This is a genomic window from Tullyiplasma multilocale ATCC 49900 (assembly GCF_000483165.1).
In the GTDB taxonomy this organism is placed as follows: domain Bacteria; phylum Bacillota_I; class Bacilli_A; order Mycoplasmatales; family Mycoplasmataceae; genus Tullyiplasma; species Tullyiplasma multilocale.
On record NZ_AXXW01000005.1, the window covers coordinates 173,015 to 230,685 of the forward strand.

General features: G+C 31.6%; 51 protein-coding genes (2 of these 51 running past the window's edge). 2 read left to right on the top strand and 49 right to left on the bottom strand.

Annotated features, from left to right (window positions below; genetic code table 4):
* From pepF to G319_RS0101000, 28 genes are all read right to left on the bottom strand, one after another.
* On the bottom strand, positions 1–561 hold the beginning of the coding sequence (gene pepF, locus G319_RS0100865) for an oligoendopeptidase F (protein WP_026389257.1). The gene continues 1,239 nt to the left of window position 1, outside the view; the window shows 561 of its 1,800 coding nt (coding positions 1–561); the start codon lies at positions 559–561; its stop codon lies off the left edge, out of view.
* Between the two features lie 9 nt (positions 562–570).
* Positions 571–1,257 carry a hypothetical protein gene (locus tag G319_RS0100870; RefSeq protein ID WP_026389258.1) on the bottom strand — a complete coding sequence of 229 codons (687 nt, stop codon included), beginning with the start codon at positions 1,255–1,257 and terminating at the stop codon, positions 571–573.
* Positions 1,258–1,324: 67 nt separating this feature from the next.
* Entirely contained in the window at positions 1,325–2,080 is a 756-nt protein-coding gene (locus G319_RS08875; RefSeq protein WP_026389259.1) for an MIP/aquaporin family protein, read from the bottom strand.
* A 104-nt stretch (positions 2,081–2,184) separates the two neighbouring features.
* Positions 2,185–3,546 carry a M17 family metallopeptidase gene (locus tag G319_RS0100880; protein WP_026389260.1) on the bottom strand — a complete coding sequence of 454 codons (1,362 nt, stop codon included), beginning with the start codon at positions 3,544–3,546 and terminating at the stop codon, positions 2,185–2,187.
* Between the two features lie 61 nt (positions 3,547–3,607).
* Complete coding sequence (locus G319_RS08880; RefSeq protein WP_026389261.1) at positions 3,608–7,003, bottom strand: FtsX-like permease family protein; 3,396 nt, start codon at positions 7,001–7,003, stop codon at positions 3,608–3,610.
* Positions 7,004–7,099: 96 nt separating this feature from the next.
* Positions 7,100–8,287: an elongation factor Tu gene (gene tuf, locus G319_RS0100890; protein WP_026389262.1), complete on the bottom strand. Its 1,188-nt coding sequence runs from the start codon at positions 8,285–8,287 to the stop codon at positions 7,100–7,102.
* Positions 8,288–8,435: 148 nt separating this feature from the next.
* On the bottom strand, positions 8,436–10,505 hold the full coding sequence (gene fusA / locus G319_RS0100895) for an elongation factor G (protein ID WP_026389263.1): 2,070 nt from the start codon (positions 10,503–10,505) through the stop codon (positions 8,436–8,438).
* A gap of 41 nt (positions 10,506–10,546) precedes the next feature.
* A complete protein-coding gene (rpsG, locus tag G319_RS0100900) occupies positions 10,547–11,014 on the bottom strand; it encodes a 30S ribosomal protein S7 (RefSeq protein WP_026389264.1) in 468 nt (155 codons plus the stop codon).
* 103 nt (positions 11,015–11,117) lie between these two features.
* Positions 11,118–11,534 carry a 30S ribosomal protein S12 gene (rpsL, locus tag G319_RS0100905; protein ID WP_026389265.1) on the bottom strand — a complete coding sequence of 139 codons (417 nt, stop codon included), beginning with the start codon at positions 11,532–11,534 and terminating at the stop codon, positions 11,118–11,120.
* A 118-nt stretch (positions 11,535–11,652) separates the two neighbouring features.
* Complete coding sequence (locus G319_RS08885) at positions 11,653–12,354, bottom strand: hypothetical protein (protein ID WP_051350834.1); 702 nt, start codon at positions 12,352–12,354, stop codon at positions 11,653–11,655.
* Positions 12,355–12,362: 8 nt separating this feature from the next.
* Positions 12,363–13,904, bottom strand: a complete 1,542-nt coding sequence (cls, locus tag G319_RS0100915; RefSeq protein WP_026389266.1) for a cardiolipin synthase — start codon at positions 13,902–13,904, stop codon at positions 12,363–12,365.
* On the bottom strand, positions 13,888–14,616 hold the full coding sequence (locus G319_RS0100920; protein WP_026389267.1) for a hypothetical protein: 729 nt from the start codon (positions 14,614–14,616) through the stop codon (positions 13,888–13,890). Before G319_RS0100920 ends, cls begins: the two co-directional genes overlap by 17 nt.
* Before the next feature lie 54 nt (positions 14,617–14,670).
* A complete protein-coding gene (locus G319_RS08890; RefSeq protein WP_026389268.1) occupies positions 14,671–15,579 on the bottom strand; it encodes a hypothetical protein in 909 nt (302 codons plus the stop codon).
* Between the two features lie 95 nt (positions 15,580–15,674).
* The gene (locus tag G319_RS0100930) at positions 15,675–16,358 is read right to left on the bottom strand and encodes a hypothetical protein (RefSeq protein ID WP_026389269.1); all 684 of its coding nucleotides are present in this window, start codon (positions 16,356–16,358) and stop codon (positions 15,675–15,677) included.
* The gene (locus G319_RS0100935) at positions 16,358–16,873 is read right to left on the bottom strand and encodes an L-threonylcarbamoyladenylate synthase (RefSeq protein WP_280123359.1); all 516 of its coding nucleotides are present in this window, start codon (positions 16,871–16,873) and stop codon (positions 16,358–16,360) included. Before G319_RS0100935 ends, G319_RS0100930 begins: the two co-directional genes overlap by 1 nt.
* Positions 16,812–18,347 (bottom strand): hypothetical protein, encoded by a 1,536-nt coding sequence (locus G319_RS08895; protein ID WP_026389271.1) that lies wholly within the window; start codon positions 18,345–18,347, stop codon positions 16,812–16,814. The genes G319_RS0100935 and G319_RS08895 overlap by 62 nt, the downstream gene beginning before the upstream one ends.
* Before the next feature lie 8 nt (positions 18,348–18,355).
* Positions 18,356–19,204, bottom strand: a complete 849-nt coding sequence (gene prmC / locus G319_RS0100945; RefSeq protein WP_026389272.1) for a peptide chain release factor N(5)-glutamine methyltransferase — start codon at positions 19,202–19,204, stop codon at positions 18,356–18,358.
* Positions 19,197–20,291 (bottom strand): peptide chain release factor 1, encoded by a 1,095-nt coding sequence (prfA, locus tag G319_RS0100950; protein ID WP_026389273.1) that lies wholly within the window; start codon positions 20,289–20,291, stop codon positions 19,197–19,199. Before prfA ends, prmC begins: the two co-directional genes overlap by 8 nt.
* Before the next feature lie 11 nt (positions 20,292–20,302).
* The gene (locus G319_RS0100955) at positions 20,303–20,917 is read right to left on the bottom strand and encodes a thymidine kinase (protein ID WP_035358724.1); all 615 of its coding nucleotides are present in this window, start codon (positions 20,915–20,917) and stop codon (positions 20,303–20,305) included.
* Between the two features lies 1 nt (position 20,918).
* Positions 20,919–21,869 (bottom strand): DHH family phosphoesterase, encoded by a 951-nt coding sequence (locus tag G319_RS0100960; RefSeq protein ID WP_026389275.1) that lies wholly within the window; start codon positions 21,867–21,869, stop codon positions 20,919–20,921.
* A gap of 17 nt (positions 21,870–21,886) precedes the next feature.
* Entirely contained in the window at positions 21,887–23,761 is a 1,875-nt protein-coding gene (locus tag G319_RS08900; protein WP_026389276.1) for a hypothetical protein, read from the bottom strand.
* A 109-nt stretch (positions 23,762–23,870) separates the two neighbouring features.
* Entirely contained in the window at positions 23,871–24,152 is a 282-nt protein-coding gene (rpmE, locus tag G319_RS0100970; protein WP_026389277.1) for a 50S ribosomal protein L31, read from the bottom strand.
* Positions 24,153–24,312: 160 nt separating this feature from the next.
* The gene (gene fba / locus G319_RS0100975) at positions 24,313–25,203 is read right to left on the bottom strand and encodes a class II fructose-1,6-bisphosphate aldolase (RefSeq protein ID WP_026389278.1); all 891 of its coding nucleotides are present in this window, start codon (positions 25,201–25,203) and stop codon (positions 24,313–24,315) included.
* Between the two features lie 121 nt (positions 25,204–25,324).
* Positions 25,325–26,320, bottom strand: a complete 996-nt coding sequence (locus G319_RS08905; RefSeq protein WP_026389279.1) for an ABC transporter permease — start codon at positions 26,318–26,320, stop codon at positions 25,325–25,327.
* Positions 26,304–27,023: an ABC transporter ATP-binding protein gene (locus G319_RS0100985; RefSeq protein ID WP_026389280.1), complete on the bottom strand. Its 720-nt coding sequence runs from the start codon at positions 27,021–27,023 to the stop codon at positions 26,304–26,306. The genes G319_RS08905 and G319_RS0100985 overlap by 17 nt, the downstream gene beginning before the upstream one ends.
* A 112-nt stretch (positions 27,024–27,135) precedes the next feature.
* Positions 27,136–28,731, bottom strand: a complete 1,596-nt coding sequence (locus G319_RS0100990) for a CTP synthase (RefSeq protein ID WP_026389281.1) — start codon at positions 28,729–28,731, stop codon at positions 27,136–27,138.
* 62 nt (positions 28,732–28,793) lie between these two features.
* Complete coding sequence (gene rpoE, locus G319_RS08910; RefSeq protein WP_026389282.1) at positions 28,794–29,204, bottom strand: DNA-directed RNA polymerase subunit delta; 411 nt, start codon at positions 29,202–29,204, stop codon at positions 28,794–28,796.
* A gap of 25 nt (positions 29,205–29,229) precedes the next feature.
* On the bottom strand, positions 29,230–30,438 hold the full coding sequence (locus G319_RS0101000; RefSeq protein ID WP_026389283.1) for an HD domain-containing protein: 1,209 nt from the start codon (positions 30,436–30,438) through the stop codon (positions 29,230–29,232).
* Between the two features lie 163 nt (positions 30,439–30,601).
* On the opposite strand from G319_RS0101000, the gene G319_RS08915 reads away from it, so the two are divergent.
* Positions 30,602–31,399, top strand: a complete 798-nt coding sequence (locus G319_RS08915) for an HAD-IIB family hydrolase (RefSeq protein ID WP_026389284.1) — start codon at positions 30,602–30,604, stop codon at positions 31,397–31,399.
* Between the two features lie 32 nt (positions 31,400–31,431).
* Here the strand turns inward: G319_RS08915 and G319_RS05015 are convergent, their stop codons facing one another.
* From G319_RS05015 to G319_RS08925, 5 genes are all read right to left on the bottom strand, one after another.
* On the bottom strand, positions 31,432–31,572 hold the full coding sequence (locus G319_RS05015; RefSeq protein WP_156902645.1) for a hypothetical protein: 141 nt from the start codon (positions 31,570–31,572) through the stop codon (positions 31,432–31,434).
* A 156-nt stretch (positions 31,573–31,728) separates the two neighbouring features.
* Positions 31,729–33,180, bottom strand: coding sequence for a glutamate--tRNA ligase (gene gltX, locus G319_RS0101015; protein WP_026389285.1), 1,452 nt, complete (start codon positions 33,178–33,180; stop codon positions 31,729–31,731).
* A gap of 53 nt (positions 33,181–33,233) precedes the next feature.
* Complete coding sequence (locus G319_RS08920; RefSeq protein WP_051350835.1) at positions 33,234–35,081, bottom strand: dicarboxylate/amino acid:cation symporter; 1,848 nt, start codon at positions 35,079–35,081, stop codon at positions 33,234–33,236.
* 249 nt (positions 35,082–35,330) lie between these two features.
* Positions 35,331–36,293 carry a GMP reductase gene (locus G319_RS0101025; RefSeq protein WP_026389287.1) on the bottom strand — a complete coding sequence of 321 codons (963 nt, stop codon included), beginning with the start codon at positions 36,291–36,293 and terminating at the stop codon, positions 35,331–35,333.
* Positions 36,294–36,380: 87 nt separating this feature from the next.
* Complete coding sequence (locus tag G319_RS08925) at positions 36,381–38,141, bottom strand: hypothetical protein (protein ID WP_051350836.1); 1,761 nt, start codon at positions 38,139–38,141, stop codon at positions 36,381–36,383.
* A 163-nt stretch (positions 38,142–38,304) separates the two neighbouring features.
* On the opposite strand from G319_RS08925, the gene G319_RS04515 reads away from it, so the two are divergent.
* Positions 38,305–40,272 (top strand): type IA DNA topoisomerase, encoded by a 1,968-nt coding sequence (locus tag G319_RS04515; protein ID WP_051350837.1) that lies wholly within the window; start codon positions 38,305–38,307, stop codon positions 40,270–40,272.
* A gap of 36 nt (positions 40,273–40,308) precedes the next feature.
* On the opposite strand, the gene G319_RS08930 is transcribed toward G319_RS04515, so the two are convergent.
* From G319_RS08930 to G319_RS0101115, 16 genes are all read right to left on the bottom strand, one after another.
* The gene (locus tag G319_RS08930) at positions 40,309–41,967 is read right to left on the bottom strand and encodes a YfcC family protein (RefSeq protein ID WP_026389289.1); all 1,659 of its coding nucleotides are present in this window, start codon (positions 41,965–41,967) and stop codon (positions 40,309–40,311) included.
* A gap of 264 nt (positions 41,968–42,231) precedes the next feature.
* Positions 42,232–43,164, bottom strand: a complete 933-nt coding sequence (gene arcC / locus G319_RS0101045; protein ID WP_026389290.1) for a carbamate kinase — start codon at positions 43,162–43,164, stop codon at positions 42,232–42,234.
* Between the two features lie 71 nt (positions 43,165–43,235).
* Positions 43,236–45,035: a YfcC family protein gene (locus tag G319_RS0101050; protein WP_280123361.1), complete on the bottom strand. Its 1,800-nt coding sequence runs from the start codon at positions 45,033–45,035 to the stop codon at positions 43,236–43,238.
* Positions 45,036–45,092: 57 nt separating this feature from the next.
* Complete coding sequence (gene argF / locus G319_RS0101055) at positions 45,093–46,088, bottom strand: ornithine carbamoyltransferase (protein WP_026389292.1); 996 nt, start codon at positions 46,086–46,088, stop codon at positions 45,093–45,095.
* A 56-nt stretch (positions 46,089–46,144) separates the two neighbouring features.
* On the bottom strand, positions 46,145–47,326 hold the full coding sequence (locus tag G319_RS0101060; protein ID WP_026389293.1) for an arginine deiminase: 1,182 nt from the start codon (positions 47,324–47,326) through the stop codon (positions 46,145–46,147).
* Between the two features lie 224 nt (positions 47,327–47,550).
* On the bottom strand, positions 47,551–48,378 hold the full coding sequence (locus G319_RS0101065) for an SDR family NAD(P)-dependent oxidoreductase (RefSeq protein WP_026389294.1): 828 nt from the start codon (positions 48,376–48,378) through the stop codon (positions 47,551–47,553).
* 11 nt (positions 48,379–48,389) lie between these two features.
* Positions 48,390–49,076, bottom strand: coding sequence for a YgjP family zinc-dependent metalloprotease (locus G319_RS08635; protein ID WP_026389295.1), 687 nt, complete (start codon positions 49,074–49,076; stop codon positions 48,390–48,392).
* 92 nt (positions 49,077–49,168) lie between these two features.
* On the bottom strand, positions 49,169–49,624 hold the full coding sequence (locus tag G319_RS08935) for a hypothetical protein (protein WP_026389296.1): 456 nt from the start codon (positions 49,622–49,624) through the stop codon (positions 49,169–49,171).
* A gap of 235 nt (positions 49,625–49,859) precedes the next feature.
* Positions 49,860–50,954, bottom strand: coding sequence for a redox-regulated ATPase YchF (gene ychF, locus G319_RS0101080; protein WP_026389297.1), 1,095 nt, complete (start codon positions 50,952–50,954; stop codon positions 49,860–49,862).
* A 1-nt stretch (position 50,955) separates the two neighbouring features.
* A complete protein-coding gene (locus G319_RS08940) occupies positions 50,956–51,384 on the bottom strand; it encodes a hypothetical protein (RefSeq protein WP_026389298.1) in 429 nt (142 codons plus the stop codon).
* 1 nt (position 51,385) lies between these two features.
* Positions 51,386–51,574 (bottom strand): DUF951 family protein, encoded by a 189-nt coding sequence (locus G319_RS0101090; RefSeq protein WP_026389299.1) that lies wholly within the window; start codon positions 51,572–51,574, stop codon positions 51,386–51,388.
* Positions 51,574–52,272: a 16S rRNA (guanine(527)-N(7))-methyltransferase RsmG gene (rsmG, locus tag G319_RS0101095; RefSeq protein WP_026389300.1), complete on the bottom strand. Its 699-nt coding sequence runs from the start codon at positions 52,270–52,272 to the stop codon at positions 51,574–51,576. Before rsmG ends, G319_RS0101090 begins: the two co-directional genes overlap by 1 nt.
* Before the next feature lie 49 nt (positions 52,273–52,321).
* Positions 52,322–52,966, bottom strand: a complete 645-nt coding sequence (gene pgsA / locus G319_RS0101100) for a CDP-diacylglycerol--glycerol-3-phosphate 3-phosphatidyltransferase (RefSeq protein ID WP_026389301.1) — start codon at positions 52,964–52,966, stop codon at positions 52,322–52,324.
* 68 nt (positions 52,967–53,034) lie between these two features.
* A complete protein-coding gene (locus G319_RS08945; RefSeq protein ID WP_051350838.1) occupies positions 53,035–54,678 on the bottom strand; it encodes an APC family permease in 1,644 nt (547 codons plus the stop codon).
* Between the two features lie 116 nt (positions 54,679–54,794).
* Entirely contained in the window at positions 54,795–56,405 is a 1,611-nt protein-coding gene (locus G319_RS08950; protein ID WP_051350839.1) for an APC family permease, read from the bottom strand.
* Between the two features lie 103 nt (positions 56,406–56,508).
* On the bottom strand, positions 56,509–57,671 hold the end of the coding sequence (locus G319_RS0101115) for an HAD-IC family P-type ATPase (RefSeq protein ID WP_035358726.1). Its footprint extends 1,516 nt past the window's final position; only the last 1,163 of its 2,679 coding nucleotides appear in the window; its start codon lies beyond the right edge, outside the window; it ends in the stop codon at positions 56,509–56,511.

Below are 57,671 nucleotides of genomic sequence, written 5' to 3' on the forward strand. Positions count from 1 at the left end.
TTGAACTTTCCCTTTGTATTCAATCACTTCATCTTGGCGGTCAGCATAAGCTAATGTATCATACATCCCACAAATGGCTCCACGACTTCTTGAAACTTTAGATAGAAGTTGTTCGTCATGATCCGACAATATATGTTTTGCTTCTTCAAAGAATTTCTTCATACCATATGAATAAATTTGATATTCCTTATTTTCATCAAATCATTTTTCGATAACTTCTCATCCAACTTCTTTCATTTCTGGAGCTATAAAAGATGTAGCTTCTGAAAGTTTTTGTCATTCATTTGTTAATAAACCTTCAAGAACTTGATATTCTTGATCTGATTGATCTGTATCTCCATAGTGTAAATATACAACCATTTTATTTATCAACATATCGTTTTCTTTATCAAAATCTAAATATCTAAAGAATTCTTCTTTTTGATTTAAATTACCTTTGAAAGATTTGTATACTTCTGTAATATTTTCAAATTTAGCTAAATCTTTTTTTCATTCATCGTGACTTGCGTATAAATCTGAAAAATCTCATTTATACTTGTTGTCAGCTTCTTTTCTTTTCATCAACTACCCCTATTTTTTTTCTAACTCATCTTTTAATTCTTTAATCACTTTTTGTTGTTGAGCAATTAACTCATCCATTTTTTGAACTGTTTGTTCGAAAAATAAGATCAAGTTAGATTGAAGAGTTGCCATATTTAAAGTTTTTTGAATTCTTTGGTCATTGTTTAATTCAGGATTTCTTAACTCAGCAGCTTTCCCATAATAATCTTGTAAACCAGCAGTTACTGTATTTAATAATTGTGGTAACGGCATTGCTTGAAGGTCCAATTCAGTAAACTTGTCACCTTGTTCTTGTAATTTTTCTAAAGATGAATAGTCTTCTGTATCAAATTCAATCGCTTGTTTCTTAATAAAGATATTATAAACCTCTATTATTTTTTTAATATTTTCTTCTCTTACAGGAGTATTTGAAAGGTTAGTATCTTTTATTATAAGTTCTTCGATACCTTCAATTTCAATCACTCCAAGTTTATCCCCAAAGATAGAATTAACATCTTCATGTGTTAATTCTTTATTTTGTAAATCAATTACTTTAGTTGTTCCAAATTCAGCCGGAATACCAAAACCTAAAACTCTGTTTGGTTTTAAAATATCAGGTCTTAAAATCAATAAGATAAATTCTCCTTTGATTAAAATATTTCCTTCTACATCATGTAAATCATCAGCTTTGTAAAATGATCATGTTTTTAGTTTCATATTGTTCTCCTGTTTCTTAATAACTATATTTTATCAAAGATAGAGTATATAAAACTCATATCTTAAATTAACCTAGAAAACGTAATCCAATTCCAACTACTATTCCGGCAATATTTGGCATAATCACAGGTATTCAACTGTATTTCATATTAGTATCACCTTTACCCTCGATCGGTAGAAGATGTAAAATCATTCTCATAACTAAGTCTTTTGTTGGGTTGATTCCTCCTGGAGTAATTCCAGAGAATGCTAATCCCACTCCTAAAACTAAAATGAACAAGAATACAAATGAAGTTCCTTTAGCAAGTATCCCATTATAGTTACCCACCATGAAGGCAAACCCTACAAGGAATATTGCCATTGAAAAGAATTCATTTAACATTGCCGATTTTTTCGATTTAGTAGCAGCTAAACTTGTGTAAACAACTACTACATTTGCACCAAATCCATCACTAGCTGTTTTCTTAATACTTTCTCAATAAAGGATTGTTAACAATAATCCTCCGATTATAAATCCTAAAATTTGAGCCCCTAGGAAAATCGGTATTAATCATAATGCTCCAACAAACTTAGTTCAACCAGCCACTATATACATCATGGTAATTGCCATGTTGATATGTGATTGTCCACCAATCATCAATCCGATCACAACAGCTACAACAACAGCTGCCGCTCACCCAAACGAAATTCTTAATGTATTGTTCTTTTCTCAACTACCTATTGTGCCCTTCAAAAAGATATTTGCCATTATGGCACCACCAATGAATGTTAGTAAAATACTACCCACTAGTTCTGATAAAAAATATATGTATCATTCTGTCATTTGCTTTTCCCCTTTTTATTTATTATTTTATATTAAATTATTAATACTCTTAAAATGAAATTATTTTTTCCTCAAAAAAAACACCCGATTAGGGGTGTTTAAAATTATTTAGTTAACATTTCGAATAATGTTTTAACTAAAACTCCTGTACCACGAGTACCATTATCAGCTGTTCCAGCGATATCTAAGTGTAAGTATGGTTTTCCTTCAGCGAATTCATTTAAGAATGCTGCTGCAGTTGATGAACCACATTCACGTCCTTTAGCTGAGTTAGTTAAATCAGCTAAAGCTGAATCAGCTTGAACTTTTTCTAAGTGTTCTGGGAAGATTGGCATTCTTCACATTTTTTCACCTGTAAATTCTGACACTTTTGAAAATTCATTTCATAATGTATCATTGTGAGTAAATGCCCCAGTTGCTGTACTTCCTAAAGCAATAGTAATTGCTCCAGTTAATGTTGATGCTTCAATAATTCTATCAGCACCTTTTTCACGGATTGCATAAGTAATACCATCAGCTAATACTAAACGCCCTTCAGCATCTGTATTTCCGATTTCAACTGTAATTCCATTCATTGATGTAATTACTGATTCTGGTAATGTAGCAGTTGCTCCAATTCTGTTGTCAGTAAACATACCAACAGCAACGATGTTAGCTTTTGCTCCAGCTTTAGCTAATGCCATAACTGTTGAAACCATGATTGCAGCTCCAGACATATCAAATTTCATACCTTCCATGAATTGTGAAGGTTTTAAGTTATATCCTCCTGAATCGAATGTAATTCCTTTTCCAACTAAAGCTGTTCTAGGTAATGATTCATCTGTTACGTATTCTGCAACAACAACTCTTGGTTCAACACTTGATCCAGCATTTACTGATAAGAATAATCCCATTCCTAATTTCTCAACTTCTTTTTTAGTTAAAACAGAAACTTTTAATCCTTTGATTTCTTTAGCATCTTTAGCTAATTTTTCAGCGATGTAAACACTTGTTCCGATGTTTGGTGGTGTGTCTTGTAAATCACGAGCGTAGTTAACAAATTCAGTTTTAATAACAGCTGCTTCATGAATTGATTTGAAATCTTCTTCAGTAACAATGTTGTAAATTGTTTCGTTTAATTTGTTTGTTTTTTTGAATGAAACTTTATCGTGTGATACGAATGAAATAGTTTCATAAACTGTGTTAAAAATTTGTTCAGGTGTAAAGTTTTTATCTTTTCCTACTAATTTAATGAATGAATCTAAGTCAACGTTAACGTTGTATTTGTTTGTTGAAACAAATTTTGTTAAAGCTTTCACGATTTGAGTTCTTTTATCTGCGTTCCCTTTTTTAAGAACGATGTTGATAATTTTGTCATCAACTAATAAAGTTGTGTCCCCTTCACCAGTTAATACAAATTTAGGTGCTTTTTCTCCAGTAATTGCTACTAAAGTTAAGTCTTGTTTTTTTCCTTTTAAAGTAATCATATAGTTACCCCTTTTCTAATTTATATTGATACTATTATACATCATTAAACACAATAAACAATTATAATGTGTTAAATGCATCTTTTGCTTTTTGTCTTGTTGAGAATACATTGATTGACAACGTAATCATAAATATGAAGATAAAAGCCATAGCCACAGCTATTAAGGCAAATGAGAATGTAAATCTAAAGTTCAACGCTACTCGTAATGTTGTAACTACAAGTGGAGAAACAAAATAAATCATTAATTTAGAAATCAAGATTGATGAAACGACCGCCACTATAGTTGAGAAGTAGTAACCCCATAATAGGTATCCATTAATTTCTCTTCTTCTATATCCAATAGCTTTGAATAATAAGATAACCTCTTTATTTTCTTTAAGAATTAAGAAAATAAGAATTGAACAGATTGATATAGACATGATTGCGAGTATTAGAATAAATTGATTAATAATATTCAAATATGAAAGAATCATTTCTTGGGCATTGGCAGTTACTAAATCAAAAATCATAACATTGTTTGTTATTGAATTTAGTCTAGATTGTAATCCATCGATGTCATAGTAGTTAAGAATAGATTTCCCTAGATCATTAATATCACTGCTATTTTCGATTTCTACGTTCGTTCCTTCGACTGTTAACATCGAATTATTATACATAGGGATTGTTAGATATTTTAAGTTAATTGGCATGTTCTCATATGAGTAAACCGAGTTGTTAAATTCAAAACCATCAGCTCTTTCATTTGTTACATGCTCATACATTTGTTTGTACGCAGAATACTTTACAGCGTTCTCATTTTCAGGGAAAACAGCTGGTGAAAATACTGGTGTATTTTCATACAGATATTTAAAGACCGCTTCCTTATTCGCATATATTTCATTACTGATAGGATTAGACTTTTGAATATCTATAACCTTGGCATTGATGATTGTCGATTCGTTGATCCCTGATAATAGTCTTGGCAGAGTTATTTGAATGATTGAACCTCTTTTAAGACCTCTTGCCTGAGCAAAATATGTAGAAACCTCTATTGGCAGAACATCTTGTTTTGATGTAATACCAGTTTTATTGTCTAAAATATTTTCTTTTTGTAATAGATTTTTATTTTTACTAATTTCAGGAAGTAGGAATTTATAATCATCTTTTAAAATACTAGAACCTGTAATTAAAACTCCAGATCTTCCTCCTGCTAATTTGAATTTAGTAGAAAAGTAACTCTTATTCATTCTGTTTATTAAATTTTTTCCAAAGAGAATATTAAATTCAGCTTTATTAGCATCCTTTGAAAGTTTAGAAAATTCATAATCTAGAGATTCCAATTGACTATTTAACTCAAAGTTAATATCGTCAATTTTTTTAGAATTTTCCTCAATGAAATTTTTTAGAATCTCAACTTCAGGACCATTCTCTGGAATCATATTTAAAACTTTTAAAATGGCATCAGAGTCATACTTAGCAAAATCTCTAATACCGTCACTCGAAACATAGTAGTCTCGAATATCAACTTCACCTTTGATAACTTGACCATCTTTTTGGTATGAAAGTGAATTGGCAAAAGTTGATAGTATTGCTACAGTATCATCCAAACTATTCTTAGCCATTCCATCAAAGTCTTCTTGATCAATAGAATCAAAAGTATATCTTCACTCACCATCACCAAACTGAGCTATCGGTGACAATTCTGTTTCAAATTTAATAGATTTGTAGGGAGCATTCGCCCTTTCATACATTGAGGTATTGTATTTTGCAGAAGTTACAAATTGAACCGAAAACAATATAGAAGAAAACGTAAGTGTTAGCAATATTAAAGTTATTACATTTTTATAAATATTTTTTAAGGTGAACGAAACACCAATCAAAGCCTTACTTGGCAAGAAGTTAATTTTAGTCTTAAATTTCATTGTCATCTTAGATGGACCAGTGCTTTTATTAATATTTGCTAAAGTTAATTTGCCACCCGTGATAATTAGGTGATTTATCAAAAAGAAAGCAGACATCATAACTGCGAATAGCGCGATCAAAATAAGGATGTTTTGTCATGTAATTGCATATAATGGTCAGTTAGGCATCATTTCAAAAGAGACCGCTTTAAACATTATTCCTGAAACTAACATTGAACCAAAAATTGATAACACTGCCGATAGAATTAATGGCACCGCCATTGATAGCGTAGTCATTAATGAAAGTGATCTATTATTTACTCCCATAGACTTTAAGAAGAAAAGATTTTTACTTTGCATTTGAATAAACTGAATTGTAATAAAGTAGAACACCATAAATAGCAGGAATAGAATTAATAAACCAATTCCAAATACCATAATTGTAAACATCATAGTTGCAATCTCTACTGAATTTTGTTGATTATATTTTTTTCAATCAGTTCCAAAAAAGTATGGCTTACCATCTTTTGATGTAAACATATCTCCAATCGCTTTATCTAATTTATCTTGAGCTTCACCATCATATGACTCTTTTTTGTAGAATCATATGTTGCCGATATTTAAGCTTTCTGAAATTGTGACAGTTGTCCCATTCTTATCAACAACCTTTGGAGTCAATATATTTTCATGTGGTAGTAACATGTATCCGTCACCTTTCCCCATGAAAGTTGATCTATCCATAGCAACTCCAGCAATTACAGATTTAACATTATGCCCATCAACTTTATATGTAATATACTCTCCAACTTTGTATCCATTAACCCTCATAAACTTCGGAGATAAGAAAACAAAATTCTTATTTTTAAAATCATCGCGATTCATTGTAGACATATCCATCATTTCGTCGATGTACATTTTATTGTATTCATCTGCTTTCAGTAATGGGTTTACATTATTTCACTCTTCATCAGTTTCATACATTCATCTTTCAGCCATAGCCACTTTTGTCAATAGTGATTTTTGAGTTGAAACATCAATTAAACGATCAAGATAATTATTGAAAAAATAATTAGGGCTAAATTCCTCCTTAAACGTATTCAAGAAGAAAAATTGGAGTACATTCCTTGAATATTGACCTATTTTAGATGCAATAATATCATTTATCACATCATTAGAATTTTTAATTCCACCTTCTTCAACAGTATCTAATAATGTACCACTTCTCTTACCTATAACATCAATATATTGATCAATATCTGCCTCGATGTCATCTATTGTAGAAACATATTCTTCAGATATTAAATCATAGACATAGTTATAAAATCTTCCATCATCATTAAAGTTAACTTCTTCGTCTTCATTATTTTTTGAACCAAAAACAAATGATGAAGTTGAGGCATTCATTTTAACACCATTCATGATATTACTGTTTTCAGATGTGAAAATAGTAAAGAACGAAAAAAGACCCATCACAAGTGACATTGCAATAAATAAGAACGCAGTGAAAGTGGCGTATAACACCTTTTTACTTAGAAAATCTTTATATGATTGTTTTAATATTAACCTAAATTTCATAACTCTCCTACATTACCATTATTTTAAAGGTTTGAACGCAAAAAAAATAGTATTCAGAGAATACTATTTTATTTTATTGTTAATTAAAGAAATTAATTAAGCTTGAACTGAAATAACTGTTCCGGCTCCAATAGTTCTTCCACCTTCACGGATTGAGAATTTTGTTCCTTCTTCAATAGCAACAGGTTTGATTAATTCGATATCGATTTCTACGTTATCTCCAGGCATAACCATGTCTGTTCCTTCTGGTAAAGTAACTTCACCAGTAACGTCTGTTGTACGGAAGTAGAATTGAGGACGGTATTTGTTAAAGAATGGTTTGTGACGTCCACCTTCTTCTTGAGTTAAGGCATAAACTGATGCTCTTAATTTTGTATGAGGTTTAATAGTTCCAGGTTTAGCTAAAACTTGTCCACGTTCGATTGATTCACGATCAACTCCACGTAATAATGCTCCTACGTTATCTCCAGCTTCAGCGAAGTCTAATAATTTTCTGAACATTTCTAATCCAGTAACAACTGTTTTAGTTGCTTCTTCATGTAATCCAACGATTTCAACTTCGTCGTTTACGTTAACTGTTCCACGTTCAACACGTCCAGTAGCAACTGTTCCACGTCCTGTAATTGTGAATACGTCTTCAACTGGCATTAAGAAAGTTTTATCTGATTGTCTTTCTGGTGTTGGGATGTATGAATCTACAGCGTCCATTAATTCTTCGATTGCTGAAACTCATTTAGCTTCACCATCTAAAGCACCTTTAGCTGATCCACGGATAACTGGTGCTCCATCTCCATCAAAGTCGTAAGCAGATAATAAATCTCTAACTTCCATTTCAACTAAGTCGATCATTTCTTCATCATCAACTAAGTCACATTTGTTTAAGAAAACTACCATTTTTGGTACTCCTACTTGTCTTGAAAGTAAGATGTGTTCTCTTGTTTGAGGCATAGGCCCATCAGTTGCAGCTACTACTAAGATAGCTCCATCCATTTGAGCAGCACCAGTAATCATGTTTTTAACATAATCGGCGTGTCCTGGACAGTCTACGTGTGCGTAGTGTCTGTTTGCTGTTTTATATTCAACGTGTGAAGTATTAATTGTAATTCCACGTTCTCTTTCTTCTGGGGCGTTATCAATGTTTGCGTAATCTTTGAATTCTGCTCCACCTTTTGTAGCTAATACTGAAGTAATAGCTGCTGTTAAAGTAGTTTTACCGTGGTCAACGTGTCCAATTGTACCAATGTTAACGTGAGGTAAACTACGGTCGAATGCTTCTTTTGCCATATTTTTGGTCTCCTTTTATTTTATATAGCGGTATTAGATTTAATATTCTATTACCTTTACCGCCCCCGTAGGGGCGCTAGTCTTTGACTAGTATTGTTTAATATATTTTAATATATTTTTATCAAAAATGTTAAATAACTAATTAAAATTATTTACCAGCTTTTTTGATGATTTCTTCTGCAACTGATCTAGGTGCTTCAGCATAGTGACTGAAAATCATTGTATAGTTTCCACGTCCTTGTGTGAATGATCTTAATTCTGTTGCGTATCCGAACATTTCTGTTAATGGCACTTTAGATTTAACTGTTTGTGCATTTCCTCTTTGTTCTGATCCTTCGATTAATCCACGTTTTGATGAAATGTTACCCATTACATCTCCGTAGTATTCATCTGGAATTGTTACATCAACATTCATGATTGGTTCTAAAACAACCGGGTTCATGTTTTTAACGGCTGATTTTAAAGCCATTGATGCAGCAATTTTGTATGCCATTTCATTTGAATCGACATCGTGCATTGATCCATCAACGATTGTTGCTTTAACATCGATCATTGGGAATCCAGCTACGATACCATTTTGTAATGCGTTTTCAAGACCTTGTCTAGCGGCATTGATGTATTCTTTTGAAACACGTCCACCAGTAATTTTGTCAACTCATTCAAATCCTTTATCAGGGTTTGGTTCAAATTCAATAACAACGTGACCATATGATCCACGTCCTCCTGATTGTTTAACGTATTTACCTTCTGCTTTAGCAGGAGCTTTAACTGTTTCACGGTAAGAAACTTGAGGAGCTCCAACGTTTGTTTCAACGTTAAATTCTCTTCTCATACGGTCAACAATAATGTCTAAGTGTAATTCACCCATTCCGGCAATAATTGTTTGTCCTGTTTCTTCATCAGTATAAGTTCTGAATGTTGGATCTTCTTCTGATAATTTGTTTAATGCGATACCCATTTTTTCTTGATCAGCTTTAGTTTTTGGTTCTAAAGCTAATTGAATAACTGGTTCAGGGAATTGCATTGATTCTAAGATAATTGGGTGTTTTTCATCTGTAAGTGTATCTCCAGTTGTAGTTTGTTTTAAACCAACTGCAGCTGCGATATCTCCAGCATAAACTTCTTCAATTTCATTACGGTTGTTGGCGTGCATTTGTAAAATACGTCCAACTCTTTCTTTTTGTCCTTTTGTTGAGTTTAATACGTATGAACCTTTTGTTAAGATTCCTGAATAAACACGGAAGAAAGTTAATTTCCCTACGAATGGGTCTGTCATAACTTTGAAAGCTAAAGCAGAGAATGGTTGATTATCATCAGCGATTCTTTCTTCTTCAGTTCCATCTTCTAAGATCCCTTTAATAGCAGGAACATCAACTGGTGATGGTAAGTAATCAATAACAGCGTCTAATAATAATTTAACACCTTTGTTTTTGAATGCTGATCCAGCTAATACTGGGAAGAATTCTGCAGAAATAACCCCTTTACGGATTGCTTCTTTTAATTCAGGGATAGTAATTTCTCCACCATCTAAGAATTTCATTAATAATTCTTCATCGTATTCAACTGCTGTTTCTACTAATTGAGCTCTTAATTCTGTAGCTTGATCTAATAAATCAGCTGGGATTTCGATTTCTGTAGCTTCTTCGTCAGCTTTACCATCGAAGTGGTAAGCTTTCATTTCAACTAAGTCGATAATTCCAGAGAAGTTTTCTTCTGCTCCGATTGGTAATTGGATAGGTGAAGCTTTTGCTCCTAATCTTTCTCCAATTGAGTTTACAGAGTAGATGAAGTCAGCTCCTGTTTTGTCCATTTTGTTAACGAAAACAATACGAGGAACTTCATAAGTAGTTGCTTGTCTTCAAACTGTTTCAGTTTGAGGTTCAACTCCTGATTGACCGTCAAGAACGGCAACAGCACCATCTAATACTCTTAATGAACGTTCAACTTCAACTGTGAAGTCTACGTGTCCAGGAGTATCAATAATGTTGAAACGGTTACCTTTTCAGAATGCTGTAGTAGCAGCTGAAGTAATAGTAATACCACGTTCTTGTTCTTGAGCCATTCAGTCCATTTGTGATTCACCTTCATGAGTTTCCCCAATTTTGTGAATTTTACCTGTATGGAATAAGATACGTTCTGTTGTAGTAGTTTTACCCGCATCGATGTGGGCCATAATACCAAAGTTTCTAGTATCTTTTAAACTAAATTCTCTTGCCATAATATTTCTCCTATTTTAATATTAATGCTTTGTTGAAGTAATTATCAACGGTAGTGTGCAAATGCTTTGTTAGCTTCTGCCATTTTGTGTGTATCTTCACGTTTTTTAACTGATCCACCCATGTTGTTTGATGCATCAATGATTTCGTTAGCTAATTTAACAGTCATAACTTTTTCATTTCTTAATCTTGCATAGTTAACTAATCAACGTAATGCTAAAGTAACTTTTCTTTCTTCAGAAACTTCAACAGGAACTTGGTAGTTTGCTCCCCCAATACGACGAACTTTTAACTCTAAATGAGGTTCAATGTTTGTGATTGCTTTATTAAAGATATCAATTGGGTTTTCTCCAGTTTTTTCTTTAATTAAATCGAAAGCTGCATAGATAATTTCTTGAGCAGTTCCTCTTCTACCATCTAACATAATTTTGTTGATAGCACGTGTAACTAATTTTGAGTTATACACTGGATCTGGAAGAACGTCTCTCTTTTCGGCTCTATTTTTACGCATAGTGTTTATCTCCTTTCACTCTTAATTTGTTTTATATATTCTATTGTGGTGATTCCACGACATAGTATTTATTTTTGTTTTGTTAAAAAGTCTAGTGATAAGACTATTTAGCTTTAGGTCTTTTAGCTCCGTATAATGAACGTGATTGCATACGTTTATCGACTGCTTGAGTATCTAATGTACCACGAATAATGTGGTAACGTACCCCAGGTAAGTCTTTAACACGTCCCCCTCTGATTAAAACAACACTGTGTTCTTGTAAGTTGTGTCCTTCTCCAGGGATGTATGCATTTACTTCCATTCCGTTTGTTAATCTAACACGAGCGTATTTACGTAACGCAGAGTTGGGTTTTTTAGGTGTCATTGTAGCAACACGAGTACATACCCCTCTTTTTTGTGGAGATGAAACTTTAGTTACTTTCTTTTTAAGAGAGTTAACTCCTCTGTTTAAAGCAGGTGCTTTAGTTTTGAAAGTTTTATCTTTACGGTTTTTCTTAACTAATTGGTTAATTGTAGGCATAATTGAATTCCTCCTTTCACATTGCCGTGTGTATCGAACTCACACATAGATATATTATATATCATATTTTTAAAGAAAAAAGTACTTTAAATGAAAAAATAGACGATTTTGAAATCGCCTATTTTTTTAAATTTATTAAATCCTTATTAAAAATATTCATACTGTCAATTTCAGCTTGTTCTACTACATTTAAAGTACTATAGGCTTCCATATTTATCTTGAATAATAATTTTAATTGCTTTAGGTATTCTTCAATTTCAATCGCAAAGATTTTAGAAAGATCATCTACTTGTTTATGTGTATTCAACTTAGTTAACTCACTTTCAGCCGCTTTAACAAATTCTTTAATGAAATTCATACTTTGATCAATCTTAGTAAAATCATAATTGTCATCAAATGCCAATTTAATTTTTTCTATAGATAATGGCATTGGAATCTTTAAGAAGTTAAGTCAATTTTCACCATAAACTTTTACGACAAAATTTTGAATAAAACGTTTATTGAGAATTCCGATAGTATTCAAGTTCAGTTCTTCAATTTTAAAACATTCACTAAACAGGTCAATCAGGAATTTAATGTGGTTGTGCATTTTAATAACTTCTTTGTAGATGTTTAAAACTAAATAGTCATTATCTCTTCCCTCGGCTATTATTTTTTCTAGAACTTTTTGAAATTCTAAACTTTGAGAAATATTAGTAATAAGTTTATTACTATCAACAAATTTTTTAAAGTCTTCCAAATAGCTAAAGTTGTTCATTGTTGATAGTTGATGATTAGTTTTATTAATCTCTTCAAAAATTAGTTTTTTATAATTGAACATAATGCCTCCTATAATAATGGCGAAATAATATTGAAAGTCTTAACCATAATTCTTTTACCAAAAGATAATTCTTGATTTGGCAAGAAAGTGTACTCAAATGATTTTGAGAAATCTCACTCAAATCTTTTTTCTAATTCTTTATTAAAGTCATCAGACTTAATTAAAGCCATTGTTTGTTGGTCTGAAAATAGCGCCCTAAAGTCTAAGTTGGTTGAACCCACAAAAGAAATCTTTTGATCGAATAAGTAACTCTTTGTGTGATTGAAAACATTGTTTATTGAATAAATTCTAACGCCCGCTTCAAAAAGGGGTCTAGTTCAACGCTTAGAAACATCCAATAGCATAGTTTTATCAGTCATTCCCGGTAATACCAACCTTACATCAATCCCACTTCGCGCAGCTGATGCCAGTGCATCAATAACCTCAGTTGGAGGAATGAAGTATGGAGTACTAATTCAAATTCTATCTTGAGCGTTAGCTATCAAGTTTAATAACACATCAAGATGCATTGCAGATTTGTGATTTGGTCCTGAACTTACAATTTGAACTAAATCATCAGAATCTGTTCTAATCGGATGTAGTTTACCAACACTTGGTTCTAAATCAGTAATTCTTTCTCTTTGTTTTTTACAAAAACTTCAATCACTGGCAAATATTTTTTCGATACCTTGAACAGCACTACCCTCTATACGGATATGCGCATCATGTCAAAAACCAAAATGTTTGTCTAAGTTAATGTATTCGTCACCCAGATTAATTCCACCAACAAAACCCACTTTACCATCAATAGAAATGTCTTTTCTGTGATCACGGTAGTTTACGGTTCAATTAATAAATGGCAATATTTGTCGAGAAAACGGCACAAGTTTTATTCCGGCTTTCTTCAACTCTTTTTTGGTACTTTTTTTGAAGATTGTGTAACAACCAACAAAGTCATAAATGATATAAACAGAAACGCCCTCACTAGCTTTTTGTTTCAAGACGTTAACCAGGTTAGAAAGTAACTCTCCATCTTTAATAATATAAAAATTGATTAAGATGTACTCTTTTGCTTTTTTCATTTCATCAATTGCACTTCTTCAAAAATCTGTCCCATTATCTAGTAAAGTGACATTCGTTTTATCATATATTAAATCCTCTTGTTGGTTATAACCCATGATATAAGATCTTCTATATTGCGGGATATCATTTTTCAAAACATCTTTAACGTGTCTTTTCATATCGATTTTAGCTTCATTACCAAAATCTGAAAAGTTCTTATATTTGTATTTCTTATCCGTTTTATATTTATAAACACGGCCAAAAAAGAAGTAACATGTAATCCCAACAATTGGAACCAAAATTATAAATGCTGCTCATCTAATGCGAGTTTCCATTCTGCGGTTTTTACTAATTATCACTATGGCTGCAAATAAAATAGAAACCAAGTGGAACACTATGAACCCAATGGCGAAATATTCAGAAATAAAAATTGATGACATTAAAAGAGTTAGGAAAACAATTCCAAACAAGAAACAAAGCGAAGCAAAAATCTTAAAGTTTTTCTTCATAATCTTTGACCTCCTTGATTAATTTGTTGTAATTAACCCTGTTCATTCATCTATTATTCTTGATAATAAATAAATTAAAATATTCAGGTGTTATATCAGAAATTGCGATTGTCATATATTTATTTGTGATCAATTTAATCAAGAAAATATCAACGTTATCTCTTATCATATTTTTATTAGCAAAATAATACATATTCAAATACATAGCCAAGTAGTAACCATATTCATAATAGTTCATTTGGTCGCTTTTGAAACCAGAAGCAAAAACGTTCCCAATCAATGTATATATTTTGTGGTATGAAAAATAGTTATCCATTTCTTCATCTGTAAATTTATAACCAGATTCGTTAACAATCTTCTCTTCTAGGTTTTCTACAGAAGTTCCATATAAATCATTTTCAATAGCTATATTTTCAATTACTTTTGAAAGTTTCTTTAAGATGCGATCAACATTATTTTTTGAAGAACAGAAAAATAAGTATCGGGCACAGATTCGTAAGAAGTTTATTGAATCTTCATAATCTTTTTCAGATCTTTCATCAAGACGTAAAAGATAAACGAAATTCTTAAGTAAGATATTTCGTTTTTCCATAATTGAAAAGTGTTTGTATTCTCTCCCATTCAAGTGATTGTATCTCAAAAAGTTATTAAACTTATGGTTACGTTTTCTTACAAATGAGATTTTACTATGAATATTTTTACGTGTTCTCATATGTCCCCTTTTGTTTTATTATACATATTAAAAATAAAAAAAATAAGCCAAAGCTTATTTCTCTCTTGATAGTAATGGGAACAAAATTCTTGCTCCAGCAATTCTTGTTGTTATTTCATTTATAAATAATCTTGAGTCGATAACTCCTTCGGGAGTTTCTACTAAATTTAACTCTCTAATATGTAAGTTTTCACATTTAGGAATAAAACCAAATTCTACTCTTTCAATACCAACTGGTACTAAGATTGATAATAAATCCATAACATCAATCGGACTTTTTGAAAATACTGCTACTAATGTAAATACATTGTTATTAATTGTAAATACAACAGTTGCATCCATAGATGGAACAAAGTAAACATTTCTTCTGTAGTGTTTTAAAATGTTATACATTTTTACACCTGAATCACCATTTGTTGAAATTGCAGGTGAAATTCTTGTTGAGTGTTTAATTTCTTCTTGTAAAAATTCTAAATCCTTTACACTGTCAGTGTCAATTTTTTTAATTACAGTTCCTTCTTGTTCGGTTTGTGGATTTCATGGAATGAAATACACATATTCTTGAACTTTAGTAAAATTGTTTTCTAATAATAATTGTTGCTCTTCGTCTTCAGCAAATGAGTAAATGATATCAGATACGTTTGAGTATTTGTTAACAATAGCTTTAAGCAATTGTTGTTCAACACCTTGATCTTCATATCCTTCTTTTACGATAATTCTACTCAATTGGATAGCATTACATTTTCTTTGGTTAATATATAAATTCGTTTTAATAACACCTAATGTAGTAATAATATCGTTTTTCTCATTAATCAATGAAAGTGGCACATAATTTTCTTCTCAATGACCTTTTGTCATTCAGTCTTCAAAACATGATTTATTATTTCTTTTAATTAAGTTTAATAGTTCATTGTTATAATGTTTGTTCTGTCGATAGTCAAATATTAGTTCATAAGAATTCATTTTTCGTATCCTCCTTTTAAACATTCGTAATACTTTGTAATTGTAGTCTTTTAATTCAAAAAGTCAAACAATAAAAAAAATTAACCCCTTACGAGTTAATTCTCAAGCTTATAAATTTCACCTTTTGATAGGGTTGGAGCTTCAATAATCACTTGCTCAGATCTTGGGTTTAAAATAAACATTTTTGATATTTTAAACTTGTTATTTGATTCAATCATTTTCTTTTGAAGGTACATTTCAGCACCATACTTCTGAGTGAAACTAGTACGACTAGTTTTAAAACTACATAAAAATCAATTTCTTGAATCTGTAGCTAGGAAATCAATTGTTCCAATATATGGGTTGTGAATATCATTATTTATAAATGTTAAGTTTGAAAACAAACTTGTTATCTCGTGTTTATAAATAAATTTATTCAAATCATGAACAACCGATTTTGCTAAACCGATGATGAACTTATCTTTCTCATCTAGCGGGTCAAAAATTAAATCAGGACCTTTTTTAGTATTAACCGCATTGTAAATCAACCTTTTAATTTTTCGGTTTCTAGAAATCAATTGGTATACCAGTTCTTGACTTTGCTTTTCTATAAACGGATATGCCTCATTTACGATTTCTGGAATACTTGGCATCGAAATAAAATTACCATCAAGATTCATTTTCAACAGTTCTGAAAGATGATAATCAACGTTGTTGATTCCATTAAACAATTCATATTTATACTTAACATCATCATATCTAATTGAATTAGTTATGTCATTTAAATTATGTTTAGCCATTATCTTATTCATTCCTTAGTTATAGAATTATATATTCTAGAAGGTTGCCCATTAAGAATTTCGTCAAAGAACAATGTAACTTCCTCACTAAAGTTTGCAAGTTCATCTTGAGTTCTCAAAGGCTTGTTTCCACTAAAATTAACACTAGTCGAATATATAGGACCAGTCTCAGAAATTATCTTAACAAGATCCTCTCTCAATACTTTTCGAACCCCAAATGTATTAACGCCATTACCAAAAACAACGGTTGTTGGCTGGACACTATTTAAAATTTCACTAATCGATTCGTCGATATGTGCAAACATTTCAGCTTGTTTAATATCACTTATTAAAATGATAAGCGGTTTTTCAAGATCAGCATTTTTCAAACCATTAATTCTAATTTCGTTGCTGTGATCGTATCTAGCTGATAAGCCATAGATAGTATCAGTTGGTAGAATTAATATTTCATTATTATTTATTCTTTGGATTGCTTCGTCTATTTGTTCTTGTTTTAACATTTTTTTCACTTCCATTTTTCTTGAATAAGTTTTTTGGGTTTTTAAACTCTTGTGAGTCTATATATTTTTTAAATGCATTCGATTTAACAACGCTGTTTCCCAATATTAGGAAAGCAGCTATGATAATTGCAAAGTAAATTACTGATTCTGCAACTATTCTTGTTTTATCCAATCACTCAAATGTATTATTTACATTTTCAATTCCATTTAATGGGTACATATTATCAACAATTTTTTTAAAGTTATCTTCACCAATTATGGTATGAATCTCTTTTAAAAATAATTGATTGTTTGCCATTTCGCTACCAGGTTGCTGTGTATTTCATATTCTAGTGATATTATCAATTTCAATTTTTGAATAAGTCACTAATGAAATCAATACCACTAACTCGATAAATAAGATTAAGTATTGAGATACGAAGATCTTAGTAGAAATGTTTTCTCCACGAATTGTAACCGAAATAAAGAAGAAAGTTGAAGCGAAAGCTATCCCAACAACAATAACCGGTAATGAAGTAACTGTGAATGGATCAGCGGTAATTTCATCAAGAACTTTGATGAAATCTGCGTTTTCAGAATATCCCACAGAATCCTTGATCAAGTTAGGAATTTTGTTGGTTCACTCAATTAAAGAACCCATTGATGTTGTACTTGATGATGTTAATACTACATAAATAAATTGTGGAGTAATAATCGCTAATGTGACCACAATAGTCCACATTGATAAAGTCTTATTATCAATTCTAAATATTCTACTTAAAAATCTTTTAAACTTTGAACCTGAAATATTTTTATCATTAGAATAAAGTTTAATATATCTATCAATACCCGCAGTTTGTTTTTTACCAAAAGCAACATTTTGCAATGAAATCGATATAGCAAATAAAATAATAATTTGGATGAACATTACCCATCAAACAATATCACTATTCTCTCAGATAAATACATCTACATTATTGTTATATGTATCAGTGAAGAATTTTGATACAGCAACTAAAGCTGGTACTGTAAATTCCTCAGAAGTTAACGCTTCATAGATATAAAAGTCTTCAAATTTTGAATAGTAATATTGTGAAAGCGCAGCCAATAAAAGCGAAACCAATCCGACTATTATCAACCCTGTGATGTATAACATTTTGTATTCTTTTTTCAAATCTTTAATAGTGATGAATGGTTTGAAAAGTATAAACAATAATGCTACAACACCCAATAATGCAACTGAGGCTCACAAGTTCCCCATAATGGCCATTTTGCTCGGCAAGTCCAAATATTGACTAATTACATCGTGATTTTCAAAATAATGATGTAAATTTGAATTTTTAAGTGTAATGAAGATATATATGTATAAAGGGATTAAAACCATTAAGAAGATAAATAATCCTCATAAAGCCATTTTGTAAGTATGTAGGTTCAGCTTTTGAACATCATGATCTTTATCTTTAATCGCAAAATTCAATTTCTTCTTAACTTTAAATTTTATCGCTTCCATATATCCTCCTATTCGTTAGTAATTATTACACATCTTCAATTATTTGAATTATCTTTAATGTATTTTGTATTATATTTATAAGATTTTGAATTTATAATTTCTTCAATCTCATCTTTTTGCTCAAAACCAAATTCTGCAATGACAGCGAATGGTTTTGATGTATCAACAATTCTTTCTAATTTATCAAATAAAATTTTGTAAAATTTCAAACCTCTATCTTCTGCATATAATGCTAGATGTGGCTCAAATTCATTAACTGATTGACCAACATTAGTGTCATCTTCTTCAATGTAGGGTGGGTTTGTAATAACCAGATTCACCTTATTATCAAAATCTAATAATGGATTTAAAAAATCACCTTGAATAAGTTCGATATTTTTAATTTCATTATTTTTAATATTAATTTGAGCAACTTCCAAAGCCTCTTCACTAATATCAATTGCTTTGATTTTGGTGTTCGGAAAATGTTTAGCAACCGCAATAGCAATTGCTCCCGATCCCGTACAAATATCTGTCACTTCAGCATTTGGATATTTTTTCAAGAAATCATTTGCAAGATCTACAGCTATTTCAGTATCACTTCTAGGAATGAGAACTCTATGATCAACATATAAATCAATTCCATAAAAAGTTTTAGAAGTTAAGATATAAGCTAAGGGCACTCCTTCTTCTAATTCTCTGACGATATCTTCAATATCTGTTTCTTGGTCAGGATTAATCAACATATCCATATTCATCACTACATCATCATAATCAAGATTAAGAACAGTGCTTAATATTTGATAAACATCAGCTTTTTGAAGGCTGATGTTTAATTTATTAAGTTTGTTAAAAGTTTCTAAAACAGAATTAGCCATTTGCTTCTTCTAATTGTTGAGCCACTTTTTGACGTTGTTCTTCATTGATTAACGCTGTAATGAATTCATCAATTTTACCTTCCATAACATAATCAAGTTTGTTTAATGTTAAACCAACACGGTGATCAGTTACTCGGTTCTGTGGATAGTTGTATGTTCTGATTTTTTCAGATCTTGATCCAGTACCTACAGCACTTTTTCTATTTGCATCAGCTTCAGCTTGTTGTTTTTCAACTTCGGCTTCATAAACTTTCGCACGTAACATTGTCATGGCAATATCTTTGTTGTCAAATTGTGAACGACCATCTTGTGATGCTGCTACTACTCCTGTAGGAATGTGGGTAATACGAACAGCTGAATCAGTTGTGTTAACGTGTTGTCCCCCAGCTCCAGAAGCTCTATAAGTGTCAATTCTTAAATCAGATGTTTTAATTTCGATTTCAACCTCTGTCATTTCAGGTAAAACCGCAACTGTTGCAGTTGAAGTTTGAATTCTACCTTTTGTGTCTGTTTTAGGAATACGTTGAACACGGTGTGCTCCTGATTCGAATTTTAATTTAGCATATACACTATCACCTTTTACCATGAATGAAATTTGTGAATATCCTCCGGCTTCAGATGGTGAAGATTCCATAATTGAAATTTTTCATCCTTGTTCTTCAGCATACAGTTTGTACATTCTAAAAAGGTCTCCAGCAAAAATATTTGCTTCGTCTCCTCCAGCTGCTCCACGAATTTCAACAATAACGTTTTTGTCATCATTAGGATCTTTCGGTAATAACATTTCATCAATTAATTTAATTAATGGTTCTACTAAGTCTTCGTTTTCACTTAATTCCATTTTAGCCATTTCGATCATTTCAGGGTCTTTTTCAACTCCTAAAATTTCCTTGGCATCTTTAATAGCTTGAGTAATAATTTTGTATTCAGCATATTTCTCAACTACTTGTTCCATCCCTGAACGTTCTTTATTAAGTTCGGTGAAACGTTTAATATCTTTCAAGATTTCTTCGCTTTGTAAATCTTGATCAATTTGTTCAATTCTTTTTTGCATCGTTTCCAATGCTTCTAAAGTTTTTGGGTTCATATTATTTCCTCCTATTCTGGTTTAATATAACAATTTCTACATCTAGCTTCGTAGCTATCTTTTCCATCCACTAAAACAATTGGTGAATCAGCTTTTGCTGGTTTACCATCAATAATTCTTTGAGTACGGTTTGCAAAGTTTCCACAATTGTGGCAAATTGCAGTTACTTTATCAACGTATTCAGCTAATGGCAATAATTTATCAACATTTTTGAAAGGTTCGCTTCTAAAGTCTTTATCCAATCCTGTTACGATAACAATTACTCCCATATTAGCTAATTCATCAATAAAAGAAACAATTTCTTCATCTAAGAATTGAACTTCATCAATTCCCACTACATCGATTTTTCTTTTTTGATTTTCAATTTCAAATACCGCTCTTAGATCAGCAGTTGTGGCAATTGGAAATGATGGAAGCATTGTTCCTGAGTGTGATGCGATTGAATTTACAGAGTATCTTTGATCGATGATTGGTTTAAAAGCAATAACGTTTCTCTTTGCATAATCATGTCTTCTTAATCTTCTGATGAATTCTTCAGTTTTACCCGCGAACATACATCCTGTAATTAGTTCTATTCATCCTAATTTTTTTCCATTATTAGAATTTAGTTCGTTACTGTGAATCATTTTATCTTACATCCTCTTTAATTAATTTATCTACGTCTTTTGCTAATTTTTTAACGTCTTCTAATTTTTCTAATTGAGCTCCACTGGCAAATTTGTGTCCACCACCATTGTATTTCATAGCAACTTGGTTAACGTCAAAGTCACGTGATCTTAATGAAACTTTTAATTGGTCTTCCATTTCGATAACTGTGAATCAACATTTGATTTCATCTGTTCCAGCCATTGTACCTAAAGCAGCTTTAATTTCGTTGTATTCTAAACCTCAACCTTTGTAGTCTTCTTTAGTAATTACAATATAACCTGTTCCAGTTTTTGTTAATACCATTTTGCTAAATGCGAAGTTTTTTCATTTTTTCATTTTTAAATCAGAAACAAAGATGTAATCATGAGCAGCTTTTAAATCGGCTCCTGCTTCAATTAAAGTTGCAGCTGTTCTAAATGTAATTTCATTTGTTTTTGCAAATAAGAATCTTCCTGAATCAGTAATTAAACCTAAGTATAAGTTGTGTGCAGCTTCTTTGTTGATTTTTAATTTCATCATTTCAGCTCACATTGTTACAACTTGTGTACATGCAATCGCAGGAACCATAATAATTTGGTTGTCTGCATAACGATCAACATCAATGTGGTGATCAATTTTAAATGTTTCTTTAGCCATATCGAATCTGTCAAAGTCTAAACGGGCTTTGTTTCCTGTATCAACAGTAATGATTAATGCTTCTTCAACAAATTTGTTTGTTAATTTTTTCTTAGGCATAAATGTTTTGTCATCATTTAATCTGTCTCCAACAACATAAACTTCTTTACCTGTAAAGTTTTCAGCAATAATGTTCGCCATTCCTAAAGCACTACCTTGTGCATCTCAATCTGGCATTTGGTGTTTAACAATAATAATGTTTGTGTATTTCTTAATTTTCTTTACTAATAACTTAGCTACTTTTTTATCTATCATTTTAATTTCCTCTTTCTTTATAAAATTTTATATATTGAGTCCTCACTCAAATACAAAATAACCTCTTTGTTTATTTGGTACTCTTTTTTAGAATAAAAGAATATTTTATGCCCAAAGTTGTTAATTCCATAGTGAATGTTTTTATCATTATATTTATTTGAATTTTTTATTTTAATAATGATTGGCATTCAATCATTACGTTCTTCATCTTGAGATGTTTTAATCTCAAGAGGACTTATGAATATTTTACCTTCATCTAGGTAGTTTTTGTTGTTTATATTCCAAAATTTATTTTCTATTTCAATTCCGTTTTCTTGTCTATGGTATGAAAGCATGTTTGAAGTGGTATGAGTACCACCGATAACTTCTCAAACATTATCTTTAATAACTTGATTCATATCTTTTAAATCCATTTTCCCTGATTTAACAGAATATATTTTTTTCTGTAAATCGCCAATTTCATCAATTTTATTATTTAAAATAACAAAGCTTAAATCTGGGTAATTTAATTTTATGTTTTCAATTGTTTTAGTTAGGTTGTCAAAATCCTTTGAAGTTAATAAATTTAAAACATTTGAAAACACGATATTTTTTTTCTGTAGGTTAATAGCTTTTAACATTTTTAAATAAATAATGTTTAAAGATGATATTTTGAATCCACTCTTTAAGAATCATTCGAAGTTCATATCAAGTTTTTGAAGATTCTCTCTTGTTCACTCAACTGCTTGTGTAATGATTGGAGTAACTTCTTTTTTGTAGTGTCTTTTTAATATTTTGAACTCATTGGGATTACCATATTGAACAGTACCACTTAATAATTTCTGGTGGTAATCATGGATAAGGAAAGCAATTTTCTTCCCTACCATAAATCCTTCTTTTGGTAAAACATCAAAGAATACTTCACGCTGTTCTTTTTCAAAAACATCACGTTGATCTTTCATACTTTTTTTAACCTCATCAATTTCTTTATTCATTCTGTTTTGAGCATCTTTTGATATATTGTTTGCTGCATAAAATTTTTTAAATTCAGAATTTAATTGTTTAGTTAATTGTTTTGAAAGCTTATTATTTCTCATGATTCCTACACGCAATTCCATAATTGAATAATTAAGGAATTTTAACTGTTTTGTAATCATGTGTTTTGGTTGGATATATGCAAATTTTTTAGAATATTGCTTAATATATTTATTAGATGAGCGTTTCGCATTATATTCACAAGTACATGTATTTCTTAATTCGTTGTAGTTGTATACAGAATCTCAAATAACTTGTGAGAAAGTTAGTAGCAATTCTTTGTTTCTTGTTTCTTGATAAATACGAAAAATTTCTTTTTGAAGAACGGCCACTTGTGGTGGAAAATCATTATATAAATTAGAAATTTTTGTAGCTCCATAAGAAACCATTTCTTTATAAAATTTATTTAATAATTTTTTCTCAGCATTAGTAGCTCCTGTGATAAATTGTGAAATAACTCCATCAATTCTTCTTCTTACTTTCATATCTGTAATATCATTTTTAGAATCCGCATATGATTTATAGTCATATTTTTTATCAATGAATTTTAATCTTGCTGTTCTCAAGAACTTGGGATCAAATAATAATGATAGTGTTAAAACAATTTTTGGCGGTATTAAACGTTCGAAGAATTTATCTGTAGAAATAAATTCAATTCTAGACTTTACAAAGCGGCGGTTAACAACTTCAATATTATCAATTCTGTACCTTCCTGCATCTGGTTTTTCTTTTCCCTTTAAAACCCTTTTGAAAAATTTCATTTGATTTTTATCATGGATAAGAACATTAGAAACTTGACCATCTTCAACACCAAAATCAATTTGTTCTAGCGGTAGATCCTTATTAAGGAAGGTTACTTTATCTAATTTATATGACATATTTAACCCTCCTTCTTACATAGTTTATCTATTATATATTTTAAAGTATTTTACTCCACAATAAAAAAGAAAAAGGCACTTTGTGCCTTTTTGATTATAATTTATTCAATTATTTTTTAGCTTTTGCGTTTTGAGCTTTTTGAGCTTCTGAATCTGCTGTAGCTGTAGCTGCAATAGCTTCTTTACGTGCAAATTTAGATTTGAATTGTTCAACACGACCAGTTTGGTTTGAGAAGTTTTGGTTTCCTGTGTAGAATGGGTGACAGTTTGAACAAACGTCGATTCTTACTTCTTCTCCTTTAACTGTTCCACAAGCAAATGTGTTTTCACATGTTGTACATACAAATTTAGCTTCTTCAAAGTATTTTGGTTGAATATCTTTTCTTGGCATAGTTTCAATTTCCTTTTCTATGTTTTCATATTAGATACTATTTATAGTACTTAATGATTTTATCTTATTTAAAATTAATTTCTACTATTTAATCATATAAATAAAAAAAACCGATTTAACGGTTTTTTATTATAAGTTTGTTACTCAATTAATAAATTAATTAAGCTTTTCCTTTACATCCGAATCATGTAATTAAGTTATCCATTTCAGCTGCAATTGCGTCTGCTCCTGGTTTTAATAATTTACGAGGATCGAATCCTTTTTTAACCATATCTTGGTCTGCTCCAGATTCAACGTATGATCTTGTAGCTCTTTGGAATGCTAATTGTAATTCAGTATTAACGTTAATTTTTGAAACTCCTAATGAGATTGCTTTTTTAACTTGTTCTTGAGGAACTCCTGAACCACCGTGCATTACCATTGGGAAGTTGATTGCATCTTCAATTTTTTCTAATTGTTCAAATGCTAATCCTTCTCAACCAGCTGGGTAAGGACCGTGAATGTTTCCGATTCCGGCTGCTAAGAAATCAATTCCTAAAGCTACCATTTTAGCAGCTTCTTCAGGATCTCCTAATTCACCTTTACCAACAACACCATCTTCTTCTCCACCAATAGTTCCGATTTCAGCTTCAACTGAAACTTCATATTGTTTAGCGAATTCAACTACTTCTTTTGTGTATGCGTAGTTTTCTTCGAATGGGTAGTGTGATCCATCGAACATAACTGATGAGTAACCAGCTAAAATACATTCTTTAGCTACTGCTACAGTTTGACCGTGGTCTAAGTGTAAAGCAACTGGTACAGTAATGTTTAATGTTTCTAATAAAGCATTAACCATTCCTACAACAACTTTTGCTCCACCCATGTATTTCATTGCTCCTTCAGAAGTTGCAATAATAACTGGAGTGTTTGTTTTTTGTGCTGTTTCTAAAACAGCTTTTGTTCATTCTAAGTTGTTAATGTTAAAGTGTCCAATAGCGTATTTACCATCGTAAGCAGCTTGAACCATTTGTTTAGCATTAACTAATCTATCACTATAAATTTTTGCCATAATATAATGTCTCTCTTTCATCTATATACATTTTAATTATAAATCTATTATTTTATTAATCAATTTGTTTTTCCACATTAATGGAAAAAAGAAATTAAAAATAACCCGAAGGTTATTTTAATTATTTTTTAGCTGATCATTTGAATGTAAATGAAGTTACAACAAACAATGCTGCAATTAATAATATTGCAACAAGTACTGGTTGTCATGTTGCTGTGAAATCCATACCATTGAAACTTTCGCTATTTCCACCAACTGTATATTCAACGTGTTTGTTAAACGGTGCATCTCAACCACTTGCCCCAGGAACGGCATTAGCTACAATTGCCCCTTGAGTTGCGAATAAGAATAAGTAAATTGAGAATTTAAACGGAATTATATATGTCACAAACATCAATCCTTGTGATTTAACTAACATGTTTGGTGGTAATAACACCCCAGCCATGAAGATAGAGAAGAAATAAATCAAGAATACAATTCCTTGAATTGCCCCTTCGCTGTTAAATAAACCACCCAAGAATGTAGCAATCGCGATTGAAGTTAAAGTAACTAAAATCATTGAAAATAACATCATTGCTCAGTTTGCTTCTTTTAAAATTTTGAAGATTGATGCTTTAGCTAAAGCGTCGGCTCCAATAATCCCCTCAGTTGATGGAAGTTCAAGAGCGGGTTCTGCAATAGCCCCAATCCCCATAACCACCAATAACATAAAGAAGAAACTTAATATTCCCATAACTAAATAGAAACCTCATAGAGCCGCTAAGAACATACTTTTTTTAATTCCGGTTGTATCAATACGTTTTAAAAATACTGAGTTTTTTCATTCAACAATAGCCGGAGCTAGTGATGTCAAGATTGTTAAAGCAGGTATTAATGTATAAGCAATCAATGATGAGTGCCCAGCAAATTTATTTCCCATGATGAAGAAAAACATCAAAGCAAATAACACAGGCACAACAAACATAAAGATTGGTCCACGTGGATTTCTAAAGAATGATTTAGAAATCAAGATAGTTAAGTTGTTGAATATCCCCGCTGTTTTTCTCAAGTCAAATGATTTGACTTCCTTTGAAACCTCAGGGGAATTTTTAACTTTATTTTTATTTAATGTTGTCATATTTTAATTCCCCCGCAAAGTGTTTATTCATGATATTTCTAACTGAACCAAATTCTTTTATCGCTTGATCAATTGTTCTATCAAAACCAATTACCCCATCATTCACAATAACCATACGGTTACATAGTAATTCAACTTCAGTAGCACTATGAGAAACTAAAATCAAAGTTTGTTTATTCTTCTTAGTTGTCTCTCTAAAGAAATCTGTAATTTGAAATTGTAATTGCATATCCAAACCTGTTGTTAATTCATCAAGAATAACAATTTCAGGTTTGTTCATCATTGAGATCATTGCATTGAATCTTTGTTTTTGACCACCAGATAATTTTTTCAATGGCCTTTTCAAGAATTCATCAAGTTCAAAAACTTTATTCAACTCATCTTCTCATTCTTTTGTTAATTTAGGATAGATTGCTCTATAAAATTTCAACATATCATCAGCGCTAATCCCAGCTGGTCATTCTCCCATTTGAAATTGAATACCGATTTCTTTTTTCATTTCACCACTAACATTAACATCTATTGTTCCAGATGTTGGTTTAGAAGTTTGAGCTATCATTTCGACCAAAGTTGTTTTACCACATCCATTTGATCCAAGAATGGCTATTCTGTCCCCTTGTTTAATGTTAAGATTAAGTCCTTTTAAAACCTTTTTCTTACCAAAGTCTTTATGAACATCTTTAACTACGATAATATCTTTCATTTTTTACCTCTCTCTATAAAAAAGAATGATGTTTTCATCATTCTTTCTTCTATTGTATTGTGAATATTGGTACTTTTGTTTGTTTATTGTTTACTTTTCACAAATTCGTTTACTATTTACCAATAATAGCTTTAATAAATCCTTCAAAAAGAGGGTTTGGTTTATTTGGTCTAGAAGTAAATTCTGGGTGGTATTGAGAAGCTACAAAGAATTTGTGAGTAGGAATTTCGATAATTTCTACCAAGTTTTTTTCTACGTACATTCCCGAAAATACCAGTCCTGCTTTTTCTTCAAATTCCTTCATATAAGTATTATTAAATTCATAGCGGTGACGGTGACGTTCTAAGGCAATATCTGTTCCATATAATTTAGCGGCAATAGAACCTTCTTTAAGTTTTGTAGGCATTTTCCCAAGTCTCAAAGTACCTCCGATGTTATCGCGATCAATTCCGTGGATAAAATCAAAAATCGGATTCTTAGTTTCTTGGTTGAATTCAGTTGAGTTGGCATCTTTATATCCTAAAACATTTCTTGCCATTTCAATTGTAGCAATTTGCATTCCTAAACAAATTCCCAAATAAGGAACATTGTTTTCACGTGCAAATCTTGCTGCCAGCATCATTCCTTCAACACCACGATTTCCAAAACCACCAGGAACTAAAATTCCTTTAGAGTTCGAAAATATTTCTGTGTAGTTGGCTTCTGTGATTTCATCAGCTTGAATTCATTTCATTTTTAAATTATGGTTGTGTTCTCAACCAGCTATTTTTAGAGACTCAATTACAGATAAATAAGCATCTTGTAATTCAATATACTTACCAACAAAAGTTACTTCAAATTCTTCTTTTGATTCTTCTATTTTTTTAGTGAATCCATCTCATCCAGCCATTGATGTGTCGTTAGCATCTAATTCTAAATGTTCGATAGCTAATTTATGCAAATCTTGTTCCATCATCATTCTTGGAATTTTATAGATTGAATCCATATCAATTGCTTCAATAACATTTCTTAAAGGAACATTGCAGAAAAGAGAGATTTTTTCTCTTAATTCAATTGGAGCAGATTTATCACTTCTAGCAACAATCACATCAGGTTGAATCCCCATGCTTAGTAATTCTTTTACAGACATTTGGATTGGTTTAGTTTTATATTCTTTTGATGCTGTTAAGTAAGGTAGTAATCCAACATGGATGAACATAACGCTATTTCTCCCCTGTTCCATTCTTACTTGTCTAATAGCTTCAATAAACGGTTGAGATTCAATATCCCCAACTGTTCCACCAATTTCAGAAATTATAATGTCAGTTCCAGATCTTTCAGCCGCTCCATAAATTTTATGTTTAATAGCATCAGTAATATGAGGAATTACTTGAACAGTTTTTCCCCCTCAATCTCCACGACGTTCAGCTTCTAAAACGTCTAAATATAATCTTCCTGATGAAGTAGATGAAATTTTAGAAAGATTCTCATCAATAAATCTTTCATAGTGTCCTAAATCTAGATCGGTTTCACCACCATCGTCGGTTACGAAAACTTCACCGTGTTGGTATGGTGACATTGTTCCCGGATCTACGTTTAGGTATGGATCAAATTTTTGCATAAATACACTTAATCCACTATTTTTTAGTAATGTTCCTAATGAACTTGCAGTGATTCCTTTTCCTAAACCAGAAACCACTCCTCCTGTTACAAATATAAATTTTGCCATGTTCTTTTCCTCTTCTTTCTAAAAATAAAAATAGTCATAAAAACTTTCGTTTTTACAACTAATTAATTATCTTGATCATCATATGAATCTTCGGGGTCTATGTCTTCGATTTCTTCGTCGTCTTCAAATTCTTCTTCGTCGTCTTCGAAGTCATCTAAGTCTTCTCCATCAGCGTCAACGCCATCAATGTCAGAATCTTTAACTTTCTTAGTAGCAGCTTCTGCAGCTGCGTACTTAGTTTTAATATCTTCTGTTTTAGCACTGTCTCTTAAAGCTCATGTTCCATCTTGTGATAATGAAAATCTATTATCCAAAACCATATCTCCGTAAAGATCAGCAATGATTGCTTTTTCATTTTTCTTTTGAGCTGTTATTTCACTTGAAATTCCGTTTCAGATGTCAGCAAAAACAGCTGGTCCATTCTTACCTTTTAGATATTCAAATGCTAAGTCAATATTTGATAGTTTCGCCATGTTTTACCTCTTACAAAAACATATATTACACTATTTCTTTTGGAAATAAATATTTTTTTTCAAGATTTTCACCATTTGTTTCATTTGCTACTTGAGATAGTAAACTCACTTTTGATAAAGGTTTGATTTTTCCACTCTTTTGAATGTAAATTGTTTCGTCTTTACCATCAATGATTCCATCTTTATATATCATTGGTTTCTTCGGTGTTGTTTTAATTAGGTAGTAATTTGTGTCAAATCCTTGTTCTCTTAATTCTGCTTTTAGAGTGTTAACTTTAACTTCATCAAATTCTCGATATGCAAATAAATTACGGTTGACAATTCTACTTGATAGATCTGCAATTATTTTGTCTTCTTCTTCAGATAAAGATTTAAAGATCTCAAACATCATATAGTCATCGAATTTTAAGTATTTACTTGTAGGGATAGTTTCTCCTGCAAATATTTCAGAAAACATTTCTTGAATAACTGGATTTCTAAATTGATATCCTTTTTGATTTAATTCAGATAAACGTTTATATCAAACTTTAAACATTTCATCGAATGCCACAGATAGCTTGTGACCATATACTTGCTGGTACATATGGTATCTCCCAAGCAAATAGGATTCAATTGCATAAATTGTTTTTTTAGGGAAAGTAATTTTTTCGTCAATAACAAAAGCGTGTCTAGAAAGTCATTTAACATCAATGTTTGCATAATTAACTCCACAATTGTAAGAGTCTCTCATTAAGTAATCTAGACGATCCGCATCAAGTTGTGAACTAACTAATAGATTAATCGCTTTATTAGGATATGTTCCATCAATTACAGAAACAACATCCGATGGATTAATCCCATGTTTAATTAGTATTGGGGCGATATTTCCTTCTGGGTTTGTAATAATATCAGCTGTGTATAATTCGTGACTTCTTGTAGTAATTTTTTCAAAAGTATGTGAAAAAGCACCATGACCAAAATCATGCATTAATCCTGCTAGTCTAACCAATAAACCATCTTCTTTTGAAACCTCAGAAAAACCCGGTCCTTCCAAGAACATCCCAACAATGTGATAAACACCCAAAGAATGTGAGGATCTTGTGTGTGAGGCACTAGGATAGGCAAATTGAGCCCCTCCTAACTGTAAGATTCTTCTCAATCTTTGCATTTCAGGTGTATTGATGATTTCATAAACAACTTCATCGTTTATATAAATATCTCCATGTACACTATCTCTAATAACTTTATCTAACATAAATCCCCCTATAGCTTAATTATTGTTATTATACATCATTTGTTAAATTAGATATTTTTAGCCTTAAAGTACTTTTCTTTTCTAAAAGTATAATTTAAAACATAATATCATTTGCCTTGAAGTAGGTTTAATCTTTTAATATAGAAGTATAGGAGAAATTATTATGACTAAATGACTATTTTCAGACTTCGACGATACTTTAAAAAATGATCGTCAAAACAAAGGCGAATTAGATCCAAGAGATGTGCAATTCGTAAAAGAATGACAAGATCAAGGCAACAAATTTGTTATAACAACCGGCCGCCCTTATCCTGTTATGAAAAAATATTTTAGCACTAGAGATGTGAAACCCGATGCCTTCATCTGCTTAACAAGTGCTGTAATATACGTAAACGATGAACCAATTTCAATTTCACCAATTGAAGGTAAACTAAAATCAGATATAAATGCGATGGTAAAGAAATTCGACAAAGACATTAAGGGGGTTGCTGTTTCTACAATCCAAGGTGACGTTCTATTATTCCATGATGATTGAAATGAAAGACTGAGAACTCACCAGATTAATATGGATCCATTAGGATTAACTATTGATTCTTCTAATGATTATGATGTATTAATTTATAAATTATTCGCCCCAGCAGATACTTGATTAACAACTAGAGCTGAATTCGAAAAAATAGATAACATTATTATCCATCATTGAAAAATCCCAGAAGGATTTTATATTGAAGTGATGAGTGCAACAACTAGAAAAGAAAACGGAATTAGAAAAATTCAAGAACTATATGGTTTTGAAGATGAAGATATTATTGTAGCTGGTGATGACATTAATGATTGATCAATGTTTGAAGAATTCAAAGACAACGCAGTTATGGTTAAACATAAATGAAATGTAGATCACAGAGACAAAGTTAGTTATCATGTTGATCAAATTTTTGAAATCAAAAACTTATTTAAATAATGAAAAGCAGAACATAAAGTTCTGCTTTTGTATTAATCACAAGCTGATGCAGCTACTTTAACACAACCACAATCAACACATCCTTCTTTACATGTCGCAATAGGTCCGTGTGTTACTTCGATTTCTCCACACATACGGACTGTTGGTGTACATCTACAAATTACTTCAGTCATAAGTACCTCCTTCAGAGATATTCAATCTTTCAATATCAAGATGCTAAATAATGATTTAATACTATCTCTTTAATCATCTTGCATAGGTTTATCCTACACCTTTATCTTAACACTATAAACCAAATTAAAAGCAGAACGTTTTGTTCTGCTTTTAGATTATTTAACTGTATTAATATTTGAAATTACTTTTTCTTTTCCTAATAAGAAGATAACATCAGCCAATGAAGGTCCATGTTGTGACTTAGAAGCAAATATTCTCAAAGGCATAAATAAGTTTTTACCTTTTGCTTCAGCTTCTTGTCCAGAACTTTTAATAATCTCTTTAATTGATTCAACATCTCAAATTGGAGTTGATTCAATTTTTGATTTAAAGATTGAAATTAAGTTTTCATATCCTTCCAATTCATTTAATTGGTTTTTAGTTTCTACATCAATTTCAATATCATTAAAGAATAAGTCTAAGTGGTCATTAATTTGAGCACCAAATTCGATTTCTTTTTTAAATAACATTAAGATAGCATTGATTCATTCATCAGTTTTACCTGTTAAATCAAATCTTTCTTGATCAATGAATGGTTTAACAAATTCTAAGTATTTATCATCATCCATTTTTTTCATATATTGTGAGTTGATTCATTTCATTTTAACCATATCGAAAGTTGAAGGAGATTTTGAGAAACGTTTTTCATCAAACATTTTAATTAATTCTTCCTTACTTAAAATCTCTTGTTCTCCACCAGGTGATCACCCTAATAACGCAATGTAGTTAAACATAGCTTCTGGTAAATAACCTTGGTTTCTGTATTGTTCAATAAAGAATAATGCATTACCACTACGTTTTGATAGTTTTTTACCTGTATCGTCAACAATTAAAGTTAAGTGACAGAATTCAGGGAATTCTCATCCCATAGCTTCAAAGATCATCATTTGACGAGGAGTATTAGAAATATGTTCTTCACCACGAACAACATGAGTGATTTCCATATCGTAATCATCAACTACAACAGCAAAGTTATAAGTAGCAATTCCGTTTGTTTTAACAATAACAAAATCACCCAAATCTTTAGCATCAAAAGTTACTTGACCTCTAACAATATCATTAATAGTTCATGACCCATTTTCAGGAACTTTGAATCTAATTGAGAATTCTTTCCCTTCAGCAATTTGAGATTCAACTTGTTCAACTGTTAAATTAGCACATTTACCGCTATATTTAGTAGCTACAATTCCGCGAGCAACTTGTTCTTCATAATCTTTTTCTAACTCTTCACTTGTACAGAAACATTTGTATGCAGCACCTTTATTAATCAAAGTATTTGCATGTTCTAGATAAACATCTAGTTTTTTTGATTGCATGTATTTACCGTATTTGGCTTCACCAGGATTATAAATTGATTCATCAGCGAAAATTCCTAATCAGTTCAAGTTGCTAAATTGAGATTCAATAGCTCCTTCAACATTTCTTGCAGTATCTGTATCTTCAATTCTAACAATGAAATCTCCATTATAGTGTTTAGCAAATAAATAATCCATTAATGCTGTTCTTGTATTACCAATGTGTAGGTAACCAGTTGGTGATGGCGCGTAGCGTAATCTATATTTCTTCATAATATCTCCTCTTTAACATTAATAATTATAATACATATGCATTATTTATTTGTTTATTTTTGGTTATCTTGAATTTTTGCTTGAGCTTTAGCCCTTTGCTTTGCAATGTATTCTTTTTGTTTTGTTTCTTTTAATAATTCTTTTTCTTCAATCTTATTTGCTTTAGCTACTGCTTTAACATATTGTTTTTCTGAAAGTAATGGAGTACCTTCATCAAATAATCCCTCAGATCTCGCGACCATCGTACTTGCATAAACTCCACCAAAAACATTAGCTCCAGTTCTTCCCATGTCGAATAATCCATCTAGAGCACCAATAACTGCATAAACTGGTGCAAAGTAAGCACTAAATCCTAATGCACCAAGAACTCCAGCAGTTACAACTGTTGCTGTACCAGGGATACCAGCGATTCCAAGTGAGGCAATGATAGTTACAAATAAAGCAATTACAAAGAAAGCAGCAAGTGTTGTTGATCCTTGAACATTTGCAGAACCCGTTCATAAGAACGAAGTGATTAGTCCAGCTTGTACTCCAGCACAAGCCACTAATCCCATTGATGTTGAAAGTGGCGCAATTACATTTGATACTTTATCATTGATTTTCATATCATTATTTAATGTATCCATTGAAACTGGTAATGATGCATTTGATGATTGAGTTGCAAAACCTTGAATTAAAGGTCTTAATGATAATCTAAATCAAACTTTGGTTTTAATACCTGTTAAGAAAATTGCAAATGTCATTAATCCAATCATGATAATAATTGCTACATAACCAGTTCCTAACACTAAACCAATAGATTTCAATGCTCCAATCGGTCTATTAATTATCGATGTTGTAATCATTGACAATACTGCTAAAGGCATTATCTTCATAAAAGTCATCAACATTGACATGAAAATATCTCAAGCTCTATCAAAACCAAATCTCAGTTTATCCATAGCTTCCGGTTGTTTTTTAGAAACAAATTTAACTGATATACCAAAAATTGCTGCTAATACCATAATAGGAATAATAGCTATACCGATGAATGCCCCAACAAAGTTTGTAGGTACATATCCAAAAATAATTTCTGGGATTGATTTTTCTGCTTCTTTTGATCAAGTTCCCGATAGTTGACTATCAAGTTCCATCCCGTTTCCAATTTTTAGGAAATATCCCATTCAAAATGTAATAACAAAAGCAACAGTTACACTTGTAAGCAAAACAGCAACACCTTTGAATGTGATTCTTTTCAATCCTTTTACCCCAGGTCTAGCGACAATTCTGAAGATCGCAATAAACACAACTGGCATTGTTAATAATAAAATTCCATTAATAAATATTTGTTTAAATAATTGAGCTCATGTTGAGAGTTGTGTAACTCATTCAATTTCATTTTTGAAAACTGGTTTCAGTGCAGAAATACCAATAATACCTTTAAATGCTGCTTCACCATTAGAAGTTAGCAGTTGTGATCAAACAAGATCTTGGCCATTCAATAGTAATTCCTCAATTCTGCCAGTACTCATTGTACCTATTTTAACTAATTCCCTAGCGATGATATCCTTACCATCTTCACCTATACCCTTTACCACATCATCTCATAAGTAATAATTTGATAAATTGTATCATTTACTGTTTGGTTCGTATTGAGCTCATAGACCACCTTGCCCTTTAGTGAATCAATCACCACCAGGAAATGCGATTATAGCTTGTATTACAACCCCAAAAATAAGCCCCAACCCTAATCCGATTAGAACTCTATATATAAATTTAATTTTGATTTTCTTTAATCCATATCATAATCCACCAGTGATGGCGAAAAATAAAAATATAGATACTAATGCTTGCCATGAACTTATGGCTAAAAAATTATCTAGTAATGTTTGCATACTAGAAGCTTGGCTATTTATTGTCATTTTCTTTTCTCCTATTTTCTATTGTTTTTATTTACTAAAACAACATCGACAGGAATTAGTTAAGTTATATATTCTTTTTGAATACTCAATAACTTTAATAAGAGCTTTTACAAACTCTAATATTTAATTTATCCATAAAGTTTGCCTCATTCTTTCAAAGTTAAATTGATTATAAACTTTTAGTTATCTAAAACAATATTAAATTAATAACTTTGGAAATAAAAAAACAGGCGTTGCCTGTAAAAACAATTAAAAATTACTTGTTTTTAAAATCACGTAATCAACCTTACTCAAAGCCTTGATATTAGTTCCACCAGCGTAAGAAATAGATGATTGTAAATCTTCATGCATTTCTTTATACGTATCTGCTAATTTACCACGAACCTTGATTAATTCTTTTTTACCTTCAACGTAACGTTTTTCGCCCTTGTTGTACTCGCTAGCACTTCCATAGTACTCTTTGTACATAACATCATCAACAATCACATTTTTACCAGGAGATTCTTCATGAGCTGCAAAAAGACTTCCCACCATACATAAAGTTGCACCAAATCTAATTGATTTTGCGATATCTCCATTGACCCTCAAACCACCATCAGCAATTATTGGTTTAGTAGCTGCTTTACTGCATCATTTGATAGCACCCAACTGTCATCCACCAGTTCCAAAACCAGTTTTAAGTTTTGTTATACAAACTTTACCAGGGCCAACACCAACTTTAGTGGCATCAGCTCCTCAGTATTCTAAATCCCTTACTGCCTGTGGAGTTGCCACATTACCTGCAATAATAAAAACTTTATCTCCCATAAATTTTCTAATATGAGCAATCATGTTTTTAACAGATTCAGCATGTCCATGAGCAATATCAATAGTTATAAATTCAGGAATTTCTGAAATTTCTGAAAGTTCTTCTACTATTTTATAGTCAGTGGGTTTAACCCCAACACTAATAGATGCAATCAAGTTTTTTGAGTGCATCATTTTTACAAATCCTATAATATCTACATCAAATCTATGCATTACATAAAAATGATTATTCTTTGCTAACTCTAAGCATATTTCTTCATTCACAACAGATGCCATGTTCGCAGGAACAACAGGCATAGCAAATTTATACTTACCTAATTTTATTGAAGTGTCACATTGACTTCTTGAAGTCACTACACATTCATTTGGTATTAATTGAATATCTTCATAATCGAAAGCGTACATTATTTTCTCCTTTGTAAAACCCCATTTGTGTTTACAAGATGATTATAAAATAAAAAAGTGGTTACCCACTTTCCATTATGTATTTTGTTAAGCAATGTTTCCAGAAACATTTTCAGCAACCACAACCCCAAGAGTTAGCATTGTGATTACAATTACCAATACACCAAGTAATACAGGTCAAATTCGTCTTAAGAATACCCCATAATCGATCCTTGCTAAAGCTAACCCTCCAACAAGAGCAGCCGCCATCGGACTAAATAAGTTAACAATTCCATTTGCAGCTACAAAGGCAGCTATCGAACCAGAAGCTAATGCAGGATCGGCCACATATTCTCCAGCAACTCCAGTAGGTATTGCAACCACTGGTGCAATTAATGGGAATATCAACGCTGAGAATCCCGATGTAGATGGAATTAAGAATGAGATCGGAATAAATATTAAGAATAAAATTAATACTTTGCCAATTGAACTATCAATTCCTCCAAGTGATTTACCAACTGCATCAGTAATTAAATACTTCATGTTAGATTCTTCTAATGCAATAGAAACACCAGAAGCTGCAGATAAGACAAACACAACACCAATATAATCAGCAGCCCCTTCAGTGAAGTCGGCTAAGAAACCTTCTTGGCCAAGTCCATTTATTATTCCTAAGAAAACAGAACCAATTAAGAAGAATGTTCCAACCTCAATCAAGTATCCGACTCCAACACCATCCATGCTTCCTGTTATGAATCAAAGATTTGTTTTGATTCATTCTGAAGCATCACCAAATGCAGTAATCCCAAGAATAGCATCTCAGTTAATTAAATAGAATAACATCAGCAAGAACGATAACGCGAAAACGGCTAGTGTTGTTTTTCTTTGTCATGTCATTTCGATTTTTTCAGTTGATTGAGATAAGAAAAACTTCATATCTCTTTCTTTAGTATGGAAAACATATGATAATTGTGGGTTACGTTTTACTTTATATGCATATCTCATTGTAAAGGCAATAGCAAAAGCTGTAAGTACAAATCAAGTAGCAAATCTTCAAACCACACCATCTCCAGCAGAAATGAATTGTGAATCGTTCGCTCAATCATTTAATTGATTAACGGCTGTTGTCACAGCAAAAGGGTTTAGTGTAGAACCAACAACCCCAACACCTGCTCCCAAGAAGACAATTAATAGAGCAGTGAATGTATCAAAACCAGCCATTAACATTAGTGGAATCATAATTGCATAGAATCCTAATGACTCTTCACACATTCCCTCAATAGATCCGCAAATTGAGAAAAATAACATCAATGGTAAAATTGCTCAAATTTCCTTACCTTTTAAAGCTACAGTAATATTTTGAGCCATACCTTCTAAAGCTTTTGATTTAACAACAATATTTATGAATGCTCCAATCATAAATATAAAAATTACAATAGCTACTTGTCTTTCGAAACCTTTTAGAGGTAAGAAGAAAATATCTGCAAGTCCAAGAGCCTTAACAACTTGATCTTGATTTGTTACTGAACCATCATCTCCAGTTACAGGAACTGTAACTTCAACTTTGGCTAAATGTAAAATTCATGACACTAGAATTACAATTGCTACAATTGCTACTAAGATTACAACAGATGCTCACATCTTGCGTTTCTTCTTAGTTCTCCCTTTTCTTTTAAGGCCACCAATTGTAGCTTCTGGATTTTTAATTTCATCAATTTTCATTTTTAATTTGTTTTCTGAAATTTTTAATTTTTCAATATTAGTATTTTTTCTAGGATTCGTTTCAATCAAACTCTCTTGTTCTCGAATAATACTTTGTTCTATTTCATTAAGTTTTTTTTCTAAACTTTTCAAACTTCTGCAATTCATATTTTCTCCTTTCTAACGATAAAGACGTTCTTAAAATTATACTAATATTATTAATATTAGTGTTAAATTGAAACTGATAACTTACAAAAACTTTGTGTTTTTTGGTTGTTAAATGTAAAAAAACACATTATTATAAAGACAAACAAACCATTAGGAGGTTTACATGGCAAAAATATTAGTATTACTAGAGTCACCATCAAAGGTAGAAAAGATTAAACACTTCTTAGAAGATGCATTTCCTGAAAATGAATATGAAGTAAAGGCCAGTGGTGGTCACATTAACCGTATTGCCGACAGAGGAACTTGAGGACTAGGAATTGACTTAGAAACAATGACACCCCAATTTGTCAATGCAGTTGGAAAAGGTAAAAACATTACCGCAATTAAAAAAGCTGGAAAAGCAGCCGATTTAATTGTTCTCGCTTCCGATCCTGACCGTGAAGGAGAAGCAATCGCCTACCACCTTGGAAATATCTTCGAAGGTATGGACAAAGAAATAAAAAGAGCTACATTTAACGAAATTACAAAAGATGCAGTTATCGAAGCATTTAACAATTTAAGAGACATTGACATGGATTTAGTTAAGGCTCAACTATCTCGCCAAATGTTGGATAAAATCATTGGTTACTTAGTTTCAAAATCTTTACAAAAAACAACTGGATTAATGAGTGCTGGTAGAGTTCAAACTCCCGCTTTAAATATTTTAGTTACTAGAGATAAATTAATTAAAGAATTTAAAGAAACAATATACAGAAAAATTAGTGTTGTTGACGAAAATCAAAACATTAATATGGCTTTAAATAAAACAAAAGATAAAAAAGTTGTTAATACAGAAAAAACTGGATACATTTCAACTGAACAAGGTGAAATAATTTTATCTGAATTAACTGATCAATATACATGTACACAATACACTCCTAAAGAATTTGAAACAAGAAGTTTCAAACCTTATTCAACAGCCAGTTTACTACAAGATGGTTTTTCAAAATTAAGATTAAGTGCTGCTCAAATTACAGTAGCTGCTCAAAAATTATATGAAGCTGGATTAGTAACTTATATTCGTACAGATTCAAATAGATACTCATCTTCATTTGTAACTGAAGCTAAAAAATACATTAACTCAAACTTTGAAGGAAACTTATTCAAAGATGTTGTGGTGATGAAAAAAGACTCTCAAGCACAAGACGCCCATGAAAGTATTCGTCCAACAGACCTAAATGATACTCCAGAAAAAGTGATGGGAACTCTAAGTGACGATTTACAAAAACGTGTATACAACTTAATTTGATGAAATACAGTTAAATCATTAATGCGTGGTCCTTCTGGAATTAACCACAGATGAACTTTTGACAATGCCGGATATGAATTCAAACAATCATGACAAGAAATTACTGATTACGGTTACCAATTAATCAAAAGAAGTTCAACTGATGAAAACAATGAACTAGATGACGATGATCAAGAAGTAGCACAAATAGCAGTTAACCCCAAACCAAATCTTGAATTCAAGACTGGTGCTGTCGCAATAGTTGACAAAAAATTCATTAGAAATGATGAAGCTAAAACAATGCCACCAAATATGTTTAACCAAGCAAGCTTGATTAAGGAAATGAAAAATCTAGGTATTGGTCGTCCTTCAACATATACACCAACTTTAACAAAATTAAAAGAGCGTGAATATGCAATCTACCATAAAGGTAGAGCAATTGAAATGACCGATAAAGGTTACACAGCGAACGATTTCTTATATGAAAAATTCGATGAGTTCTTCAATTTAGGTTATACAGCTGACATGGAAGAAAAATTAGATGAAATTGCTAATGGTAATTACGACTATGTTTCATGATTAAAAGAAATTTATGAAGCGCTAAATGAAAAAGTTTTAGTAGAAAATGAAAATGCTAAAACAAGCGACATCCCTTGTCCTAAATGTGGAGAAGGTTCATTAGTATTCATTAAATCAAAATTCAACCGTGGACGTGGATGTTCAAACTTTACTACAACAAAATGTGGTTATAGAGAATACGAACAACCAGATGGAACATGAAAAGAATATGTTGCACCAACAAAAGAAGAAAAGGCTGCTCGTCTTGCCGAAAGAAAAGCTGCTGCAAAAGCTGCAAAAGAATAAATAAAATAACACCAGTAAAGGTGTTATTTTTTTGTATTAAGCTATTTGACCACCGATTAATCCACCGATTGAAAGCATTATTATTGAAATCACAATTGCTCCAACAAGAACTGGTCAGATACCTTTTAGATAACGATCATAACCAACTCTCGAAATTGCCACTGCACCCATTACAACTCCAGATGTTGGAGTGAACAGGTTTAAGATTCCATTAGCCATTGAAAATGCCATAACAGATCCTGAAGCGGCAGATTCTTGGAATGCGAAGTCTGCACCACCAACTGTTCCTGTTGATACAGTCCCAACAAGTAATGGGAAAATTGCGGTTGCAAATCCTGTTGAAGAAGGAATTAAGAACGATAAAGGTAAGAATAAAATGAATAATACCAAGATCTTTGCAACCTCACTGTTTATTCCTCCTACCGATTTACCTAAAGCACTCACGAATAGCTCTTGCATGTGAGTTTGTTGTAGGATAATCCCAACTCCCCCAGCTGTAGCGATTACTAAACAAACGCTAAGAATATCTGTAGCTCCTGTCATGAATTCTTTTAAAAATCCCTCTTCACCTAAATTAAGAGCAAGACCAGCAATTACAGAGGCGATTAAGAATATTCCTGCAATTACATCCATTCCACCTTGTCCTCAACCAGGGATCATTGAAGTGATTCAAGGTGCTTTATCATTTACTCAATTTCCCGCATCTTCCATTGTTGTAGTACCAAATAAAGAATCTCAGTTAACTAAGTAGATAATCATAATTAAGAATGTTAATCCGAATATAGCTAGTGTAGCTTTTCTTCTTCCATTCATTTCAATTTTTTCAGCATTCGCTGATAAGAAAAATTTCTTATCACCTTCCATTGTTGAAAAAGTGATTGATTTAGATGGATCATTTTTGACTTTCTTAGCATATAACATAACAAATGTGATTGCGGCAGTAACCACAACAACTCAAGTCACTAACCTTCAAACCAAACCATCGGCAGCACCAATTTGTTGACTTTGATCAACTCCCTGGTTTAAACCATCCATTGCTAATGCGATTACAAATGGATTAACAGTTGATGCAAGAACACCTGATCCTGCCCCAACCATCACTATCATTAAACCTGTGAACGTATCGAATCCAGCAGCGACCATTAAAGGCACGCAGATCATGTAGAATCCCAATGATTCTTCAGCCATTCCTTCAGCTGTTCCACATATTGCAAAGAACATCATCAGAGGTATGATTGCTCATATTTCTCTACCTTTTAATTTAGATAAAATCCCTTGAGAGAACCCTTCTAAAGATTTTGATGAAACCACTATTTGTATAAATGCTCCCAGAACTAAAATAAAGACAATTACATCAACTTTACCCAAGAATCCCTGAATTGGTGCATAGAATACATCCACCACTCCAGCAGGACTTATTTTAACATTACCAGTTAATGTTAAAATTCCGTCTTTTGAAACATTAACACCTTCGATTGCATTAACATTTTCTAAAAATCTATCAACCCCTTGATTCATTCCGATATCTAGTCATTTTTGATAAATAGCTTGAACATTTTCATTAGTTGACGTTGCTCAATCACCAAATGCGAATTTCTCCGCTACATCAGTTGTAACACCAGATCAATTTAATATTCACGACAAAAATACCAAGATTGCAATAATACCTAAAAGTATTGTGAAAGCAGACATCATTTTGAACTGTTTCTTCTTCTTATTCGGATCTGAGGCTTTTAGTTTTTTGAAACTTTTTTTATTAAGTTTATTATTTGTCAATACAGATTTGTCATCCGTAGAGTTATTAACTTTAACCATTCCCATACCCCTTTTTCATTTAATAGTAATTATATAGAAAACAAAGGTTGATTTATAGTTAAAATGACTTCAAATACAACATAATAAAAAAACAAATTATAAATATCTATTTCTACATAAAAAACACCCGAAGGTGTTTAATGTTTATAATACAAATTTTGTTCCTGAAGCACCTTTTAAAACTTCTTCAACTTTATCTAATGATCCTACAAATGCTGGTTTACCATTTGTTGATTGTACATATGACATAGCTGCTTGTATTTTAGGCAACATTGAACCTGGAGCAAATTGCCCTTCAGCAATAAATTGATCACACATATCCATTGTCATTACATCGAATTCTGTTTCATTTGGTTTCAAGTAGTTAATTGAAACTCTATCAATTGCTGTAAGAATAACAAGAGAGTCGGCATTAGTCAAGTCAGCAATTTTAGCTGCAGCAAAATCTTTGTCAATTACAGCTGCAACCCCTTTATAGATTCCATTTTCTTCAATAACAGGAATTCCACCACCACCAGCAGCAATTGTTACAAATCCAGCATCAATTGCATTTGTGATAAGTTCGTGTTCAACGATGTCAATTGGTTTTGGAGAAGCGATAACTCGTCTTCATCCTCTTCCTGCATCATCTTTTACATCTCATCCATTTTGTTTGGCTAATTTTTTAGCTTCATCTTCAGTCATAAATCCACCAATTGGTTTAGTTGGATTTTTAAAAGCTTCATCATTTTTATCAACAACAGTTTGTGAAATTATTGATGCTACACTTTTATTTATTTTACGAGTTCTCAATTCATTAGTAATTGCTTGTTGTAAGTGATATCCAATATATCCCTGACTCATAGCTCCACATTCAGGAAAATCAACTAATGGTGATTTTTCATCGCTTTTATGTGCGATTTCAAATCCGTTATTAATCATTCCAACTTGTGGTCCATTACCATGAACAATAATTACTTCATTGCCTTTTGTAATGAAATCTACTAAGTGTTTTGCAGTATTTTTAACGATTTCTTTTTGCTCAATGGGGTTATTCCCTAGAGCATTTCCACCTACTGCTACTACGATTTTTGACATATTTAAATCCTCTTTACTATTTCATTTTTGATAAATAAAAGGTTATCTAAATAACCTTTTAAATTTAACTATTACGCGATTTGTCCACCGATTGCTCCACCGATTGCTAGCATAACTATTGAAAGCACGATAGCTCCGGCAACAATTGGTCAAATACCTTTCAAGAATCTGTCATATCCAACTCTTGAGATAGCAACTGCTCCCATTACAACTCCTGATGTTGGAGTGAATAGGTTTAAGATACCACTAGCCATTGAGAAGGCCATTACTGATCCTGAAGCTGCTGCATCTTGGAATACAACTGCCCCTTCTGCATTTTGAGTAGTTACTGTTCCTACCAATAATGGGAAGATAGCTGCTGCGAATCCAGATGTAGAAGGAATTAAGAATGATAGTGGTAAGAATAGTATGAATAATACCAATATTTTACCAACTTGACTTGAAATTCCACCAACTGAAGAACCTAATGCATTAACGAATAATTCCTGCATGTGAGTTTGTTCTAGGATAACCCCAACACCCCCGGCTGTAGCAATTACTAAACAAACACTAAGAATATCAGAAGTTCCTGTCATGAATTCTTTAAGGAATCCATCTTCTCCAAGTCCCAATACAATAGCCATAACTAATGCTGATATTAAGAACATGGCGGCAATTACATCTAATCCACCTTGTCCTCATCCCGGAATCATTGAAGTGATTCAAGGAGCTTTATCATTTACTCAATTTCCAGCATCTGCCATGGCAGTTACTCCGAAAATTGAATCTCAGTCAACAAGATAAACAATCATTAAGATAAATGTCACTGCGAATAATCCTAAGATAGCTTTTCTTTTACCATTCATTTCAATTTTTTCAACATTTGCTGATAAGAAGAATTTTTTGTCTCCTTCAGCTGTTGAAAAAGTAATTGATTTTGAAGGGTTCATTTTCACTTTTCTGGCATACATCATAACATATGCTATTGCAGCCCCTGTCATTACTGCTCAAGTAACGAATCTTCAAACTAATCCGTCACCAACAGAGATTGTTTCAGATACTGCTCCACTACCATTTAAGCCATCTAATGCAACGTTAATTACAAATGGGTTAACAGTTGAAGCTAATGTACCTGTTCCAGCTCCTACCAAAACAATTAGTAGTCCTGTAAATGTATCAAATCCTGCTGCGATCATTAATGGGATACAAATCATGTAGAATCCCAATGATTCTTCAGCCATTCCTTCAGCTGTTCCACAAACTGAGAAGAAAATCATTAGAGGAATAATAGCTCAAATTTCTTTTCCTTTTAGTTTAGAAACAATACCTTGTGATAAACCTTCTAAGGCTTTAGAAGAAACAACAATTTGAATAAATGCTCCTAAAACCAAGATAAATATAATAACTCCAGTTTTCCCTAAGAATCCTTGGATTGGAGCGAAGAATATATCTACGAATCCAGCTGGTTTAATAGTTTCATTTTGTAAGAATGAGATTAAACCATTCATATTAATAGATGTACCATCAATCAATAATCCCGAAGTTCGTAAACTTCCCAATCATTGTTCAAATTCTGCTGTGTTCGCTAACGGACTTCCAGATGTTTTTCAATTTTCAACGATTGCTTGAACGTTTGCATTTGTTGAATCAGCTCATTCAGACATATTTACGCTATATCCTACATCAGTTGTCACTCCTGTTCAATTAAGAATTCAAGAAAGGAATACCAAGACTGCGATGATCAATAATAAGATAGCAAACGCAGACATCATTTTGAATTGTTTTTTCTTCTTATTAGGATCTTTCGCTTTTAGCTTTTTAAAGCTCTTTTTGCTAAGTTCGTTATTGATAACAGTCTTATCTTCACTCACCGCTTTTGTAGCTGTGGCCATATAAGCGCCTCCTTTTTCTATTTATTTTTATAGAATAATTTTTACTACTTATATGGTTTATTTACCAACAGTAGCTACCATAACAGCTTTAATTGTGTGTAATCTATTTTCTGCTTCTTCGAACACTACTGAGTGTTTTGATTCGAAGATTTCGTCAGTTACTTCCATAGCTGTTAATCCAAATTTTGCATTAATATCTTGAGCTACTTCTGTATTTAGATCATGGAATGCTGGTAAACAGTGCATGAATAAGTAATCATCTTTGGCACCTTTTACATTTTCAGCATTAACTTGGAATGGTTGTAGTAATTTGATTCTTGATTCTCAAACTTCTGCTGGTTCACCCATTGATACTCAAACATCTGTATAGATAACGTCAGCATCTTTTGTAGCTGTTTTCATATCATCACATAATGTGATTGTTGCACCAGTTTCTTTAGCAATTTCTTTACATTCTTTTACTAAATTTTCATCTGGTCATAATTCTTTCGGAGCTGCTGCCACAAAGTGCATTCCCATTTTGGCACATCCTACCATTAATGAGTTACCCATGTTGTTTCTAGCATCTCCCGCGAATACGAATTTCAATCCTTTTAATTCACCTTTTTCCTCTTGAATAGTTAAGAAGTCGGCAAGAATTTGTGTTGGGTGTCATTCATCTGTTAATCCGTTAAATACAGGTACTCCTGAGTATTTAGCTAATTCTTCAACATCTGATTGTTTGTATCCACGGAATTCAATTCCGTCATACATTCTTCCTAGAACCCTAGCTGAGTCAGCTACAGATTCTTTTTTACCAAATTGAGATCCTGAAGGTCCTAAGTAAGTAACGTGAGCTCCTTGATCAAGTGCTCCTACTTCAAAGGCACAACGAGTTCTTGTTGAGTCTTTTTGGAATAGTAAAACAATATTTTTACCTTCCATCATTTTTTGTTCTGTTCCTGCATATTTAGCACGTTTTAAATCACGTGATAAATCTAATAAGTATCTTATTTCTCTTGGACTAAAGTCTAATAGTTTTAAGAAACTTTTTCCTTTTAAATTTACTGCCATAGTTTTTTCTCCAAATTTTAATTCTATTTATTTTTATATCTATATATTAGTATTTATTAAATTTCATCTCTTCATAGAGGCATTGTCATACATCTTGGTCCACCACGTCCACGTGATAATTCTGCTGAAGGTGTTGTAATAACTTCAATTCCAGCTTTTCTCATTAGGTCGATTGTTACTCAGTTTCTTTCGTATGCAATTACTTTACCTGGTGCGATTGTAATGTGGTTTGTACCATCATTTCATTGTTCTCTACCAGCTGCGATTGGATCTTCTCCACCACATTTAATAATTTGTACTTCACGTCCTGTTAATTCGTTTAATACTTCAATTAATGGTTTTTTGATTTCTTCTGTACCTTCTGGTGTTACCATATAGATTTTGAATAAATCAACATTATCGAAAATCAATGGGTGAGCGATGAATTTATCATAGTCCACATTTGTAAAGACTGTATCTAAGTGCATAAATGCTCTTGTTTTTGGTAAGTCTAATACTAAGATTTTTTTATATGTTCCTTCAGCAAAGATTCTTTCTGCAGCTAATTTAACAGCTTCCATACTTGTTCTTTGTGAAACCCCAATGATTAAAACTTCTTTGTTTAAAATCATGATGTCTCCACCTTCGATTGAGTGGTCTCAATCTCTTTCGTAGAAGTAAGGAACTTCTCCTGCAAATCTTTCGTGGTTTTTAAACATGAAATCAGGGAATAATGTTTCTCTGTTTCTTGTTACAGATCACATGTGGTGTAAAGTAACTCCGTTACCTACTGATGCAAATGGATCTCTTTGGAATAACACGTTTGGTAATGGGTCAGCTACGAAAGGATAATCATCCCCATCTTTAATTCCCATTTCTATTTTTTTTGTACCTGCAATCATTTTAATAACCATGTCTAAGTTGTTCATATCCATTAGGTATTTTTTGAATGCTTCAGTATGTTGTTTATCATTGATTCCTTCTTCGATGAATTTATCAACGAACGCTTCACGTTTGTCTGGATTTTGATCCAACGCTTCAGCTGTTAATTCCTCAATGTAAAGAACTTCAGTCCCAGCTTCTCTCATTAATTGAGTGAACCTGTCATGTTCTTCAACTGCTACTTTTTTAAATGGAATATCATCGAATAATAATCTATCTAAAAGATCTGGTACCAAGTTTTCAACTTCATCTCCAGGTCTGTGAACTAAAACTGATTTTAATTTACCAATTTCAGAATATACATTAATTTTTGCCATAAAATTAATCCTCCGTATTTTGTTTCTATAAGTTTTTTTGTTATTTAGTTGTCTGGGTGGGATGCCCTTCATAGCTATCCCTCACCTTAATAATACAACTTTTTGAGATTTTGTTGTAATTTATTCTAATTTTATTATCTTTTTTTTGGAAAAACTTCCAAAAAAAGATAATAAAAGAAACACAAATAAAAACCCCTTACTAAATAAGGGGTTAGATAATTAAATTATTTTTTATCTAGAACATCCTCAACTATTTTCTTTAAAAAGAATCTAAATGTTCTTGGGTGGTTTCTAGCTATCATAACGATGAAGCGTTCTTTTCAAGAATTAAAGTATCTTATCTTAGGTTTTTTAGAATTTGCAACTTTGAAGAAAAGTAATGCTAAGTCCTTGCTCGTCGTTTTAATCTCACTTGTATTGGGAACTAATTTAGTTACAGCATCAACAAGTCTTTGATATTCAGAACCCGGAGAAGTATTCCTAATTGCGTTAGCTACTGCTATCTCGCTTCATGAAGATTGTGTAAGTCCTGGTTGAATCACTACTGAACTTATCCCAAATTGTCTGACCTCAGAATCTAGAACGTCACTCCATTGTTGAAGTGCTGCTTTAGAAGCATGATAATGTGCACCCAATGGCATATATAAGTTTCCGGCAATTGATCCAATGTTGATGATGATTCCGTTTTTTTGTTTCCTCATTATCGGTAGGACCATATTAGCTAATTCAACTGCACCAAAATAATTAACGTCAAATTGATATTTTGCATCATCAGTTTTAATTTCTTCGGTTGGCCCATACTCACCATATCCAGCATTATTAATTAGAACATCAATTCTTCCGTATTTTTCTATAGCTTGATCTACAAATAGCTTATTTTCTGTTGGGTTAGTTACATCAACTTTAACAGGTGTGATATTTTCAACAGCTGGGATTTTTTCAACCCTGCGGGCCCCAGCAATAACCTTTCATCCTTTATCTGCAAATAATTTAGCGGCTTCAAATCCCATTCCATTTGAAGCTCCGGTAATTAAAACTACTTTATTAGACATATTGTCTCCTTCTATAAACCAGCACTATTCAAAACTTTAGATATCTCACGATAATTTGGGAGAAATTGTTCAACAAATCTTCAAAAGTCTTTTGAGTGATTGTGGTATCGTAAGTGCGCAAGCTCGTGAATTATTACATAATCAATTATTTCGGGTTCAAAATGCAGAAGTTTAGTGTTATAAATTATTTTCTGCTGCGTTGGGTAACAAACCCCTCATTTTGTATTCATAACTTTTACACTCATATTCCTAAATTCAACACCCATCATTAATGCGTATTGACTTGAACGATTGATAAATCAATTCTTATATTGTTTAGCTAGAAATGTATAAATTTTATCTAATTGAATCTTTGAATCATAATAGTTTTTCATGAAAATCCCTTCTTCGTTTTGTTTAGTGTGAATATTTTCATCAACTATAAACAAGGGCACCTCTTTATTAAATATTTTAATTCATGGTTGAGAACCATATAAATCGTATTTAGATCTAACCTCATAATTATTTTGGACTTGAGTGATTTTTGAAATATTCTTGTATATCATTCTCTCAATCTCTCAATCAGGAGCATATTCAGGAGCTGATATATGAATTTCTCCCTCACGTACACGAAGGATTATGTTTTTTTGTTTACCGTATCTTATATAGTAATTAACAGAATTGCCATTAACACTTAAACTTTTTTTAATTTCTGCCATAGTTCCTCCGTTCAATAGTTATATTATATAAAATAATCGACAGCAAATATAAACAACATATAAAAAACCCGCTTGGGTTTGCGTTTATATACTTATGTCGTCTTGTTCTTGATGTTTGTGTTGAATCATTCAAGCATTTCTGCAAATATCGGTTTAGCATTAGTTCCAACATCTAACTTAGCTATTCCAAATACCGCCTTGTTTAAGTTGATAATAGCTTTTTCAATACCTTCAAGTCGTTCTTCGATTACATCAAGTCTCTTTTCAATTACATCTAATCTTTCTTCAATTCTATCGAGTCTTTTGTCGATTGCATCGAACTTTTGTAAAACTATAATTTGGAACTCTTTTTGTGTCATAGTAGTCCTTTCTAATTTGAGATGTTTCTTGATAATTATGTCGAAGAACTTCTCTAAAAATTTAATATAGGCTGTCTTCTCCTGATCATTTAAATTTGAAACTAGTGCAAATCATTCATCTTCAAAATCAAAAGCATCTTCACCTTCTTTAGACTTATATGGACCAAAGAAATATTTTTTGATTTTCATTAATACCTCCTAGAGGTCAAGGTTATAATTGCGTCTTATTTCAAAATTAGTATAGCAATGAAATAACATAAAATTTAGATAAATTTAATTGTTAGAAATTGATAAATAATAAAAAATAAATTTCTTTACCTGCCTCATTAAGTATTAGGAGTTTTTTAGAAATATTTACCATTGATTTGAACTTATTTGAAAAAATTAAAAAATAGATAACACGTAATCGTGCTATCTATTTTTTTTAGTTATTAAATTTGAAGAAACATACATCTCCATCTTGCATGATGTATTGTTTTCCCTCTAAACGCATTTTTCCAGCATCTTTAACGGCTTTTTCACTACCATGCTCAAATAGAGCGTCAATATGGTAAATATCAGCCTTAATGAACCCTTTTTCAAAGTCTGTATGAATAATACCAGCACATTGTGGTGCTGTTGAACCTTCAGGGAATTGTCATGAACGAGCTTCTTGAGGACCAGCTGTAAAGTAAGTTTGTAATCCTAAAGTTTTGTAAGCTGCTTGAATTAATGAGTCTAGTCCTGATTGAGTAGCTCCAAGATCTGCTAAGAACATATCTCTTTCTTCAGGAGTAGCTTCTGATAAATCTTCTTCGATTTTTGCACAAATTTTAACCACTTCACAACCGATGTTTGCAGCAAATTCTTTAACTTGTTTTACATATTGGTTATCTTCAGCCAATTCATCATCATTTACGTTACATACGTAAATGAAAGGTTTAGCTGTTAATAATTGGAATCCTGATAAGATTTTGTTTTCTTCATCAGATAATTCTAAAGTATTTAATAGTTTTCCTTCATCTAAGCAAACTGCTAATTTTTGTAAAACATCATTTTCAGCTTTGAAAGTTTTATCTCCACCTTTTACTTTTGAAGCAATTTTATCAATACGTTTTTTGATTGTTGCTTCATCAGATAACATCAATTCTAAGTTAATGATTTCGATATCACGAACTGGATCAACACTTCCTTCAACGTGAGTAATATCTTTATCATCAAAACATCTTACAACTTCACAAATTGCGTCAGTTTCTCTAATGTTTGCTAAGAAAGCATTTCCTAAACCTTCACCTTTTGAAGCTCCAGCAATTAAACCAGCAATGTCAACGAATTCAATTGTTGTTGCGATTTTCTTTTTAGATTCAAAGATTTCTTGTAATTTATCTAAACGGTAATCTGGTACTTCTACCACTCCTACGTTTGGTTTAATTGTTGCAAATGGGTAATTTGCAGCTTCTACTTTTGAGTTTGTGATTGCGTTAAATAATGTTGATTTCCCTACGTTTGGTAATCCTACAATCCCTACTTTTAATGCCATATTATATTTCTCCTGTTTCTGTTTTATTTTGTGATTTTAAAATCAAGACACTTCCGATGATTCCGATTACTAAACCAATAACAAAACCTAATCACATGATTTGTTTTGTTTTAGTTGTATCATGAGTCATTAATGAAGCTGTTGATAAAAAGATTAGTCAACCATTACCGAATAAAAATCCCGTAACAACAATTGTAATCAAAATTTTTCAAACCATTCCTAATTCATTATTAACTTGAGTTACTTCCATTTCAAAAATAGGTTCTCTCAATAATTTAACTTGATCATGATTGCCGTTGTTTTTATTGATAACAGTTATTACTATGAAAGCTATTGCTACCAATAGTACATTAACTATCCCTGCCACTAATGTGGCAATAGTCCCATATTTAACTTTTGTATTAAATACAGGTTTCATATTATCTTTCATACTAATTCACCTTCGCTTTCAATTGACGTTTTAGAACTTCTCTCTTTAATTCGATGAAAAGATCAAATTTGATGGTACTTCTAAATTTATACTTTGCACCAATGCGAATTAATTCTCATTGTGTTGTCCCACTTGGATGACTTTTGTTAAATTCGACAATGTCTCCAATAGTCAAATCTTCGTAATTCATTATTGTGAATCCTTTTTAATTGCTGAATAAGTTCTTGGATACATTTCGTTTGTTGAAGTTGTCTTTGTATAGAATAAGTTAATTCTTTCTCCATAACCTTTATCAACTAAGATTTGTTTCTCTGTTAAAGATAATCCCATCTTTACATCACGGCCTCTTAAATGTCTCATTTCTTCATCAGCTCTCGGACCTTTTAAAGTAATGTATAATCCACCAACTTTAACTAATTGAACTCCGATTTCTAAAATAATATCTAAGTAAGCTACAGCTCTTGATACAACAATATCAAACTCTTCTTTATGAGCTACTGAAAATTCTTCAGCACGTTCATTAGTAACTGTGATTCCTGTTAAACCAAGTTTTTCAATTGCCAAGTTTAAGAAAAATACTTTCTTGTTATTTGATTCAATCAAAGTTATTTCAGTTGCTGGGAAAAAGATTTTTAATACAATCCCAGGAAAACCAGCACCAGTTCCAATATCAGCAATTTTCTGATTTGTAATTGGACAATTTTCTGTAAATAATAATGAATCTAAAAAGTGTTTTACATAAACATCATTTTCTTCAGTTATTCTTGTTAAGTTATACTTTGCATTTTCTTCAGTAAGAATTTCAAAATATCTCTCTAATTTTTCTTTTATATCTTCTGTTAGTTTGAAGTTTTTGTATCCTTCAAAGATTTCTCAATTATTAAACATATGTTATGCCTTTCATAAACAAAAGAGGTCTCTACCTCTTTTGTTGCTATTAAAATAGACTTGGTTTAGCTTTAATGAAGTAAACAGCTCCACTGTAAATACTAAAGAATGTTGCAATATACATTGGAATCATCAACACTTGGTTTAATCATCCATATTCATTTGATATATTTCCAGTAGCAAAAAATTTGTAGTTAACAAAGAATAAAATTGATAACCCTATCATTTGGAACATGGTTTTTAACTTACCACCCATTCCAGCAGCTAGTGTAACTCCTTTTTTAGATAAGATCATTCTAATGAAGTCAACAGCAATATCTCTTAAGATTAGGATTAATACCATTCAAACCGGTAACATTCCTGTTACTGAAAATAAAATTAAAGTTGAGTTAACTAATAATTTATCTGCGATTGGATCAAAGAATTTTCCAAAATCAGTCACTTGATTATTTTTTCTTGCTAGATATCCATCTAAGAAGTCAGTGAAACTAGCAATGATGAATACTAGTCCAGCTACTAATCATAATATTGGTAATTGGAAGTTATCTCCCATATTAATAGTTCAATCTCAGTTTTTACCGTTTTTGATTTCAACATAATAACTAACTAAAATTAAAACAATAACAACCGGCACTAATAATAGTCTTACCAAAGTTAAGATATTTGGCAAGTTCATTTGTGATTTATTTTTCATATGAATTCCTCTTTTTACTACATTAATTTTAACACAAATAAAAAAACCTTTATTTAAAGGTTTTGCTATTATTCTTTTTGTTTTGAAGAAGTTTTTACAGCTTCATCTGTTTTTAGTTTTTGAGCAACAATTGCATCATAATCGATTTCTTTAACATCATCTGTAATATCTTCGATGATTTCACCATCAAATCCATCAATGAATGGATCTTTTTTGAATCTACTTTCTTGTCAGAAGTAAGCAATTACAGCAACAATTAAGGAAATAACTAAAATTACTGTGAAGATAAATCCGTCTGATTTTAATCAGTTAGGAGCATCTAGAGTCATAAAGATAAAGATTCCAAAGAAGTTGAAAACTGTCATGAAGATTCCTGAAATTCAGGCACATACATAGAAGAATTTAACTTTTTGTACTTTTACTTTTTTTGTACGTCTATTTCTAATGGCTGCAAATGTTAGAACATTAATCATAATGAATACTAATACAGCACTTCCACTAGATAAGCTTCCAACAAACATCATTGGGACATCATAGAGAGCTTGTAGTTTATCGTCACTGAGACCTTCAAAGGATTGGTTAATTCCACTTCACCCTTCTCTTGGTATCACAAATCCAATAACTACTAAGATTGTGTAAAAAGTAATTGATAATGAAAGTTTAATGATAGCTGCTTTAGCAACTGTCATTTTACGATCTTTTGTATAAACTATCTTTACATTGTAGTCTGAAATTAATTCAATCATTCCAATTGATGAATAAATGTTTGTATTAATTAAACAAATCATCATCAAGATTATATTTGAAACTATTCGGGCAGCATCTTTTGAACCTTGACTAGGATTTGCTTGTCCACCAGAAAATAGTTTTTCTAATAATTTAACAACAGATCCATCAGTTGACCCAACAAATAACGAAATTGCCATTAATACATAAAAGATGGCAACAAAGATCATTCCAGCCAATAATGCTTTTGGAACTTGTTCTTTGTGTTTTGCTGTTTTTTGAGAGTTAGCAACATATACATAACCATCAAAGGCAAATAAGATTGCTCCAAATCCACCTAGAAAGTTTAATGGTGCAACATTTGATGTACTTCAGTCACCAATTGTTTCTCCACCAATAACTCCACCATTTCACATAGCGTTTGATTTTGATATCAAGAAGAAACCAGCTACAAGAGCAATTACTAACGGAACAAATTTAAAGATACTTCCAAAAATTTGTACTTTTTTCCCAAATGCAGGAGCATAAATATTTGCTATTGTAAATGAAACCAAAATTACAATTCCAGCAATTAAGTAAATCATTAATTGTTCACTACCACTTAAAGGCATATTTAGCGCCTTAAAGAAATAAGTGATAAAACTTCCGATAAAGACAGCTTCAACACTTGGAATATATACGATTGTATATACCAAACTGAAAAATGAAGCAGTTTTACGGTTAATAAATATTTTTGATCAGTTACCAATAGTACCATTTCCAAAATATTTAGTGGCTGAAGATATTTCGATGAATACCACAACTGATAAAACACAAATTATACCAACTACTCCTCATAAAGCAATCGCAATTAAGGGATTGTGTGTTTGAGATAGTAGTTCATTATTTTTCATATAGATCCCTGAACCGATAACAGTTCCCAAAACCATTGTGAATAAAGTTAGAAATTCAAAACGTTTTGACGATCTAGATTTTTTCAAACCCATATTAAGTACCTCTTTATCTATAACTATTAAAACCCATAAAACAGTAAAAGTAAAACTAATTTTAACTTAAAATAAAAAAAACAATATTTCCAAAATATTGGAAATATTGTAAACAATTATTTAGCCAATTCTGATTCTTTAGTTTTCTTAAATACTGCTTTTGTTTTAGATTTGATTCAAGGTAGAATTTTGAAGTTTTCACTCGCTTCTAATTCTCCGTCAAATCCTTCAACAAATGGGTCTTTTTTGAACATGTATTCTTGAATTAAGAATAATGTCAATATAACACCTAGTTCTATTGAAAGTAATATTAAGAAAGGTAAACCATCAGATTTTGATCATGAAACCTTTATATCTCCATATAGTACATTATTAGGAACTAGGAAAGTAAATATCCCTAAGATTACGAAACTTGCCATTAATATTCCACATATTCAGGCAATTGGTACGAAACCTTTTACTTTATCTACTTTTACTTTGTTTGTTTTCCTATTTAATATACCAACAAAGATTAATGATGAAACAACCCCGAATCCTAAACAAGATGCAGTTGAAGACATAATCCCAATGAATTTAACCATTGAGTTAGTAACTGCTCTATTATAATCAAGGTTAGATAATAATTCATGTCCTGCTTTATCCATAGTTAATAAACCGATTGTTAAGAACAATGTATAAATAACTACTGAACATGCGATTTGAGTCATTCCTGATTTAAATAAACTGGCTTTTCTATTTCTTGAATAGAAAAGTTTAGCTCTAGCATCTGATTCATGTCCCACAACCCCAATAAATGAGAAAGTGTTAACTCCAAGAATACAGATAATCATTGAAATAACTGATGTGATTATTCTTGCAGTATCAGCACCAGCTCCGCCAACACTACCACCAGAAAAGACTCTTTCTAGTAATTGCACGATTGAACCATCTGGAGAACCTAAGAATAGTGATATAGCCATCAATACATAAAATACTGCTACGAAGACCATTCCAGCTAATAACGCTTTAGGAACAACTTGTTTGTGTTTAGCTGTTTTTTGAGCATTTGCAATATAAATGAATCCATCGAATGAGAATAAAATCCCACCAAATCCACGGAAGAATAAACCAACATCGAACGATGAAGTTGATCAACCTTGATCATCCACTCACATAGCTCCATCGTGTGTTCCTGCCAATACAAATCCAGCCACTAATGCAATTAATAATGGAATGAATTTAAATGCTGTTCCAAAAACTTGAATTGATCTTGAAACAGTTTGGCTGTAGACATTAATCATTGTAAATGTAACGATCATTGTTATTCCAACTAGTAAGTAAATAGTAAACATTTCTTCAGCTGATAACCGTAGACCTGCCGCTTGGAAAAAGTATGTTAAGAACATAGCTGAGAAAATTGATTGACAACTAGGAACATAAACGACTGTATACATCATTGAAAACAATGATGCAGCTCTTCTATTAATAAATAACTTTGATCAATTTCCAACTGTTCCATTTCCAAAGTCTTTTGTTGATGAAGATATTTCTAAAAAGATATAGACAGTTCCAACACACACTAATCCAACAACTATTCAAAGAATAATCGCAATAATTGGGTTTTGAGTTCCTGTTAACAATTCATTATTTTTCATGTAAATTCCAGTACCAATTAAGATACCAAGAACCATTGTAAATAACGTCATGAATTCAAAGAACTTAGAACTACTTGTCTTGCCTTTTTTCATAAAAATTTCTCCTATAATATTTAAGTTTCAATTATTGTATAAGACTATATAAAAAAAGTAAATCTTTTTTTAGATTTACTTTTTTTATTTATGAAATTTAATCTTATAACCAGCTTTTAAAGACCTTTTTATAGGCGAATTTAAAGGTTTCGGCAAGAATTCAAGCCAAGACCAGCAACCCGACCAAAACAAGTCATCATCAAGCTTTTTCGTCTCCTAGCATTGGTGCAAAGTTTAAGTTAGGTTTTTCTAATGAACCATCAATGAAAATGAACATAAATGGAATTGTGGCAAACCCCAACATCCCTAGTCACAATGTTTTAGATGGACGAGATTGAATAAATGATATTTTTTCAGTTCTATAAACAAAAATTATCAAGATGTGTGTCAGCATAGATTCTAAAAAGAATGCTGTCTGAAATTGGTTAAGAGTTTCTGGATCTGTTATTTGTGCCCCATTTTGAAGCATTCCAAATCCAAAACCAAGTATGACGAAGTTTAATACAGAAATTATTGTTTCAACTAAACCATTTCAAATACCGAATGGAATAATTGTATTTGTATTTCACTTCATTGGCTTTCTAACCGTGTCTTTATCAACACTATCGAAAACAAAGATCAGATTTGCAAAATCAAAAATTAAGTTTTGAATCAATAATTGAATTGGTGACATTGCCGCAAATTCAAATCACAATGCTGATATCAACAGGCTTATCATTATCCCAAAGTTGGCTGCAACCGTTATTTTTATATATTTAATTGCATTAGAGAAAATTTCTCTCCCTTTAACGAATGAATTTTCCAATACTGCCAAATCTTTTTCTAAAAGAATTACATCAGCTGCAGCTTTTGCTAAAGGTGTTCCATTATTAACAGATATTCCAACGTCAGCTCTTCTAAGTGCTGGTGCATCATTTACACCATCACCTAGGAACGCTACGACATTATCCTTTTTAAGTAGATCTACCACTACCGCCTTATTTATTGGTGATAGTTTAGAGAAGATGTTGATTGACTCTACAACTTTACTCAATTCTTGATTTGTCATTCTGTCAATTTCAGAACCTAAGATAGTTTGGACATTATCCATCCCAATTTTATTTGCGATATTAATAGCGATATCTTCAGCGTCACCTGTTAACACTTTTAAATCAATATTGTATTCTTTGATGATTTTGATAGCTTCAATAACACCTGGTTTTAAAACATCTTCAAAAAAGGCTAATCCTTCAAAAATCATATCAGAATAATCAATTTCTGAAGTTT